Annotated in this window: 33 protein-coding genes; 22 read left to right on the forward strand and 11 right to left on the reverse strand. The window is 70.1% G+C overall.

The annotated features are described in order from the left end of the window. The 4 genes from ACFWSK_RS20880 to ACFWSK_RS20895 form a co-directional block, all read right to left on the reverse strand. The coding region (locus tag ACFWSK_RS20880) for a transglutaminaseTgpA domain-containing protein (protein ID WP_383788231.1) at nucleotides 1–2397 on the reverse strand (2397 nt) is incomplete at its 3' end. Then, nucleotides 2394–3767: a DUF58 domain-containing protein gene (locus ACFWSK_RS20885; RefSeq protein WP_383788234.1), complete on the reverse strand. Its 1374-nt coding sequence runs from the start codon at nucleotides 3765–3767 to the stop codon at nucleotides 2394–2396. The genes ACFWSK_RS20880 and ACFWSK_RS20885, both read right to left, overlap by 4 nt. Further along, entirely contained in the window at nucleotides 3767–4819 is a 1053-nt protein-coding gene (locus tag ACFWSK_RS20890; RefSeq protein WP_383788237.1) for an AAA family ATPase, read from the reverse strand. The genes ACFWSK_RS20885 and ACFWSK_RS20890 overlap by 1 nt, the downstream gene beginning before the upstream one ends. Nucleotides 4820–5044: 225 nt before the next feature. Beyond that, nucleotides 5045–5608: a beta-class carbonic anhydrase gene (locus ACFWSK_RS20895; RefSeq protein ID WP_383788240.1), complete on the reverse strand. Its 564-nt coding sequence runs from the start codon at nucleotides 5606–5608 to the stop codon at nucleotides 5045–5047. A gap of 402 nt (nucleotides 5609–6010) precedes the next feature. On the opposite strand from ACFWSK_RS20895, the gene rsmH reads away from it, so the two are divergent. The 16 genes from rsmH to ACFWSK_RS20975 all read left to right on the forward strand — a co-directional run bounded on the left by rsmH (nucleotide 6011) and on the right by ACFWSK_RS20975 (nucleotide 24168). Continuing rightward, complete coding sequence (gene rsmH, locus ACFWSK_RS20900; RefSeq protein WP_383788243.1) at nucleotides 6011–6976, forward strand: 16S rRNA (cytosine(1402)-N(4))-methyltransferase RsmH; 966 nt, start codon at nucleotides 6011–6013, stop codon at nucleotides 6974–6976. A gap of 49 nt (nucleotides 6977–7025) precedes the next feature. Continuing rightward, nucleotides 7026–7697, forward strand: a complete 672-nt coding sequence (locus ACFWSK_RS20905; RefSeq protein WP_383788246.1) for a septum formation initiator family protein — start codon at nucleotides 7026–7028, stop codon at nucleotides 7695–7697. 4 nt (nucleotides 7698–7701) lie between these two features. After that, complete coding sequence (locus ACFWSK_RS20910; protein WP_383788249.1) at nucleotides 7702–9678, forward strand: peptidoglycan D,D-transpeptidase FtsI family protein; 1977 nt, start codon at nucleotides 7702–7704, stop codon at nucleotides 9676–9678. 63 nt (nucleotides 9679–9741) lie between these two features. Beyond that, a complete protein-coding gene (locus tag ACFWSK_RS20915) occupies nucleotides 9742–11481 on the forward strand; it encodes a UDP-N-acetylmuramoyl-L-alanyl-D-glutamate--2,6-diaminopimelate ligase (RefSeq protein ID WP_383788252.1) in 1740 nt (579 codons plus the stop codon). 4 nt (nucleotides 11482–11485) lie between these two features. Next, a complete protein-coding gene (gene murF, locus ACFWSK_RS20920) occupies nucleotides 11486–12916 on the forward strand; it encodes a UDP-N-acetylmuramoyl-tripeptide--D-alanyl-D-alanine ligase (RefSeq protein WP_383788255.1) in 1431 nt (476 codons plus the stop codon). Further along, nucleotides 12913–13983: a phospho-N-acetylmuramoyl-pentapeptide-transferase gene (gene mraY, locus ACFWSK_RS20925; protein WP_328909681.1), complete on the forward strand. Its 1071-nt coding sequence runs from the start codon at nucleotides 12913–12915 to the stop codon at nucleotides 13981–13983. Before murF ends, mraY begins: the two co-directional genes overlap by 4 nt. Continuing rightward, nucleotides 13965–15407, forward strand: a complete 1443-nt coding sequence (murD, locus tag ACFWSK_RS20930) for a UDP-N-acetylmuramoyl-L-alanine--D-glutamate ligase (protein WP_383788258.1) — start codon at nucleotides 13965–13967, stop codon at nucleotides 15405–15407. The genes mraY and murD overlap by 19 nt, the downstream gene beginning before the upstream one ends. Nucleotides 15408–15516: 109 nt before the next feature. Further along, nucleotides 15517–16968, forward strand: a complete 1452-nt coding sequence (gene ftsW / locus ACFWSK_RS20935; protein WP_383788261.1) for a putative lipid II flippase FtsW — start codon at nucleotides 15517–15519, stop codon at nucleotides 16966–16968. A 6-nt stretch (nucleotides 16969–16974) separates the two neighbouring features. Beyond that, nucleotides 16975–18069, forward strand: coding sequence for an undecaprenyldiphospho-muramoylpentapeptide beta-N-acetylglucosaminyltransferase (gene murG, locus ACFWSK_RS20940; protein WP_299531088.1), 1095 nt, complete (start codon nucleotides 16975–16977; stop codon nucleotides 18067–18069). Between the two features lie 50 nt (nucleotides 18070–18119). Further along, nucleotides 18120–18914 (forward strand): cell division protein FtsQ/DivIB, encoded by a 795-nt coding sequence (locus ACFWSK_RS20945; protein WP_383788264.1) that lies wholly within the window; start codon nucleotides 18120–18122, stop codon nucleotides 18912–18914. Nucleotides 18915–19190: 276 nt separating this feature from the next. Continuing rightward, nucleotides 19191–20405, forward strand: coding sequence for a cell division protein FtsZ (ftsZ, locus tag ACFWSK_RS20950; protein ID WP_383788266.1), 1215 nt, complete (start codon nucleotides 19191–19193; stop codon nucleotides 20403–20405). Then, nucleotides 20402–21145, forward strand: a complete 744-nt coding sequence (gene pgeF / locus ACFWSK_RS20955) for a peptidoglycan editing factor PgeF (protein WP_383788270.1) — start codon at nucleotides 20402–20404, stop codon at nucleotides 21143–21145. Before ftsZ ends, pgeF begins: the two co-directional genes overlap by 4 nt. Before the next feature lie 6 nt (nucleotides 21146–21151). Continuing rightward, complete coding sequence (locus ACFWSK_RS20960) at nucleotides 21152–21871, forward strand: YggS family pyridoxal phosphate-dependent enzyme (protein ID WP_383788273.1); 720 nt, start codon at nucleotides 21152–21154, stop codon at nucleotides 21869–21871. Between the two features lie 125 nt (nucleotides 21872–21996). After that, nucleotides 21997–22620 carry a cell division protein SepF gene (locus tag ACFWSK_RS20965; RefSeq protein WP_362842824.1) on the forward strand — a complete coding sequence of 208 codons (624 nt, stop codon included), beginning with the start codon at nucleotides 21997–21999 and terminating at the stop codon, nucleotides 22618–22620. Nucleotides 22621–22691: 71 nt separating this feature from the next. Beyond that, nucleotides 22692–22976 carry a YggT family protein gene (locus ACFWSK_RS20970; RefSeq protein ID WP_084996064.1) on the forward strand — a complete coding sequence of 95 codons (285 nt, stop codon included), beginning with the start codon at nucleotides 22692–22694 and terminating at the stop codon, nucleotides 22974–22976. 49 nt (nucleotides 22977–23025) lie between these two features. Beyond that, nucleotides 23026–24168 carry a DivIVA domain-containing protein gene (locus ACFWSK_RS20975; RefSeq protein ID WP_383788276.1) on the forward strand — a complete coding sequence of 381 codons (1143 nt, stop codon included), beginning with the start codon at nucleotides 23026–23028 and terminating at the stop codon, nucleotides 24166–24168. 258 nt (nucleotides 24169–24426) lie between these two features. Here ACFWSK_RS20975 and ileS read toward each other — a convergent pair whose 3' ends face one another. Continuing rightward, nucleotides 24427–27573 carry an isoleucine--tRNA ligase gene (gene ileS, locus ACFWSK_RS20980; RefSeq protein ID WP_383788279.1) on the reverse strand — a complete coding sequence of 1049 codons (3147 nt, stop codon included), beginning with the start codon at nucleotides 27571–27573 and terminating at the stop codon, nucleotides 24427–24429. 543 nt (nucleotides 27574–28116) lie between these two features. On the opposite strand from ileS, the gene ACFWSK_RS20985 reads away from it, so the two are divergent. From ACFWSK_RS20985 to ACFWSK_RS21000, 4 genes are read left to right on the forward strand one after another with little or no spacing between them, the layout of a single operon-like run. Continuing rightward, nucleotides 28117–28905, forward strand: coding sequence for a TraR/DksA family transcriptional regulator (locus ACFWSK_RS20985; protein ID WP_383788281.1), 789 nt, complete (start codon nucleotides 28117–28119; stop codon nucleotides 28903–28905). Between the two features lie 58 nt (nucleotides 28906–28963). Beyond that, nucleotides 28964–29605: a signal peptidase II gene (gene lspA, locus ACFWSK_RS20990; RefSeq protein ID WP_383788283.1), complete on the forward strand. Its 642-nt coding sequence runs from the start codon at nucleotides 28964–28966 to the stop codon at nucleotides 29603–29605. A gap of 23 nt (nucleotides 29606–29628) precedes the next feature. Continuing rightward, nucleotides 29629–30570 carry an RluA family pseudouridine synthase gene (locus ACFWSK_RS20995; RefSeq protein WP_383788286.1) on the forward strand — a complete coding sequence of 314 codons (942 nt, stop codon included), beginning with the start codon at nucleotides 29629–29631 and terminating at the stop codon, nucleotides 30568–30570. After that, the gene (locus ACFWSK_RS21000; protein WP_383788289.1) at nucleotides 30567–31058 is read left to right on the forward strand and encodes a GNAT family N-acetyltransferase; all 492 of its coding nucleotides are present in this window, start codon (nucleotides 30567–30569) and stop codon (nucleotides 31056–31058) included. Before ACFWSK_RS20995 ends, ACFWSK_RS21000 begins: the two co-directional genes overlap by 4 nt. Nucleotides 31059–31261: 203 nt before the next feature. Here the strand turns inward: ACFWSK_RS21000 and ACFWSK_RS21005 are convergent, their stop codons facing one another. Beyond that, nucleotides 31262–32401 (reverse strand): mechanosensitive ion channel family protein, encoded by a 1140-nt coding sequence (locus ACFWSK_RS21005; protein WP_383788444.1) that lies wholly within the window; start codon nucleotides 32399–32401, stop codon nucleotides 31262–31264. A 45-nt stretch (nucleotides 32402–32446) separates the two neighbouring features. Here ACFWSK_RS21005 and ACFWSK_RS21010 point away from each other — a divergent pair, with 45 nt between their 5' ends. Beyond that, nucleotides 32447–33016 carry a dienelactone hydrolase family protein gene (locus tag ACFWSK_RS21010; protein ID WP_383788292.1) on the forward strand — a complete coding sequence of 190 codons (570 nt, stop codon included), beginning with the start codon at nucleotides 32447–32449 and terminating at the stop codon, nucleotides 33014–33016. A gap of 71 nt (nucleotides 33017–33087) precedes the next feature. Here ACFWSK_RS21010 and ACFWSK_RS21015 read toward each other — a convergent pair whose 3' ends face one another. The 5 genes from ACFWSK_RS21015 to ACFWSK_RS21035 form a co-directional block, all read right to left on the reverse strand. Next, nucleotides 33088–34080, reverse strand: coding sequence for a zinc metalloprotease (locus ACFWSK_RS21015; RefSeq protein WP_383788295.1), 993 nt, complete (start codon nucleotides 34078–34080; stop codon nucleotides 33088–33090). A gap of 285 nt (nucleotides 34081–34365) precedes the next feature. After that, nucleotides 34366–36015, reverse strand: a complete 1650-nt coding sequence (locus tag ACFWSK_RS21020) for an alkaline phosphatase D family protein (RefSeq protein WP_383788298.1) — start codon at nucleotides 36013–36015, stop codon at nucleotides 34366–34368. 135 nt (nucleotides 36016–36150) lie between these two features. After that, nucleotides 36151–36966, reverse strand: a complete 816-nt coding sequence (locus ACFWSK_RS21025; RefSeq protein WP_383788301.1) for a thioredoxin domain-containing protein — start codon at nucleotides 36964–36966, stop codon at nucleotides 36151–36153. A gap of 48 nt (nucleotides 36967–37014) precedes the next feature. After that, on the reverse strand, nucleotides 37015–37728 hold the full coding sequence (locus ACFWSK_RS21030) for a hypothetical protein (RefSeq protein ID WP_383788303.1): 714 nt from the start codon (nucleotides 37726–37728) through the stop codon (nucleotides 37015–37017). Nucleotides 37729–37827: 99 nt separating this feature from the next. Continuing rightward, nucleotides 37828–39153 (reverse strand): DUF2252 domain-containing protein, encoded by a 1326-nt coding sequence (locus ACFWSK_RS21035; protein ID WP_383788305.1) that lies wholly within the window; start codon nucleotides 39151–39153, stop codon nucleotides 37828–37830. A gap of 222 nt (nucleotides 39154–39375) precedes the next feature. On the opposite strand from ACFWSK_RS21035, the gene dnaE reads away from it, so the two are divergent. Further along, entirely contained in the window at nucleotides 39376–42915 is a 3540-nt protein-coding gene (gene dnaE / locus ACFWSK_RS21040) for a DNA polymerase III subunit alpha (RefSeq protein WP_383788308.1), read from the forward strand. Nucleotides 42916–43048 lie beyond the last annotated feature (133 nt).

The following is a 43048-nucleotide window of genomic DNA, read 5'->3' on the forward strand; positions in this document are numbered from 1 at the left end:
GAATCGCCCGGCCCACCGGTCGCGTCCCGGTCGCTCCGCCCACCGGCGGGCGAGCGCCGCCCAGCGCTCCGAAGCCGCCCACACCACCCGGACGGCCGAGCGGGGCGCGATCACCGCACGGACCCGGGCCGGACGGCTGACGGAGGCCCGCAGAGCGGCCCGGACGGCCAGGACGTCCTCGGTGAGCCCCGTGGCCGCCCGTGGCTGCGGGGCGTACAGCACCTGCTCCACCGCGCCCGCCACCCGGTGCGCCGAGGCCGCCGCGGTGCCGTCGAGCTCGCCCAGCCGCACGATCCGCGCCGCGGCCCTGCGCGGCGTCTGGGACTCGTCCGGCGGGATGCCGTGATCCCAGGCCGTGTCCGTGAGCTCACGCCAGGCCGCCATCGTTCTGGCCATGGCGTCCGCAGGCGTACGGCCCCCGGAGGAGGCCAGCCTGCGCCCGCGTGCCCGGGTCCGCCAGAGCAGCGGGATCAGAGGCAGCACCAGTACCAGCAGGGCACCGACACTCAGCAGCACCACGGTGCGCACCGGTGTCCCCGGATCGGTGGGACCCACCGCACCCGGCACCGCCGAGGGACCGCACTCACCCTGTCGGCGCATCTGCTCCGGACAGTTCTGCGAGGCGGACGGGGCGGCCGACGGCGCCTGCGAAGCACCCTCCGACGGCTGCGCGGGGTCGTTCGTACCGCCTGTGGGGGCGTCCGGCAGCGTGTACGAGGGGGTGGAGCCCCGGGTCGGAGTCGGCTCGAACCGGGTCCACCCCGTGCCCTCGAAGTACAGCTCGGGCCACGCATGGGCGTCGCGCAGGCCGACGGACACCGAGCCGTTCGCCTGGAACGTCCCGGGTGTGAAGCCCACCGCGACCCGGGCCGGGATGCCCAGGGTCCGTGCCATCGCCGCCATCGTGAACGAGAAGTGGACGCAGAAGCCCTGCTTGTCCCGCAGGAACCGGCCGATCGCCGCTGTTCCCGTCCCGGAACTCACCGTCGTGTCGTAGGTGAAGCCGCCCTCCGATGCGAACCAGTCCTGCAGGGCGACAGCCCTCTCGTACGCGTTGGCGGAGCCCTTCGTCACCTCGGCCGCGGTCCTGCGGACCACGTCCGGCAGTGAATCGGGCACCTCGGTGTACTCCCGTGCCAGGTCCGGCGGCGGCGGGCCCGCCGCGGCGAGCTGGTCCGCGGTCGGCCGCACCACCAGGCTGCTGACCTCGTACGTCGCATTGCCCGTCGTCTGCCCGTCGTCCCCGACGAGAGTGCGGCCCTCGGGCTCGTACCGCCAGCGTCCGCCGATCTTCACCTCGGTCGCGGGGTAGGGGAGCGGCAGATACGTCTGCTGGTAGGAGGGCGACGAGGAGAGGTTCGTCCTGATCTCCGTGACGGCGACACCGGATCCCAGACCCACGGGCCGCGGGAGCCGTCCCGGCACATCCGTCAGCCGGCGGGTCGACGGCCGCCACTCGCTCCCGTTGAACTGGTCCAGGGCCAGGATGCGCAGATAGAAGTCTTCCGGGGCCCCGGAGTTGGTGCGATACGACATCACCTCCCGGTCCTCCGGCTGGTTCAGGTTGTTCTGGAGCGAGACGAGGGGATTGACCGCGGAGATCGTGCCCCCGCCGCCGCCCTTCCCCGTCCCCGCGCCCGAGCCCGCCAGGAGCCCGCCGTCGAGAGCGGGCAGCGCCGCCGGGACGACGAGGGCGATTCCGAGCGTCAGTACCCCGATGCGCCGTCCGGTGCGGACCGAGGCGAGCGCCCGCCCGCCCGAATCCGCGATACCGGCGGTCAGACCGCCCGACGACCTGGTCGCGCCGCCGAAGACCCGCCCCCACTGGGAGAGCCGGTTGCGGCCCTCGGCCAGCAGCAACAGCAGATAGCCGGAGGCGGCGAGCAGGAACCAGAGCCAGCCCGCGCCTCCTTCGGACAGCCCGGCGGCGACCGAGTAGAGCGCGAGCAGAGGCAGCCCGGCCGGGGCCGCACTGCGGAAGGTCACCGCGAGCGCGTCCACCGCGAGACCGATCAGCAGCACACCGCCGACCAGCAGCAGCCGGATGCCGTCCGTCGCGGGAGCCGGGATCGCGTACTTGCCGACGTCGGCGGTGCCCGCCGAGAACAGCTCCCCGAGCCACTCGACGGCCTGGGGACCGGGCAGCACACCGAAGAGTGCCTGGTCCCTGGCGAACGCCACGGTCAGCAGCACCACGGTGACCAGAGCCTGTGCGGCGACCGTCAGCGTCCTCGCCGACGGCACCCGGCGGGCCAGTGCGCCCACCCCGCTCTGGATCGCCAGCAGAAGCGCGGCCTGCAGAATCCAGCCGGCCGGTTCGACCAGCGGCAACAGGGCGGCCGACGCCATCAGCGTCGCCGCGAACGCGCACAGCGCGAGCCGTCCTCGACCGCTCATGACCATCCCCCAGAGAAACCCGTATGTCCGCCGGTCGCGGTGGACTGCGTGTCGCCGTGCTGCTGCCCCGCCTGCTGCCACAGCCGGGTGAGCCGTGTCCCGGGCGGGACGGCCACGGCCGTCCAGCCCGCCTCGCGCAGCAGCCGCAGGCGCCCCTCGACCGGGGCGGGCGGCGTTCCGTCCCCGCCCCGTACCCAGCCCTCGCTGTCCACTACGAACGCCACGGCGGCGCCGCTGCGCTGCCGCATGCGGCTCGCCACCGCCACCTGCTCCTCGTCGAGGTCGCCGAAGAAGGCGATCAGGAGCCCTTCGTTGCCGCCGCGCAGTACGTCGTAGGCGCGCGACAGACCGCCGCCGTCCGAATGGTCGACGACCGCGAGCGTGTCCATCATCAGTCCCGCGGAATCCGCGGACTCCTGGGTCGATCCGGCGAAGCCGTCGGAACCCTCGCCCGGCACCGAACTGCCGTCGTCCGTGAGCAGTCGTACGGCGAAGCCCCGCTCCAGCATGTGCACCAGCGCCGAAGCCGCTCCCGAGACGGCCCACTCGAAGGCCGAATCCGGGCCGGCCCCCTGGTAGGCGATGCGCCGGGTGTCCAGCAGCACCGTGCACCTGGCCCGCTGCGGCTGCTCCTCCCGGCGCACCATCAGTTCGCCGTAGCGCGCGGTGGAGCGCCAGTGCACGCGGCGGAGGTCGTCACCGTGCCGGTAGCCGCGCGGAATGACATCGTCCTCCCCGGCCAGGGCCAGCGACCGCTGCCGCCCGTCGCCGTACCCAGAAGCCTCGCCGGCCAGTCGCAGGGTCGGCAGCGACTCGGTGCGGGGGATGACGGTGAGGGTGTCGTACGCGCTGAACGAACGGGTCAGCTCGCACATCCCGAACGGATCACTGAGCCGCAGTTGCAAGGGCCCCAGCGGGTAGCGTCCGCGCAGATCCGACCGGACCCGGTAGGACACCTCGCGCCTGCCTCCCGCCTCCACCCGGTCCAGCACGAACCGGGGCCGCGGACCGAGCACGTACGGCACGCGGTCCTGGAGCATGAGGAGACCGGTGGGCAGCCGGGAGATGTTGTCCATCCGCAGATGCACCCGAGCCTCCGACCCCGCGGGCACCCGCGACGGCGACAGCCAGCGGCTGCCGGTGACGCGGTAGCGGGTGCGGTAGAGCACGGTCACGCAGATCAGCGGCAGCACGGCGAGCAGCAGGCCGACCCGTAGCAGATCGCCCTGGCCCAGCACGTAGGCGCAGACCGCGGCGGCGACCCCGGCGGCGAGGAAGGACCGGCCGCGTGTGGTCAGCCCGCTGAGGGCGGCCCGGAGGCCGCCCTTGTCACCGTCGTTGTCCACGGCGCCGGGCCCCCCGGCCGCCATCACAGCCGCCGAGTGCCGGGCGGCTGCTGGCCGTACACCGGGCGGCCGGGCTGGTGCGGCGGTACGGCCGGTGCCGGCCCGCCGCCGGCCGAGGTGGGTACGGGTGTGCGCTGCAGGATCTCCAGGACCACCTGCTCGGCGGTCCTGCGGTTCAGCTGGGCCTGAGCGGTGGGCAGCAGCCGGTGGGCGAGCACCGCCACAGCGAGGGCCTGCACATCGTCCGGCAGGGCGTACTCGCGCCCGCTGAGGGCGGCCGACGCCTTCGCCGCACGCAGCAGATGCAGGGTCGCGCGCGGTGACGCCCCGAGGCGGAGATCCGGATGGTTACGGGTGGCGCCCACGAGCTCCACCGCGTACCTCCGGACGGAATCGGCCACGTGGACCGTACGCACCGCGTCGATCAGCTTCACGATGTCGTGGGCGTGTGCCACCGGCTGGAGGTCGTCCAGCGGCGAGACCCCGCCGTGCACGTCGAGCATCTGCAGCTCGGCCTCGGGGCTCGGATAACCGATCGACACCCGGGCCATGAAGCGGTCGCGCTGGGCCTCGGGCAGCGGGTAGGTGCCCTCCATCTCGACCGGGTTCTGCGTGGCCACCACCATGAAGGGGTTGGGCAGTTCGTACGTCTGCCCGTCGATGGTGACCTGGCGTTCCTCCATCGACTCCAGCAGCGCCGACTGGGTCTTGGGCGACGCGCGGTTGATCTCGTCGCCGATCACGATCTGGGCGAAGATCGCGCCCGGTTTGAACTCGAAGTCCCGCCGCTGCTGGTCGAAGATCGACACCCCGGTGATGTCCGATGGCAGCAGGTCGGGAGTGAACTGAATACGCCGCACCGAGCAGTCGATGGACCGCGCCAGAGCCTTGGCCAGCATCGTCTTGCCGACTCCGGGGACGTCCTCGATGAGGAGGTGTCCTTCCGCGAGCAACACGGTCAGCGAAAGCCGTACGACCTCGGGCTTGCCCTCGATCACACTCTCCACCGACCTGCGCACCTGCTCCACTGTGGTGGTCAGATCTGTGAGGCTCGCTCGATCGTCATAGGTCGTCACCCGGCCCTCCTCGGCACCTTTGTGCAGGGCCGACGCGCATCGCTGCCCGGCCCACCCCGACATACGGACACCCCGCGGAAGGCCCGTGGAGTGTCACATCCGCATTCTTGTTGCCGTTACCGCTTCGTGTCACTCGCCTGTGGATAAGTGGGTGCGATATGTCGGGTGTTGGTCCGAATTCGGAGCGCTCTCGCCGCTCACGGCGTACCGGGCGGGACCGGGAGGTCAGGACGCGGGCAGGATCTCGCGCAGCAGGCCGGTGGTCACGTCGAAGACGAAACCGCGGATGTCGTCCGTGTGCAGCAGGAACGGTGACGTGCGCACCCGCTGCATCGACTGACGTACGTCCTGGTCGGCGTCGGAGTACGCCTCGACCGCCCAGACCGGCCGCTGGCCGACCTCGTGCTCCAGCTCCTGCCGGAAGTCCTCGGTGAGCGATTCCAGGCCACAGTTGGTGTGGTGGATGAGGATCACGCTGCGGGTACCGAGTGCACGCTGGCTGATGGTCAGGGAGCGGATCACGTCGTCGGTGACCACACCGCCCGCGTTACGGATCGTGTGGCAGTCACCGAGCTCGAGACCGAGCGCGTCGTGCAGGTCGAGACGGGCGTCCATGCAGGCGACCACGGCTACGCGCAGGACGGGCCGGGCGTCCATGCCCGGGTCACGGAACTTGTCCGCGTAGCGGGCGTTCGCCTCGACCAGCCGGTCGGTGACCGTGCCGCCGGAACGGGCCTCGCCTGCGGCGGGTGCGGCGGATTCGGCAGGGGAGTGCGAGGAAGTCGACATGGATATGACGTTAGCGTTCGCGGCCGGCCACGGCGTGCTGTGGAAGGGGACAAAGAACGTCAACGAGGCTTGTTGTGAGGTAACCCACAAGCCTCACTCAGGTACACCCGGCCGAGTGAGCTCGCGCGCAGAAAGAGGCCGGTGCGACGCGCTGCCCGCTTCGTTGATCGGGAATCGATCGAATGGCAGGGTGGACTAAAGTGACGCGAAGTTACCGACACACCTCGCACATTCTTCATATTCCGTACGCCCCCGTGATGTGCGGCGTGCGTGCGGCCCGGCCCTCTCCCGCTCTCCGGTCGGTCGGCGCCACTTCCCCGGCGCCGGTGGACCTCCCCTTCCGAGCGGGCGGGGACCAGGCCGCACGCGCGAGCCGTGCATCAACCGAGCCTGAGAGGGCGCATGAGCCAGACCCGACACGTCCCGGTGATGCTCCAGCGATGCCTGGACCTGTTGGCCCCGGCTCTGGAGGACCCGGGCCCCCGGCCACCGGTCGTCGTCGACTGCACCCTCGGTCTCGGCGGGCACAGCGAGGCACTCCTCGCCGCCTTCCCGACGGTCCGGCTGATCGCACTCGACCGCGACAAGGAGGCGCTCCGGCTCTCCGGCGAGCGCCTCGCTCCATACGGCGACCGCGCCACCCTGGTGCACGCCGTCTACGACGAACTGCCCGAGGTCCTCGACCGTCTGGGCATCCCCAAGGTCCAGGGCGTGCTCTTCGACCTCGGTGTCTCCTCCATGCAGCTCGACGAGGCCGACCGGGGATTCGCGTACGCCCAGGACGCCCCCCTCGACATGCGCATGGACCAGACCACCGGGATCGGCGCAGCCGAGGTGCTCAACACCTACCCGCCGGGCGAGCTCGTACGGATCCTGCGGCAGTACGGCGAGGAGAAGCAGGCCAAGCGGATCGTCTCCGCCGTCGTGCGCGAGCGCGAGAAGGAGCCCTTCACCAACAGCGCCCGGCTCGTCGAGCTGATCCGTGACTCGCTGCCGCAGGCCGCCAAGCGAACCGGCGGGAACCCGGCCAAGCGCACCTTCCAGGCCCTGCGCATCGAGGTCAACGGCGAGCTCACCGTGCTCGAGCGGGCCATCCCGGCCGCTGTGGACTCCCTCGCCGTCGGCGGCCGTATCGCCGTTCTCTCGTACCACTCGCTCGAGGACCGGCTGGTCAAGCAGGTCTTCGCGGCCGGCGCCGCCAACACCGCGCCCCCCGGCCTGCCCGTCGTCCCCGAGCGTTACCAGCCACGGCTGAAGCTGCTGACCCGCGGTGCGGAGCTGCCCACGGAGGAGGAGGTCGCGGAGAACCGGCGCGCCGCCCCCGCCCGGCTGCGCGGCGCCCAGCGCATCCGCGAGGAGGAGCGATGAGGATCTCCGCTCCGGCCGGCCCGGCACCCGGGACGTCCGAGGCGATGCCGTGACCAAACCGGCCGAACAGTTGAGGGGGCGGGCCGCGCGGCTCGCCCGGCTGATGCCGTCGGGGCCCAGCAACGCGGCCCGTACCCCCTTCGTCCTGCTCGTCGTGCTGCTCCTGGGCGGTGGCCTGATCACGCTGCTCCTGCTGAACTCCGCCCTCAACGAAGGTTCGTTCAGGCTGAGTGAACTCAAGCGGGAGACCACGGAGCTCACCGACGAGCAGCAGGCCCTCCAGCGGGACGTCGACAGCTACTCCGAGCCGGACGCGCTGGAGCGGCGCGCCAGGGAACTGGGCATGGTGCCGGGCGGCAGTCCCGCTTTCCTGAGCCCGGACGGCAAGGTGCGGGGTGTGCCCGTGGAGTCCACCGCCGACCCGCTCCCCACGGCACCGCCGCAGCCGGTGGAGACCTCGCCCGACAGCGCGCCCACCCCTTCCGCCGATGGCTCCGACGCCATCGCGCCGGACCCCTCGGCCTCGCAGTCCGCCTCCGGGCCGCCTTCGCCCGGCGCCTCGCAGCCCGCGTCACAGGCCGCGTCCGCCCAGGACTCCCGTACCCCCGGCGCCCTGGGGCGGGCCTCCGCCGTAAGAGAGCCCGAGCCCGGAGCAGAGACCACGCCGACCGCGCGGCAGCGCGCTTCGGCGCCCCCGCCCACGACGAGCCCCGGCAGGTGACGCAGTGTCGTCCAAGGAACCGCCGCGCCGCCGCGTACCCGGCCCGGCACGCCCCCGTAACGCGACAGGAGGCTCCGGCCGCCCCCGGCCCGCGGCCCGCCGTCCACGCCCCTCGTCGGGGCGGCCGCGCAGCAGCACCCCGCGTTCCCTCCGCCTCGGCAGCCCCCGCCCACGTCTGCGGCTGGTCGGCCTCGGTCTGACGGTCATCATGCTGGCGTTCGTCGTCCGGCTCCTCCAGGTCCAGGCCGTCGATGCCAGCACGTACGCGGCCAAGGCCCAGCAGAACCGCTACCTGGAGTACACGGTCGCCGCCGAACGGGGGGAGATCACCGACCGCAACGGGATCGCCCTGGCCACCAGCGTCGACGCGCACAACATCACCGCCGACCCCAAGATGTTCACGCCCGAGGACAGCAAGGCCCCGGACGCGCCGCAGCAGGCCGCCGCGCTCCTCGCCCCGATCCTCGGCAAGGACGTCGAGGAGCTGACGAAGAAGCTTTCGGCGCCCAAGAGCCGCTACACGCTCCTGGCGAGCAGGCAGACCCCGCAGGTCTGGAAGCAGATCAAGGACCTCAAGGCCGCCTTCGCGGAGAAGGCACAGAAGGACAGGGCCAACGGCGGTCCGGGGGCGAACGTGCTCGCGGGTGTCCTCCAGGAGCCCACCACCAAACGGGTCTACCCCAACGGTGATCTGGCCGCCGGGATACTGGGATTCGTCAACGGCGAGGGCAAGGGCGGCGGCGGCCTCGAGTCGAAGCTGAACAAGGAACTGGCCGGGCAGGACGGAAAGGTCCGGTACGCCCAGTCCGGCGGCCGCCGCGTGCCCACGGCCGGAGCCAGAGAGGTCCCGGCCGTCCCCGGAGCCGACATCGAGCTCACGATCGACCGTGACATCCAGTGGGCGGCCCAGCGGGCCATCTCCGACCAGGTGAAGAAGTCCAAGGCGGACCGCGGCTATGTGATCGTCCAGAACACGCGGACCGGCGAGGTGCTGGCCATGGCCAACGCTCCGGGCTACGACCCGAACGACATCTCGCAGGCCGGCGCCGCGACCCTGGGCAACGCGGCGCTCCAGGACGTGTACGAGCCGGGTTCCACCAGCAAGGTCATGTCCATGGCCGCCGTGCTGGAGGAGAAGGCCGCCACGCCCGACACCCACGTCACGGTCCCCAACCGCCTGCACCGCGGGGACCGGCTGTTCAGGGACGACGTCGACCACCCCACCTGGTACCTCACGCTCAACGGCGTACTCGCCAAGTCGAGCAACATCGGCACCATCCTGGCGACGGGTCAGCTCGGCAGGACCCAGGCGGAGTCCAACAAGGTCCTCTACTCGTATCTGCGCAAATTCGGCATCGGTTCCGTCACCGGACTCGGCTACCCCGGCGAGTCACCCGGCCTCCTCGCGAAGCCGCAGGACTGGTCGACCTCGCAGCAGTACACGATCCCGTTCGGCCAGGGCCTCTCCCTGAACGCCATGCAGGCCGCATCGGTCTACTCGACGATCGCCAACGGAGGCGTCAGGACCGCCCCCACCCTCGTGCGCGGGACCAGGGACGCGGACGGCGGATACACCGCCGCGCCCGCCCCCGAACAGACCCGGGTGGTCAGCGAGAAGACCGCCAGGACGCTGTCGGTCATGCTCGAGTCCGTGGTCGACGACCACGAAGGCACCGGGACCAAGGCGGCGATCCCGGGCTACCGGGTCGCGGGCAAGACTGGTACGGCCAACCGCGTCGACCCGGAGCGCGGCGGCTACCGCGGCTACACCGCCTCCTTCGCGGGCTTCGCACCGTCCGACAATCCGCAGGTCACGGTCTACTGCGCGATCCAGAACCCCACCCAGGGCAGCTACTTCGGCGGCCAGACCTGCGGTCCGATCTACAAGAAGGTCATGGAGTTCGCGCTCAAGACGCTCCAGACCGCACCGTCCGGCAGTAAGCCCGCCCGGCTGCCGGTGTCCTTCCAGCCCGGCGAGTGACACAGCGGGCGCTGCGGGTCCTGGCCGGGCTCACGATCCGCAGTAGCCCCGAGGGAACCCTCAGTGACAACGATCACCCCTGATCCCGGGAACCGGAACGAGAAGTACCGCGACCCCGGCCCCTCACTTCGCGAGAGGCCGGGTGAGCCCGGTACGCTCACCGCCGTGCCCCACCCTGATCAGTCCCAGAACACCCAGAAGGACGCGCCTGTGAGCTACCCGGGAGCGCCTCGACCGGACCGGCTCCGGCCCACTTCCCTCGGCGAGCTGGCAGCCATGCTCGGTGTCGAACCACCCGGGCCGGGCGAGGTCACCGGCATCACCCATGACTCGCGGGCCGTGCGCCCGGGCGATGTCTACGCGGCCCTGCCCGGCGCCCGGTTCCACGGAGCCGACTTCGCCGCCCAGGCCGCGGGGCTCGGCGCGGTCGCGGTCCTCACCGACCCGGCAGGCACCGAGCGCGCCGCCACCACCGGGCTCCCGGTCCTCGTCACCGAGGACCCGCGGGGCCGTATGGGCGAAATCGCCGCGGAGATCTACGGGCGGCCCGGCGCGGACCTGCTCCAGATCGGGATCACCGGAACGTCCGGCAAGACCACCACGGCGTACCTCGTCGAGGGCGGACTGCGCGGCGCCGGCCGCAACACCGGGCTGATCGGCACCGTCGAGATGCGGATCGGTGGCGAGCGGATCAAGTCCGAGCGGACCACCCCCGAAGCCACCGACCTCCAGGCCCTCTTCGCCGTCATGCGCGAACGGGGCACCGAGGCGGTCGCCATGGAGGTCTCCAGCCACGCGCTGGTGCTCGGCCGGGTCGACGGCTGCGTCTTCGACGTCGCCGTCTTCAACAACCTCAGCCCGGAGCACATGGAGTTCCACTCCGGCATGGAGGACTACTTCCAGGCCAAGGCACAGCTCTTCACCCCGCTCCGCAGCAGGCAGGGAGTCGTCAACTTCGACGACGAGTACGGCCGCCGGCTGATCGCCGAGGCCACCGTCCCTGTCGTCACCTTCTCCGCGGAGGGCCACCCGGACGCCGACTGGCGTGCCGAGGACGTCGAGGTGGGCCCGCAGGACAGCACCTTCCGGGTCGTCGGCCCCAAGGGTGAGCGGATCAGCGCCAAGGCCCCGCTGCCCGGCCCGTTCAACGTCGCCAACAGCCTCGCCGCGATCGTCACCCTGGCCGTCGCGGGTGTCGACCCGCAGACCGCCGCCGACGGTGTCGCGGCCGTCCCGGGCGTCCCCGGCCGGCTGGAGCGCGTGGACGCCGGACAGCCGTACCTCGCCGTCGTCGACTACGCCCACAAGACGGACGCGGTCGAGTCCGTCCTGCGCTCCCTGCGCAAGGTCACCGAGGGCAGGGTCCACATCGTGCTCGGCTGCGGCGGCGACCGGGACACCACCAAACGCCTCCCGATGGGCGCCGCGGCGGCCCGCCTCGCCGACACCGCCGTACTGACCTCCGACAACCCCCGCTCCGAAGACCCCCTGGCCATCCTCGCCGCGATGCTCTCGGGCGCCGCCGAGGTCCCCGTCCACGAGCGCGGCGACGTCCTCGTCGACGCCGACCGGGCCGCGGCCATCGCCGCGGCCGTCGCGCGCGCCGAACCCGGCGACACCGTCCTCGTCGCGGGCAAGGGACACGAGCAGGGCCAGGACATCCACGGAGTGGTACGCCCCTTCGACGACCGCAAGGTCCTGCGCGCCGCCATCGCGCGCTCCATGGGCCGCGAGAGCACCGAGGGCGCCCCCGAGGGCACCGCGGACCGCGCCCACACCCACGAGAACAACAGTCAGGGATGACCAAGTGATCACCCTTTCCCTCACCGAGATCGCCGAAATCGTCGGCGGGCAGCCGCACGACATACCCGATCCGGCAGTCACCGTCGACGGGCCCGTCGTCATCGACTCCCGAGAGGTGAAGCACGGCAGCCTGTTCGTCGCCCTCCCGGGCGAGCGGACCGACGGCCACGACTTCGCGCAGCGCGCCGTCGAGGCGGGCGCGGCGGCAGTGCTGGCCGCCCGCCCCGTCGGTGTTCCGGCGATCGTCGTCGACGACGTCGAGGCGGCACTCGGCGCTCTCGCGCGCGCCGTCGTCCAGCGGCTCGGAGCCACGCTCGTCGCGCTCACCGGCTCGGCGGGCAAGACGTCCACCAAGGACCTGATCGCCCAGCTCCTGGAGCGCAAGGGCCCCACCGTCTGGACCCCGGGGTCCTTCAACAACGAGCTCGGCCTGCCGCTCACCGCGCTGCGCGCCACCGAGGAGACCCAGCACCTCGTCCTCGAAATGGGCGCCCGCGGCGTCGGCCACATCCGCTACCTGACCGGTCTCACGCCCCCGCGGATCGGCCTGGTCCTCAACGTGGGCACCGCGCACATCGGCGAGTTCGGCAGCCGCGAGGCGATCGCCGAGGCCAAGGGTGAGCTCGTGGAGGCCCTCCCCGCCGCGGCGGAGGGCGGCGTGGCCGTCCTCAACGCGGACGACCACCTCGTCCGGGCCATGTCCGCCCGTACAAAAGCCCGGGTCCTGCTCTTCGGAGAGGCCGCGGATGCGGACGTACGGGGTGAGAACGTCCGGCTCACCGAGGACGGGCGCCCCGCTTTCGAGCTCCACACACCCACCGGGTGCAGCGACGTGACCTTGCGCCTGTACGGTGAGCACCACGTGTCGAACGCGCTCGCCGCGGCCGCCGTCGCCCATGAGTTGGGCATGTCCGTGACTGAGATCGCCGTGGCGCTCTCCGAGGCGGGCACCCTCTCCCGCTGGCGCATGGAGGTCACCGAGCGTCCGGACGGTGTGACGGTCGTCAATGACGCCTACAACGCGAACCCCGAATCCATGAGAGCCGCACTCCGTGCGCTGGCTGCCATGGGCAAAGCCTCACGGGCCGGAGGGGGACGTACGTGGGCGGTGCTCGGTCAGATGGCCGAGCTCGGTGACGCGTCGCTCGCCGAGCACGACGCTGTCGGACGGCTCGCCGTCCGGCTCAACGTCAGCAAGCTCGTCGCAGTCGGAGGAAGAGAAGCCTCCTGGCTGCAACTGGGCGCATATAACGAGGGTTCGTGGGGTGAGGAGTCGGTGCACGTGTCCGACGCACAGGCGGCCGTCGACCTGTTGCGCAGTGAACTGCGCCCGGGAGACGTCGTGCTGGTGAAGGCGTCCCGGTCGGTCGGCCTGGAGAAGGTCGCCCTGGCACTGCTGGAGAACTCGACCGAGGGCGAGGTCGCCGTTCCATGAGGCAGATCCTCTTCGCGGGGGCCATCGGGCTCTTCCTGACCCTGGTCGGTACCCCGCTGCTGATCAAACTCCTGGCCCGCAAGGGCTACGGGCAGTTCATCCGGGACGATGGCCCGCGCAGCCACGGCAGCAAGCAGGGCACGCCCACCATGGGTGGTATCGCCTTCATCCTGGCGACGATCATCGCGTACGTCCTGGCCAAGGTGATCACCGGCGAGGAGATGCGTTTCTCCGGCGTGCTGGTCCTCTTCCTGATGGCGGGAATGGGTCTGGTCGGCTTCCTCGACGACTACATCAAGATCGTCAAGCAGCGTTCGCTCGGCCTGCGGGCCAAGGCGAAGATGGCCGGCCAGCTGATCGTCGGCATCGCCTTCGCGGTGCTCTCGCTCCAGTTCGCCGACGCCCGCGGCAACACCCCGGCCTCCACCCGGCTGTCGTTCGTCGAGGACTTCGGCTGGTCCATCGGCCCGGTGCTCTTCTGCGTCTGGGCGCTGTTCATGATTCTCGCCATGTCCAACGGCGTGAACCTGACCGACGGTCTGGACGGCCTGGCCACCGGCGCGTCGGTGATGGTCTTCGGCGCGTACACCTTCATCGGCCTGTGGCAGTTCCAGGAGTCCTGCGCCAACGCGGACACCCTGACCAACCCCAGTGCCTGTTTCGAAGTACGCGATCCACTCGACCTCGCGGTCGTCGCGTCCGCCCTGATGGGCGCCTGCTTCGGCTTCCTGTGGTGGAACACCTCGCCCGCCAAGATCTTCATGGGCGACACCGGTTCGCTCGCCCTCGGCGGCGCCCTCGCGGGACTCGCGATCTGCTCCCGTACGGAGTTCCTGCTCGCCCTCCTCGGCGGCCTCTTCGTGATGATCACCATGTCCGTGGTCATCCAGGTCGGCTCGTTCAAGATGACCGGCAAGCGCGTGTTCCGCATGGCCCCGCTCCAGCACCACTTCGAACTCAAGGGGTGGTCCGAAGTCCTTGTGGTGGTCCGCTTCTGGATCATCCAGGGCATGTGCGTGATCGTCGGCCTCGGCCTCTTCTACGCGGGATGGGCAGCCAAGAAGTGAGCAACGTGGACTGGCAGGGCAAGCACGTCACGGTCGCCGGGCTCGGCGTCAGCGGGATCCCCGCGGCGCGTGTCCTGCACGGACTCGGGGCACGCGTCACCGTCGTCAACGACGGCGACGACGAGCGCTCCCGCACCCAGGCCGCCGAGCTGGAGGCGCTCGGCATCACCGTGCGCCTCGGCGACGGGGCGACCCTGCCCGAGTCCACGGAGCTGATCGTCACGGCCCCGGGCTGGAAGCCCGACAAGCCGCTCTTCCTCGCAGCCGCCGAGGCGGACGTCCCCGTATGGGGCGACGTCGAACTGGCCTGGCGGCTGCGGGGCCTGGACGGCAGGGAACCCGCCCCGTGGCTCGCGGTCACCGGCACCAACGGAAAGACCACGACGGTCCGGATGCTCGCCTCGATCCTCGAAGCGGCCGGGCTGCGGACGGCCGCGGTCGGGAACATCGGCGTCTCCCTCCTGGACGCGGTCCTGGACGAGAAGCCGTACGACGTCCTGGCCGTCGAGCTCTCCAGCTACCAGCTGCACTGGGCGCCCTCGGTGCGCGCCCACTCCGGGGCCGTTCTCAACCTGGCGCCGGACCACATCGACTGGCACGGTTCCATGGAGGCGTACGTAGCCGACAAGGGCCGTATCTACGAGGGCAACAGCGTCGCCTGCGTGTACAACGTGGCCGACGGGGCGACCGAGGACCTGGTGCGCGAGGCCGACGTCGAAGAGGGCTGCCGGGCCATCGGCTTCACCCTGGCCACCCCCGGCCCCTCGCAGCTCGGTGTGGTCGACGGCATCCTCGTCGACCGGGCCTTCGTGGCGAACCGGCAGAAGCAGGCGCAGGAACTGGCCGAGGTCGGCGACGTCGACCCGCCGGCTCCGCACAACATCGCCAACGCCCTCGCGGCGGCGGCCCTGGCCCGCGCCTTCGGTGTGGAGCCCGCGGCGGTACGCGACGGGCTGCGGGCCTTCCGCCCCGACCCGCACCGCATCGAGCATGTCGCGGACGTCGCCTCGGTGACGTACATCGACGACTCCAAGGCCACCAACACCCACGCCGCGGAGGCATCCCTCGCGGCGTACGACCCGATCGTCTGGATCGCCGGCGGCCTCGCCAAGGGCGCCACCTTCGACGACCTGGTGAGCGGGGCCGCGAAGCGGCTGCGCGGCGTCGTGCTGATGGGCGCGGACCGGGAGCTGATCCGCGAAGCCCTGGCGCGACACGCGCCCGAGGTACCGGTGGTCGACCTGGCCCGGACCGACACTGGGGCGATGTCCGAGGCGGTCAGGGAAGCGGCGGGGCTCGCCCGGCCGGGTGACACCGTACTGCTGGCTCCGGCCTGTGCCTCGATGGACATGTTCGTCAACTACAACAAGCGGGGCGAGGCGTTCGCGGACGCGGTCCGCGCACTCGCGGCCGAGAGCGTCTGACGGGCCCGGTTTCCCGCGCCGTACTGTCCGGGGAACCGGGACACCGGGCCGGGCCCCGGCCCGGTCCCGGTGACAGCCCCGGGCACGAGCAGTGGAGGGGACAGCGACAATGCCGGCCGAAGAGAGCTCCGCGCGACGCCGGGACCGCTCACGCGGGACCGTACCGGCCCGCCGGGTGCTCCCCCCGGGCCTCCTGGCCCTTCCCGCTCCCGCAGGCCCCCCGCTCCCCGCGGGCCTCGCCCTGCGCGGGAAGCCGGCCGGCGGCTTCCGGCGGCCGGCGGTGCCCCGGGGCGGCAGGGCCTCCGGCAGTCCCCGTACGCCCCGCGCAGGCGGCGTCCGGCGGCTCTACGAGCAGGCACGCCGGGCCTGGGACCGCCCTCTGACCGCCTACTACCTGATCCTCGGCTCCAGCCTCCTGATCACCGTGCTCGGCCTGGTGATGGTCTACTCCGCCTCGATGATCAAGGCGCTGGACTACGACAAGCCCGCCACCTACTTCTTCCGCAAGCAGTTCCTCGCCGCCGCCATCGGGGCCGGACTGATGTTCATCGCCTCGAAGATGCCCGTGAAGCTCCACCGGGCACTCGCCTACCCCCTGCTGATGATCACCGTCTTCCTGATGGTGCTGGTCCAGGTGCCGGGCATAGGGATGGCGGTGGGCGGCAACCAGAACTGGCTCTACCTGGGCGGTCCGTTCCAGCTCCAGCCCAGTGAGTTCGGCAAGCTCGCCCTGATCCTCTGGGGCGCCGATCTGCTGGCCCGCAAACAGGACAAGCGGCTGCTCGCCCAGTGGAAGCACATGCTCGTGCCGCTTGTCCCGGTCGCGTTCATGCTGCTCGGGCTGATCATGCTCGGCGGTGACATGGGAACTGCGATGATTCTCACCGCGATCCTGTTCGGCCTGCTCTGGCTGGCCGGCGCGCCCACCAGGCTGTTCGTCGGGGTGCTCGCCGTCGCCGGGGCCATCGGTCTGCTGCTCATCAAGACCAGCCCGAACCGCATGGCGCGACTGGACTGCATGGGTGCAAGCGAGCCCGGTCCTGGCGGCTCGTGCTGGCAGGCCGTACACGGGATCTATGCTCTGGCGTCCGGCGGATGGTTCGGTTCCGGGCTGGGTGCGAGTGTGGAAAAATGGGGCCAACTGCCTGAACCACACACCGACTTCATCTTCGCCATCACAGGGGAGGAACTGGGGCTGGCGGGGACGCTGTCGGTACTCGCCCTCTTCGCGGCTCTAGGCTATGCGGGTATCCGCGTGGCCGGACGCACGGAGAACCCCTTCGTGAGGTACGCCGCGGGAGGCGTGACCACCTGGATCACGGCGCAGGCCGTGATCAACATCGGTGCGGTGCTCGGCCTGTTGCCGATCGCCGGTGTCCCGCTCCCGCTGTTCTCTTACGGGGGGTCGGCCCTGCTGCCGACGATGTTCGCTGTTGGGCTCATGATCGCCTTCGCGCGAGAGGACCCCGCGGCGAAAGCGGCCCTGGCCATGCGGAGGCCCGGGGTGAGATGGAAGACGATGAGACGGCGCGTCAAGAAGCGTCCGTCCGGAGAGCGGTGAATTTCGGTGCATGTCGTACTCGCCGGTGGGGGGACCGCCGGCCACATCGAGCCCGCGCTTGCCCTCGCGGATGCCCTGCGCAGGCAGGACCCGACCGTTGGCATCACTGCCCTCGGCACGGAACGTGGACTCGAGACCAGGCTCGTACCCGAGCGGGGGTACGAACTGGCGCTGATCCCGGCTGTGCCGCTGCCCCGTAAGCCCACCCCCGAACTGATCACTGTCCCGGGACGGCTGCGCGGCACGATCAAGGCGGCCGAGCAGATCCTGGAGCGCACCAAGGCGGACTGCGTCGTCGGCTTCGGCGGCTACGTGGCCCTGCCCGGCTACCTCGCCGCCAAGCGCGCCGGGGTCCCGATCGTCGTCCACGAGGCCAACGCCCGCCCCGGCCTGGCCAACAAGATCGGCTCGCGGTACGCGCACGGGGTCGCCGTCTCCACCCCGGACAGCAAGCTGCGCGGTGCCCGCTACATCGGCATCCCGCTGCGCCGCACCATCGCCACCCTGGACCGGGCCCGGGTCCGCCCGGAGGCGCGTGCCGCCTTCGGCCTCGACCCCAACCTGCCGACGCTCCTGGTCTCCGGCGGATCACAGGGCGCCCGTCACCTCAACGAGGTGGTCCAGCGGGTCGCGCCCCTGCTCCAGCGCTCCGGAATCCAGATCCTTCATGTGGTCGGCCCGAAGAACGAATTGCCGCGTATCGACAACATGCCCGGGATGCCGCCGTACATCCCGGTACCGTACGTGGACCGGATGGATCTCGCGTATGCCGCGGCCGACATGATGCTCTGCCGCGCCGGCGCGATGACCGTCGCCGAACTCTCCGCCGTCGGGCTCCCCGCCGCCTACGTCCCGTTGCCGATCGGCAACGGCGAACAGCGGCTCAACGCCCAGCCGGTGGTCAACGCGGGCGGCGGTCTCCTGGTGGACGATGCGGCGCTCACCCCCGAGTGGGTGCAGGGCAACGTCCTTCCGGTGCTTTCGGATCCGCACCGGCTGTACGAGATGTCCCGCGCCGCCGCGGAGTTCGGGCGGCGGGACGCCGACGACCTGCTCGTCGGCATGGTGTACGAGGCGATTGCCGCACGCCGCCAGGCGTGAGGCGGTGCAGGACCCGGGGCGTGCGCCCCGGGTCCGGCTAAGGAGCGAGCGTGGCCGGACCGACGACCGCCCAGCGCGGTGCAGGGCAGCGGGCGGACACCCCCGCCCGCCCGCCGCACACCGGCCCCGACGGGCGCAGGCTCAGCCGCCGTACGCTGCTGATCCTGATCGCGGTGGTCGTGGCCCTGCTCACCGCGGGCGGAATCTGGGTGCTCTACGGCTCTTCCTGGCTCCGGGCGGAGCAGGTGCGGATCTCCGGTGCCGAGGTGTTGACCGGGGCCGAGGTGGAGGACGTCGCCGCGGTGCCGATCGGGGCGCCGATGATGTCCATTGACACCGACGCGATCGAGGACAGGTTGCGCCAGAAGTTGCCTCGTATCGATTCGGTGGATGTCGTACGGTCATGGCCGCACGACATCGGACTTAAAGTGACCGAACGGAAACCGGTTCTGCTGGTGGAAAAGGGCGCAAAGTTCATCGAAGTGGACGCCGAAGGTGTTCGCTTCGCAACGGTGGACAAAGCGCCCCCGGGCGTACCTCTGCTGGAATTGACACCTGATCAGTCCGCCAGCCTGCGCCGCTTCGGCAGTGACCGGCTGGTGCGTGAAGCGGTCCGGGTCGCGAGTGAACTTCCGGGGAGTATCGCCAAGGAGACCCAGGTCGTACGGGCCGCCTCGTTCGACGCGGTCTCCTTGGAACTCACCCGGGGGCGCACGGTGAACTGGGGCAGCAGCGAAGAGGGCCCGATGAAGGCGAGGGTCCTCACCGCTCTCATGAAAGCCGCTCCCAAAGCGGGGCACTTCGACGTGAGTGCGCCCATCGCCCCGGCCGTATCGGACAGTTGACGCACGTTTGGCCTGGCCAGCACCCTGGTTGGTCAGCGCTACGGGTGATCACATAGGGTGAAAAGAAAAACGGGAGGTTCGGCGTGTTCGTTGAACGTGCGCCACTTGTCGACTTAGTGTCCTGTTCGGAAGAGTCCAAGAAGCAGACACACTGGTAACCCTAAACTTCAACGTTAGGGTTCGGGTCGGCGTTCGGACCGTCCCAATCGGCATCCGTCGTCGCGGCGGAATCACCGCAACGCGACGACACGTAACTCGAGGCGAGAGGCCTTCGACGTGGCAGCACCGCAGAACTACCTCGCAGTCATCAAGGTCATCGGTGTCGGCGGCGGTGGTGTCAATGCCATCAACCGAATGATCGAGGTCGGTCTCAAGGGCGTCGAGTTCATCGCGATCAACACTGATGCGCAAGCCCTGTTGATGAGCGACGCCGACGTCAAACTGGACGTCGGCCGTGAACTCACCCGTGGCCTCGGCGCCGGGGCAAACCCGGCCGTCGGTCGCAAGGCGGCAGAAGACCACCGTGAAGAGATCGAGGAGGTCCTCAAGGGGGCCGACATGGTCTTCGTCACCGCAGGAGAAGGCGGCGGCACCGGCACAGGCGGCGCACCCGTCGTCGCCAACATCGCGCGCTCGCTCGGCGCCCTGACGATCGGCGTGGTCACCCGCCCGTTCACGTTCGAGGGCCGGCGACGCGCGAACCAGGCGGAGGACGGCATCGCCGAACTCCGCGAAGAGGTCGACACCCTCATCGTCATTCCCAACGACCGACTGCTGTCCATCTCGGACCGCCAGGTCAGCGTGCTCGACGCGTTCAAGTCGGCCGACCAGGTGCTGCTCTCGGGTGTCCAGGGCATCACCGACCTCATCACCACCCCGGGTCTGATCAACCTCGACTTCGCCGACGTCAAGTCGGTCATGTCCGAGGCCGGATCGGCGCTCATGGGTATCGGATCGGCCCGCGGCGACGACCGCGCGGTGGCCGCCGCGGAGATGGCGATCTCGTCGCCGCTCCTGGAGGCGTCCATCGACGGCGCCCGCGGTGTACTGCTCTCCATCTCCGGCGGCAGCGACCTCGGTCTCTTCGAGATCAACGAGGCGGCGCAGCTGGTGAGCGAGGCGGCCCACCCGGAGGCGAACATCATCTTCGGCGCCGTCATCGACGACGCCCTGGGCGACGAGGTCAGGGTCACCGTGATCGCCGCCGGGTTCGACGGCGGACAGCCGCCGGCCCGTCGGGAGAACGTCCTGAGCGCCGGCTCCACCAAGCGCGAGGAGCCGGCTCCGCCGGCCAGGTCCGCCGAGCCCGCCCGTCAGTCGGGCGGACTGGGCTCCGTGCCCTCGCGCGAGGAGGCTCCGGCCCAGGCCGAGCCCGTAGCGGTGGCGAACGAGAACCCGCTTCCGCCGGTCTCTCCGCCGCACGTCCCGACGGCCCGTCCCTACCAGGACACCCAGGCCGAAGAGCTGGATGTCCCGGACTTCTTGAAGTGATAGGTCCGCACGACGCAGTGCCCGCAGCGGAAAGCGGCGCCCACTTCGCCTTCACCGACAGGTGGGGCGGGGTGAGCGCCGCTCCGTACGAGGAGCTCAATCTCGGTGGCGCGGTCGGGGACGATCCCGCCGCCGTGCGCGCCAACCGCGAGAGCGCGGCCCGTTCCCTGGGTCTCGACCCGGCGCGGGTCGTCTGGATGAACCAGGTGCACGGGCGGGACGTGGCCGTGGTCGACGGACCCTGGGGCGACGCCCCGGAGATCCCGGCCGTGGACGCGGTGGTGACCGCCAGGCGCGGACTCGCCCTCGCGGTCCTCACCGCCGACTGCACGCCGGTGCTGCTCGCGGACCCGGTCGCGGGAGTCGTGGCCGCGGCGCACGCGGGCCGGCCCGGTCTGGTCGCCGGAGTCGTACCGGCCGCCGTAGAGGCCATGATCGCTCTCGGCGCCGAACCCTCCCGGATCAGCGCGCACACCGGGCCGGCCGTCTGCGGACGGTGTTACGAGGTTCCGGCGCCGATGCGGGCCGAGGTCGCCGAGGCCGTCCCGGCCTCGTGGTCCGAGACGAGCTGGGGAACACCGGCCGTGGACGTCACCGCCGGAGTCCACGCCCAGCTCGACGGTCTCGGAGTGGGTGACCGGCACCGCTCCCCGTTCTGCACCCTGGAATCGGGCGACTACTTCTCGTACCGCCGCGACCGCACCACCGGGCGGCTCGCCGGATATGTCTGGTTGGACTGATAGGGCATGACGGACCGTAGGACGCAACTCGCAGCAAACCTGGCACAGGTGGAGGAACGCATTGCTTCCGCCTGTGCCGCGGCCGGCCGCAAGCGGGAGGAGGTGACCCTCATCGTGGTCACCAAGACCTACCCCGCGAGCGATGTGCGGATCCTGCATGAGCTCGGTGTGCGGCATGTCGCCGAGAATCGTGACCAGGATGCGGCACCCAAAGCCACCGCTTGTTCGGATCTGTCGCTCACGTGGCACTTTGTCGGACAATTGCAGACGAACAAGGTTCGTTCTGTGGCGAGTTATGCCGATGTGGTGCAGTCGGTGGACCGGACCAGGCTGGTGTCGTCACTTTCGGCGGCGGCCGTGCGCGGTGAGCGCGAGCTCGGATGTCTCATCCAGGTCGCGCTCGACGCCGGGAGCGGTGAGCGCGGTGACCGGGGCGGTGTCGCTCCGGACGGGATCGAGGAGTTGGCCGCGGCGGTGGACGGGGCTCCCGGGCTCAGGCTCGACGGGCTGATGACCGTCGCTCCGCTCGCCGGTCCGTACGCGGGCCGGCAACGGGCGGCGTTCGATCGGCTGATGGAAATCTCATCCCGCCTGCGCGCGGACCATCCGGCTGCGAACATGGTCTCCGCGGGGATGAGTTCGGATCTCGAGGACGCGGTGACGGCCGGAGCGACACATGTACGCGTCGGTACGGCGGTACTCGGAGTCCGACCCGGCCTCGGGTAACGTCGCGAAGCAAGTCGGACCACAGCAGAAAATATGGTCATTTCCGCCCAAGGCGGTCAGGCCACAGTGGATCGCGGGCACTTGGTGACGAATGCCGATCCACCACAGAGCGGAGGACTCAGAGCATGGCCGGCGCGATGCGCAAGATGGCGGTCTACCTCGGCCTCGTGGAGGACGATGGGTACGACGGTCCGGGGTTCGACCCCGACGATGAATTCGAACCCGAGCCGGAGCCCGAGCGGGACCGGCGGCGGCATCAGCCCGTGCATCAGGTGGAGCGGGAACGCGACCGCGAACGGGACGAACCGGTACGAGTGGTGCAGCCGCCCGCGCAGCGGGAGCCGGTTCAGCTCCCCGCGGAAAGCGGACGACCCGCCCGAATCGCACCCGTGGCATCCATCACACCTGAACGCCCGAACATGGAGAAGAACGCGCCCGTGATCATGCCCAAGGTCGTGTCCGAGCGGGAGCCGTACCGCATCACCACGCTGCACCCCCGGACCTACAACGAGGCCCGTACCATCGGGGAACACTTCCGTGAGGGCACTCCGGTGATCATGAACCTCACGGAGATGGACGACACGGACGCGAAGCGACTTGTCGACTTTGCCGCGGGACTTGTCTTCGGTCTCCATGGCAGCATTGAACGAGTGACGCAGAAGGTGTTCCTGTTGTCGCCTGCTAACGTCGATGTCACGGCGGAGGACAAGGCCCGGATCGCAGAGGGCGGATTCTTCAACCAGAGCTGAGAACACGACACCGGGAACGACCCGGCCGAGAGGCCGGAGCTACGAGAGCCAGGGGAGAGGGAAGCGCGAGTATGGGCGTCGCACTGGATGTGGTCTATATCGCGCTGATGTGTTTCCTCATCGTGCTGATCTTCCGGCTGGTCATGGACTACGTCTTCCAGTTCGCACGTTCATGGCAGCCGGGCAAGGCGATGGTGGTCGTACTCGAGGCCACCTACACGGTCACCGATCCACCGCTCAAGCTTCTGCGGCGGTTCATCCCGCCGCTGCGTCTCGGGGGCGTGGCACTCGACCTGTCCTTCTTCGTTCTGATGATCATCGTCTACATCCTGATCAGCATCGTGATCAGGCTGTGAGCGATACGGTCTTGCCGACTGCCGACGACTACGTAGAGGTGAAGAAGAGATGCCGCTGACCCCCGAGGACGTGCGGAACAAGCAGTTCACGACCGTCCGCCTCCGAGAAGGCTATGACGAGGACGAGGTCGATGCCTTCCTCGACGAGGTCGAATCCGAGCTGACGCGCCTGCTCCGCGAGAACGAGGACCTGCGCGCCAAGCTGGCCGCTGCCACGCGTGCTGCCGCGCAGAACCAGCAGCAGCAGGGCATGCGCAAGCCGGAGCCGCAGGATCGTCCCGGCGCGCCCGTTCCCGCCGCCATATCCGGTCCGCCGGTGCAGCAGCAGCCCCCGCAGATGGGTCCGCCCCAGCTGTCCGGTGGCGCTCCGCAGCTGCCCGCCGGTCCCAGCGGCCATGGCCCCCAGGGTGGCCACGGCCCCGGTCCGCAGGGCCCGCACGGCCCCGGTCCGATGCAGGGTGGCCCGATGGGCGGCCCCATGGGTCACAACCCGCAGCAGCAGCAGATGCAGCAGATGCAGATGCAGCAGCAGCAGCAACAGCAGCAGCCGCAGATGCAGCAGCAGGGCCCCGGTGGCGACAGTGCCGCCCGTGTCCTCTCGCTCGCGCAGCAGACCGCCGACCAGGCGATCGCGGAGGCCCGTTCCGAGGCCAACAAGATCGTCGGCGAGGCGCGCAGCCGTGCCGAGGGTCTGGAGCGCGACGCGCGAGCCAAGGCGGACGCCCTGGAGCGGGACGCGCAGGAGAAGCACCGCGTGGCGATGGGCTCGCTGGAGTCGGCCCGCGCGACGCTTGAGCGCAAGGTCGAGGACCTGCGTGGCTTCGAGCGCGAGTACCGCACCCGGCTGAAGTCCTACCTGGAGAGCCAGCTGCGTCAGCTGGAGACCCAGGCCGACGACTCGCTGGCCCCGCCGCGGACCCCGGCGACCGCTTCCCTGCCGCCGTCGCCCTCCCTGGCTCCGGCCGGTGCGGGTGCGATGGGTCACGGCATGGGCGGCAACCACGGTGGCCACGGCAACCAGCAGATGGGCGGCAACCCGTCCATGGGCGGTGGGCCCTCGTACGGTGGCCAGCAGCAGATGTCGCCCGCGATGACGCAGCCGATGGCACCGGTTCGGCCGCAGGCGCCGCAGCCGATGCAGCAGGCGCCCTCGCCGATGCGCGGGTTCCTGATCGACGAGGACGACAACTGAGCGGTTCGCGCTCGCTGAGCGCGTAGCCGTCGGCAGGCTGAAGGGCCGGGCCCCGGGATTTCCTGGGGCCCGGCCCTTTGTCGTGCGCCGGGGTGCCTGCGGCGGGCTGTTCCCCTGCCCGCCCCTTCCGGTAACCGGGGCTCCGTCCCGGGCCCCGCGCCTCGAACGCCGGCGTGGCTGGAGGCGCCGGGCCGGGGTGCGCAGCCCAGAACGAAGGGCCCGGCCGGAGCGTGTCCGGCCGGGCCCTTGTGGGATTCGTTACTGCTGCTTGCGCAGGCGGAACGTGAGGGACAGCCCCTCGTCCTCGAACGGAGCGCCGTACGTGTCGTCGGCCTCGCCCTCGGCGTAGTCCACGGCCAGCACCTCGTCCGCGATCAGCGGCGTGTGCTCGGTCAGCGCCTCGACCGTGGCCGGGGACGTGGACGCCCACCGGACCGCGATCCGGTCGGCCACGTCCAGGCCGCTGTTCTTGCGGGCCTCCTGGATCAGGCGGATCGCGTCACGGGCCAGGCCGGCGCGGCGGAGTTCGGGAGTGATCTCCAGGTCGAGGGCGACCGTCGCTCCCGAGTCGGAGGCCACGGACCAGCCCTCACGCGGGGTCTCCGTGATGATGACCTCATCGGGAGAGAGCGTGACCGTCTCGCCGTCCACCTCGACCGACGCGGTGCCCTCGCGCAGGGCCAGGGAGAGCGCGGCGGCGTCCGTGTCCGCGACGGCCTTCGCCACCGCCTGGACGCCCTTGCCGAACCGCTTGCCCAGCGCGCGGAAGTTCGCCTTCGCCGTCGTGTCGACCAGCGAGCCGCCGACCTCCGAGAGCGACGCCAGGGAGGAGACGTTCAGTTCCTCCGTGATCTGGGCGCGCAGTTCGGGGGAGAGGGCCTCGAAGCCCGAGGCCGCGACCAGGGCCCTGGACAGCGGCTGCCGGGTCTTGACGCCCGACTCCGCGCGCGTCGCGCGGCCGAGCTCGACCAGGCGTCGCACCAGCGCCATCTGCGTGGAGAGATCCGGGTCGATGGACGACAGGTCGGCCTTCGGCCACGAGGACAGGTGGACCGACTCCGGGGCGTCCGGGGTGACCGGGACGACCAGGTCCTGCCAGACCCGCTCGGTGATGAACGGGGTCAGCGGGGCCATCAGCCGGGTGACCGTCTCGATGACCTCGTGCAGGGTGCGCAGCGCCGCCTTGTCGCCCTGCCAGAAGCGGCGGCGCGAGCGGCGTACGTACCAGTTGGACAGGTCGTCCACGAACGCGGAGAGCAGCTTGCCGGCGCGCTGGGTGTCGTAGCTCTCCAGAGCCTGAGTCATCTGGTCGACGAGGGCGTGGAGTTCGCTGAGCAGCCAGCGGTCCAGGACCGTGCGGTCCGCCGGAGCCGGGTCGGCCTCGGACGGCGCCCAGTCGGACGTGCGGGCGTACAGGGCCTGGAAGGCGACCGTGTTCCAGTACGTGAGGAGCGTCTTGCGGACGACCTCCTGGATCGTGCCGTGGCCGACCCGTCGGGCGGCCCACGGCGAGCCGCCCGCCGCCATGAACCACCGCACCGCGTCGGCGCCGTGCTGGTCCATGAGGGGGATCGGCTGGAGGATGTTCCCCAGGTGCTTGGACATCTTGCGGCCGTCCTCGGCGAGGATGTGGCCCAGGCAGACCACGTTCTCGTACGACGACTTGTCGAAGACGAGCGTGCCGACCGCCATCAGCGTGTAGAACCAGCCGCGTGTCTGGTCGATGGCCTCCGAGATGAACTGCGCCGGGTAGCGGCTCTCGAAGATCTCCTTGTTCTGGTACGGGTAGCCCCACTGCGCGAACGGCATCGAACCCGAGTCGTACCAGGCGTCGATGACCTCCGGGACGCGGTACGCCTCCAGCCGGCAGTTCTCGTGGGTGCAGGTGAACGTGATCTCGTCGATGAACGGGCGGTGCGGGTCCAGGGCGGACTGGTCGGCGCCGGTGAGCTCGGTGAGTTCGGCGCGCGAGCCGACGCAGGTGAGGTGGTCGTCCTCGCAGCGCCAGATGGGCAGCGGGGTGCCCCAGTAGCGGTTGCGGGAGAGCGCCCAGTCGACGTTGTTGTTCAGCCAGTCGCCGAAGCGGCCCGTCTTGACCGACTCAGGGAACCAGTTGGTCTTCTCGTTCTCCTGGAGCAGCCGGTCCTTGACGGCCGTCGTGCGGATGTACCAGGACGGCTGCGCGTAGTAGAGCAGCGCGGTGTGGCAGCGCCAGCAGTGCGGATAGCTGTGCTCGTACGGGACATGGCGGAAGAGCTTGCCGCGGGCGTCCAGGTCGGCGGTGAGCGCCTCGTCGGCCTTCTTGAAGAAGACGCCGCCGACGAGCGGCAGGTCCTCCTCGAAGGTGCCGTCGGGGCGGACCGGGTTCACGACCGGGAGGCCGTAGGAGCGGCAGACGACGAGGTCGTCGGCGCCGAAGGCGGGGGACTGGTGGACCAGACCCGTACCGTCCTCGGTCGTGACGTACTCCGCGTTGACGACGTAGTGCGCAGGGGCGGGGAAGTCGACCAGGGCGAACGGGCGCTCGTAGGTCCAGCGCTCCATCTCGCGGCCGGTGAAGGTCTGACCGGTGGTCTCCCAGCCCTCGCCGAGCGCCTTCTCCAGCAGCGGCTGCGCGACGACTAGCTTCTCCTCGCCGTTCGTCGCGACGACGTAGCTGACGTCGGGGTGCGCGGCGACGGCGGTGTTGGAGACGAGCGTCCAGGGGGTGGTCGTCCAGACGAGCAGGGCCGCTTCGCCGGCCAGCGGGCCGCTCGTCAGCGGGAAGCGGACGAAGACGGAGGGGTCGACGACCGTCTCGTACCCCTGGGCCAGCTCGTGGTCGGAGAGGCCGGTGCCGCAGCGGGGGCACCAGGGGGCCACCCGGTGGTCCTGCACCAGGAGGTCCTTCTTGAAGATCTCCTTGAGCGACCACCACACGGAGTCGACGTACTGCGGGTCCATCGTGCGGTAAGCGTCGTCGAGGTCGACCCAGTAGCCCATGCGGGTCGTGAGCTCGGCGAAGGCGTCGGTGTGCCGGGTCACGGACTCACGGCACTTGGCGTTGAACTCGGCGATGCCGTACGCCTCGATGTCCTTCTTGCCGTTGAAGCCCAGCTCCTTCTCGACCGCGAGCTCGACCGGCAGGCCGTGACAGTCCCAGCCGGCCTTGCGGCCGACGTGGTAGCCCTGCATGGTGCGGAAGCGCGGGAAGACGTCCTTGAAGACGCGGGCCTCGATGTGGTGCGCCCCGGGCATGCCGTTGGCGGTGGGCGGGCCCTCGTAGAAGACCCATTCCGGGCGGCCCTCGGACTGTTCGAGGCTCTTGGCGAAGACCTTGCTGTCCCGCCAGAAGTCGAGCACGGCGTGCTCCAGAGCGGGCAGGTCGACCTGGGCGGGTACCTGGCGGTACTGCGGCGATGTCATGGGCGGGCTTCCTCCGGCGGACGTTTTCCACTTCCGTCGGAGGGACGAGAACCGTGCGGTTCCCGCGGTACCACCCTCCTTGGCCCAGGGCGTGGCGTCGCCCTTGGCCCCCTCATTGGGGTCGCGATGCCGGGTCTACTGGCCTTGCGGCGTTCTTCCGACGGCTCCGGGGTGATCTTCACGACGCGCTCGCCCCCGGGCTTCCACCGTCCCCGGGTCGCTCCTGGCTGCGTACGACGCTACTCGTCCCATCCACGCCTCTCGCTGGGGCCAGTGTACGGGCCCGTACGGCCGACGGCCGACCGGTTTAACCGCGGGCCGGGGCGTGACCCGAATGGCCAGATGGGGCGGGACGGAGTCCCGGCGGCCCCGCGTGAGCGGATTACCGGGCGGGGAGCTGGGAACAACGGATGCAGGCGCGCCGTGTCCCGGGTACGGGGAGGGGCGAACGGGCGGCGTGCCCCGTTGCCGCGGGGCTGGGGTCGACTTATCGTCCCAGCACGATTCGCGAGCAAGATCACAATATGTGAAGGGGCCGCGGCCATGGTGGCGAAGAAGACCGCCGTATCGAGAACGGCGTCCGCGAGATCCACGGTGGCGGCAGCCGCGGAGACGACCGAGGAGGCGACCGGGGAGACGACCGAAGGGACGGGGCCGGAAGGGGGCGGGAAGGCACCGGCCGGGAAGGCCGCGAAGAAGGCGGCGAAGAAGGCAGTGAAGAAGGCCGCGAAAGCGGTGAGGAAGGCCGCGGTGAAGAAGACCGCCGCCGGGAAGCCACCCGCCAAGAAGGCGGCGGCCACGGAGGCGGCCGAGGCCGCCGAGCAGACGGGAGCCCACACGGTGGTAGCCAAGAAGAGCGCGAGCCGGACCACGGCAGCTGCCGGGAAGAGCGCGACAGCGGTGCCCCAGGCCCGTGTCGCCGCCGCCACGGCGCCCGGGGAACTGGCGGTACGGCCGGGTGAGGACCCCTGGACGCCGGAGGAGGTCACCGAGGCGCGGACCGAGCTGTCCAGCGAGGTCATGCGGCTGCGCAGCGAACTGGAGGCGTCCGGTGCCGCGCTCGCCGGGCTGATGAGGGACTCCGGCGACGGGGCCGGCGACGACGACGCCGATACGGGCACCAAGAACATCACCCGTGAGCACGAGCTCTCCCTCGCCGCCAACGCCCAGGAGATGCTGGAGCAGACCGAGCGCGCCCTCGCCCGGCTCGACGCGGGGACGTACGGACTGTGCGAGGTCTGCGGGAAGCCGATCGGCAAGGCGCGGATGCAGGCGTTCCCCCGGGCCACGCTCTGCGTGGAGGACAAACAGAAGCAGGAGCGGCGCGGCTGACCGGCCGGGGTGTGTCGTACCCTCGTCCTCAGTCAGGCACCTAGGTTGAGGGACTCACGTGGCAGAGGCGGAGCGCATCATCGATACGCCGGATATCCCTGATGCTGAGGGGGCTGACGGGGCCGAGGCCCAGCAGCCCGCCGAGGGCACGGCAGCCCCGGCCGACGCGTCGGACGGCGAGGGCACGGCCGCCGACGGCACGGGCGGCGGCAAGGGCAAGCGAAAGATCCTCGTGCTGTTCGGCGTGGCCGTCATCGCCTATCTGCTGGACCTGATCAGCAAGATGATCGTGGTCGCGAAGCTGGAGCACCAGCCGCCCATCGAGGTCTTCGGCGACTGGCTGAAGTTCGACGCCATCCGGAACGCGGGGGCCGCGTTCGGTTTCGGCGAGGCGTTCACGATCATCTTCACGTTCATCGCGGCGGCGGTGATCGTGGTGATCGCCCGGCTGGCCCGCAAGCTGTACAGCCTGCCGTGGGCCATCGCCCTCGGGCTGTTGCTCGGCGGTGCGCTCGGCAACCTCACCGACCGCATCTTCCGTGCGCCGGGAGTCTTCGAGGGGGCGGTCGTCGACTTCATCGCCCCCGCCCACTTCGCCGTCTTCAACCTCGCCGACTCCGCGATCGTCTGTGGCGGCATCCTGATCGTGATCCTTTCCTTCAAGGGCCTGGACCCCGACGGCACCGTGCACAAGGACTAGCGGGCGCAAGGCATACTCGACAGGTGAGTACGCATCCCGAGATCCGCACCCTGCCCGTACCCGATGGCCTGGAAGGCGAGCGTGTCGACGCCGCCATTTCCCGGATGTTCGGTTTCTCCCGCACGAAGGCCGCAGAGCTGGCAGCCGCCGGGAAGGTCCAGGTGGACGGTTCGGTGGCCGGGAAGTCGGAGCGGGTGCACGGCGGTGCCTGGCTGGAAGTCGAGATGCCGCAGGCAGCCGCTCCGGTCCAGATCGTCGCCGAGCCCGTCGAAGGCATGGAGATCGTTCATGACGACGACGACATCGTCGTCATCATGAAGCCGGTCGGCGTGGCCGCCCACCCGAGCCCCGGGTGGACGGGCACCACGGTCATCGGTGGTCTCGCCGCGGCCGGGTACCGGATCTCGACGTCCGGCGCCGCCGAGCGCCAGGGCATCGTGCACCGGCTGGACGTCGGCACGTCCGGGCTGATGGTCGTCGCCAAGTCGGAGCGGGCGTACACGCTCCTCAAGGCGCAGTTCCGCGACCGGATCGTCGACAAGAAGTACCACGCGCTCGTCCAGGGCCACCCGGACCCGATGAGCGGGACGATCGACGCCCCCATCGGGCGCCACCCCAACCACGACTACAAGTGGGCGGTCACGGCCGAGGGCAAGCCCTCCGTCACGCACTACGACCTCATCGAGGCGTACCGCGCCGGCAGCCTCCTCGACATCAAGCTGGAGACGGGCCGCACCCACCAGATCCGGGTGCACATGGCCGCCCACCGCCACCCCTGTGTCGGGGACCTCACCTACGGTGCCGACCCGACGATGGCCAAGCGCCTCGGCCTGACCCGGCAGTGGCTGCACGCCGTGCGCCTCGGCTTCGAGCACCCCTCCGACGGCAGCTGGGTCGAGTTCGCCAGCACCTACCCCGACGACCTCCAGCAGGCCCTCGACAAGATCGCGGCAGAGAGCGAATGACCGGCTCGCCCGCCCCGTACAGCACCCGCAGGGCTCTCGACGACGCCGACCTCGCGGCCTGTTTCCAGGTGCGCAAGGACGTCTTCGTGGGCGAGCAGCAGGTGCCCGAGGAGATCGAGTACGACTCCCTCGACGCCACGGCGGTCCATGTCCTCGCGGTCGCGGCCGACGGCTCGGCGCTCGGTACGGGACGGCTGCTGCACGGTGCGGTGGCGGGAGACAGGACCGGCGGTGACCTCACCGTCGGCTCGCTGGGCCGGCTCGCGGTGACCCGGGCCGCCCGTGGCCTCGGCGTCGGCGCGGCCCTGGTGCGCGCCATCGAGGACCAGGCACGCGCGCTCGGCCTGGCCGCCGTAGACCTGCACGCCCAGACCCATGCGCTCGGTTTCTACGAGCGGCTCGGATACGTGGCGTACGGCCCCGAGTTCCCCGACGCGGGGATCTCCCACCGCTCGATGCGCCGCGTTCTCCGACCGTCCGGTTACTGACTCCCCTGGCTGGTGCGGAAGCTCGGTGTCCGCGCGGACACCGACGCCGTACAGACCATGCCTGAGCGCGCGGCGTCCGGCATCGGCGCCCGGATCAGCCCGGACCTGGTCGACGACGAGCGCCGGGCGGCGTACGCGCGCGGACCCAGAGACTCATGCGGGCCCCGGACGTCCGGAGTCCGCGCTGAGGCGGCCGCCCGGCGTCAGCCCCGGCCGGTACGCGCGGCCTTGCCGCCGCTCACCGTCTCCGCCGTACCGGAGTCCCAGCCGTCCAGCGGGGCCGGCGAGGGCCACCGCTCTCCCGGGGGCAGTACCGCGGGCGAGGTCGCGATCCGCGGCAGGGCGTACGGATGGTGGTCGCGCAGCCAGGTGACGAGCTGCTCCCGTACGGCGCAGCGCACCGTCCAGATGTCGTCCGCGTCCTTCGCGGTGACCACCGCGCGTACCTCGATCGTCGAAGGAGTGGTGTCCGTGACGGCCAGCGACCAGTCGCGGCCGTCCCAGGCCGCGCACTCGCCGAGAATGGTCCGCAGGTGCTCGCGCATGGCGGCGACGGGCGCCGAGTGGTCGAGGTGGAAGAAGACGGTGCCGGTCATCTGCACCCCGCCGCGCGACCAGTTCTCGAACGGCTGGCTGGTGAAGTACGACACAGGCATCGTGATCCGCCGCTCGTCCCAGGTCCGTACGGAGAGGAACGTCAGGGTGATCTCGTCGATGGTGCCCCACTCGCCGTCGACCACCACCGTGTCGCCTATGCGCACCATGTCACCGAAGGCGATCTGCAGGCCGGCGAAGAGATTGCCGAGCGTCGACTGGGCGGCGACGCCCGCGACGATGCCCAGCACACCGGCCGAGGCGAGCATCGACGTGCCGACCGTCTGCATCGCGGGGAACGTCAGCAGCATCGCCGCGATCGCCACGGTCGCCACGACCGCGATGACCACCCGCTGGATCAGCGTCACCTGCGTACGGACCCTGCGCACCCTGGCCGGATCGCGGGTGGCCGTGGCGTAGCGGGTGTACGAGGCCTCGACGATCGTCGCCGCCACCCGTACCACCAGCCAGGCCGAGGTACCGATCAGCACCAGGGTGAGGGTCTGGCCGATCGCCTCCCGGTGCCTCTGCACCAGGTCCAGCCGGGTGTGGGTGTAACTGGCGCCCAGGAGAGCGGTGCAGAGCACCAGTTGCAGCGGCAGCCGGCAGCGGCGAAGCAGGCCCCACAGAGGGGTGTCCCGGTGCCTGCTGTCGGCGCGCCGCAGCAGCAGGTCGACCAGCCAGCCGACCAGCACGGTGATCACCAGCACACCGCTGACGACGATCAGCGGGCGCAGCACGTTCTCCATCCCCTCGTCCTCCAAACTCTTGGGCACAGCTGGCACCATGGCCTCATGAACATCATGCTTTTCCACTCGATGTACGGGCTGAGGCCCGCGGTGCACGCGGCTGCGGACCGACTGCGGTCCGCGGGGCACGTCGTGCGTGTGCCCGATCTCTTCGAGGGGCACACCTTTGACTCGGCCGAGGAAGGCATGGCCTTCAAGGAGCAGGTGGGCAAGGACGAGCTGCTGCGGCGTGCCGTGCTGGCCGCCGCGCCCTACTCCGACCAGGGGCTCGTGTACGCGGGCTTCTCCTTCGGCGCGTCCACCGCGCAGACCCTCGCCCTCGGCGACGCGAAGGCCCGCGGGCTGCTGCTGTTCCACGGCACCTCGGACATCGCGGAGAACGCCTCGGTGGACGAGCTGCCCGTCCAGCTGCACGTCGCCGATCCCGATCCGTTCGAGTCGCACGACTGGCTGACGTCCTGGTACCTCCAGATGCAGCGGACCGGCGCCGACGTGGAGGTCTACCGCTACCCGGGGGCCGGCCACCTGTTCACCGATCCGGAGCTGCCCGACTACGACGCGACGGCGGCCGAGCAGACCTGGAAGGTCGCGCTGGGTTTCCTGGCCACGCTCTAGCTAGGGTTCCGCGGACACGGCGAGGGCCCCGCGCGGGTGCGCGGGGCCCTCGTGTCCGTACAGCCGGGCGGTCAGCCCGCGCGGTAGGCGGTCCAGTACTCGCTCATGCGCGCCACCTGGCCCGTCGTGAACTGGGTCATGCAGGCGTCGTACGTGTAGTCCATGAAGTTGTGGATCGGGTCGGCGCCGGTCTTGCTGGCGCAGCTGTCACGGCCGGTCGGGCACGCGTAGGCGGGGCTCTTCTCGGCCGGGGTGTCGCCGACGTAGTCGCCGTTTCCGTTACAGCCGCCCTGGAAGGTGTGGTACAGCCCCAGCCAGTGGCCGACCTCGTGGGTGGCGGTGTCGCCCTCGTCGTAGTTGGCCGCCGATCCGCCCGGCAGCGAGGTGTCGAGGATGACCACGCCGTCCATGGACGGGTTGGAGTTGTACGAGCTCGGGAAGGTCGCCCAGCCGAGCAGGCCGCCGCTGAGGTTGGCGCTGTACACGTTGAGCGCGCCGGCGCCGCCCTGGCGGAGTGAGCTCTTCATGGCCTTCTCGGCCGTGGAGCCGGAGGCCAGGTTGTACCAGGAGGCGTTGTCCGTGTAGGTCGTGGCGGCGAGCGTGAAGCGGAAGCCGGAGTCGGTGTTGCCGGTGCCCGCACCGCTGTACGCGGCGTTGAGGACGTTGAGCTGGTTGGTGACCTGGGTCGCGCTGAGCTTGCCCGTCGTCCCGGAGTGGATGACGTGGAAGTAGACCGGGATCGTCGCCCCGGCCGCGAGGGCCTGGCCGTTGACGCGGCGGTCCGCCAGCTTCTTCTGGAGGTCCGCGTCCATGGCCTTGGCCTTGGCGGCGCTCACCTCGTTGGGCTCGGCGGCGTGGTCGGACCCGCCGGGGTGCGCCTCACGTGCGGTCGCACTAGCGCCGGAGGTCTCCTCGCACTCCTCGGCCGACAGGGTCGTCGAGGGTGCGGCGACGGCGCTGCCCGGCGCGGCGGAGAGTGGAGCCAGTGCCAGAGTTCCAGCCAGTACGGCTGTGCTCAGTGCGTGACGGCGCAGTCGGGGCGATATGCGTACAAGAGCGCGCACGGTGACTCCTTGCGGACATGTGGGGGAGGTACTTCCTCACCCGCCGCCGGGAGATTACGTGGCCATGTCATGTCTTGAAGAGAATCGATCAGGCCCAATCATTTGTGACGCGTACAGGGGCAATGAGGAGAAAATCTCCGGTCCGTACCAAGGTTTGAGATACGTACGTAACGTGTGGGGTTACCTCGACGGGTGGTGTGTCCGCATTCGGCCCACGGGCCACGCCACCCGCCGTCACGATGTGATCCGTCCTTAACATGACGGCGGATGGCTGGAATTGATCGGTCAGCGCACCGGGCGGTCGGCCCGCTCGATTCTCTGCGTGCCGCTGAGTGTCCGATAGGAGCGCACCCAGGACGAGGTGGCGTCCGGATCCGTCTTGTCGGAGACCGCGTAGTAGTCCATCTGTGACCGCTCGGCGGTCACGTCGAGGACGCCGTAACCGTGCGAGTCCAGATCGACCCACTTCACATGGCGGTTGGCGGCCTTGACCGCCGCGGCCGCGACCAGCGAGACCGTCTGCGGTGCGACGCGCAGGACGTCGTCCAGGTTGTCCGAGGACACCGACGTCACGACGAACTCCGTCGCCGCCGAGGCCGACAGCGGATACGTCGCCGCCCTGACCGGCACGTCGTTGGCCCACGCCATATGGATGTCGCCGGTCAGGAACACCGTGTTCCGGATCGCCCGGTCACGCAGATGCGCGATCAGTTCCCTGCGGTCGTCCGTGTATCCGTCCCATTGGTCCACGTTGACTGCCAGGCCCTCCCCGGGCAGTCCGAGCAACTCCGCGAGCGGCGCCAGCAGATGGGCCGGCAGCGCGCCGAACGCGACCGGCGAGATCATCACGGAGGTGCCGACCAGCTGCCAGGCGGCGTCCGACCCGGCGAGGCCCGACTTCAGCCAGTCCAGCTGCGCCCGGCCGGTGACGGAGCGCTCCGGGTCGTCCACCGCGCCGTTGCCGACGGACGACTGCTCGGAGCGGAAGCTGCGCAGATCGAGCAGATGCAGATCGGCGAGGGCGCCGAAGCGCAGACGCCGGTAGACGGTGCCCTCGGTGGAGGCGCGGACCGGCATCCACTCGAAGTACGCCTGCTTCGCCGCCGCGACCCGGTCCGCCCAGGACCCCTCGGTCCCCGGCGTGTGGTTCTCGGCGCCACCCGCCCAGGCGTCGTTGGCGAACTCGTGGTCGTCCCAGATCGCGATCACCGGATGAGTGGCGTGCAGGGAGCGGAGGTCCGGGTCCGTCTTGTACTTCCCGTGCCGGGCGCGGTAGTCGGCGAGGGTGAGGATCTCGTGGACGGGCTCGTGCCGCCGTACGGCATCGGCCTCTGCCGGATACGCCCCCGAGGCGTACTCGTAGAGGTAGTCGCCGAGATGCAGTACGGCGTCGAGGTCGGGGCGGGCGGCGAGATGGCGGTACGCGGAGAACCAGCCGGACTCCCAGTTGGCGCACGACACCACGCCGAAGCGCACACCGGGGACGGCCGCGCCGGAGGCGGGCGCCGTACGGGTCCGGCCGACGGGGGAGAGGACCTGCTCCCCGTCACCCGCCGCGAAGCGGAAGAAGTACGCCGTGGCGGGCCGCAGCCCGCGCACGTCGGCCTTGACGGTGTGGTCGGACGCGGCGCCCGCGACGACCGTGCCCCGCGCGGCGATCCGGGTGAAGCCGGCGTCCTCGGATATCTCCCAGCGCACGGGGGTGTCGGCGCCACGGCCCGAACCGGGCGACGCGTCAGCCGTCGGGGTGACGCGGGTCCACAGGAGGACACCGTCGGGCAGCGGGTCGCCGGAGGCGACCCCGTGGAGGAAGGCCGGGGCCCCGGCGGCCCGGGCGCTGGTCGCGGAGGCGAGGACGGGGGCGGCGACCGCGGTGGCGGCGGCGGCCCTGACCACCGTACGGCGGCTGGGCGATGAGAAAGATCGACTGGTCACGGGCGATCACCCTACTGACCGGTACGACTCCCTGACAGGAGAACGGGCGGGCGAACCAGGGAAGTTCGCCCGCCCGACGGGAAATCGACGTCCGGAATTACACCCCGGGTGCCTGATGCTCCGTGCTTTCTCCGGTTACGCCTTGAGCGCCTTGGCGACCGCGGCGTTGAAGTCCGCCACCGTCATGGGTGCGTTCTTGCCGCCCTCGGCGGTGACGGCCTTGCCGTCCATCTTCAGGGTCGGCGTGCCCTCGACCCCGCTCTTGTCGAACGCCTCGGACATCTTCATCGCCCAGCTGTCGTACGTACCGTCCTTGACGTCCTTCTCGAACGCCGCGTTGCCCTTCAGCGCTTCCACCGAGTTCGCCACCTCGATCAGGTAGCTGTCCTTGCCGAACTTGTCGTCGCTCTCCTGCGGGTGGTACTTCGCGGAGTACAGCGCGGCCTTGTAGTCCATGAACGCCTCGGTGCTGATGTTCAGCGCCGCGCCCAGGGCGCTCAGGGCGTTCTTGGAACCCTCGCCGTTGTCGGTGTTGTCGATGAACGTGGCGCCCACGTACTTGACCTTGTACTTCCCCGCCTCGACGTCCTTCGCGACGGTCTCACCGATCGTCTGCTCGAAGGTGGCGCAGATCGGGCAGCGCGAGTCCTCGTACATCTCCAGCGTCTTCTTGGCGGTCGACTTGCCGACGACCACCGTCGTGCCGTCGTCGCCCGAGGCGTTCTTCGGCACGGTCACGTTCTTCGCGTCCGCGGCGGCCTCCCAGCCGGAGGGCTTGTTGAGCTGCATCACGCCGTAGCCGACACCGCCGGCGACGGCCAGCACGGCGACGACCGAGACGGCGACGACGATCTGCTTGCGCGCCTTGTCCTTCTTGACCTGGCGCTCGCGCTCGGCGCGCAGCCGCTCGCGGGCCGCTGCCTTGTTCGCCTGGGTGTTGCGCTTGCTCATGGTGGATCTCCGTGTGTGCGTGGTGTCGTGGGCCGGGGACGTGCGTGCTCAGGCGCAGGCCGAGCGCGGCGGTCCCCTCCGTCCCACGGAGTGCCCCAGGAGCCGGGCCGGGAAGAGCGGGTGCGGGTGCCCCGCGGGGAGCGTGTCGTGCCGTACGGGGCGGCGGGCGCCGCCCACCACGGCGAACGCCACCAGCAGCGGACGGAACGCGACCGCGGCCGCCGCGCCGAGCAGCCCCGCGAGCGCAGCCTCGCCGCGGCTCAGCCAGGCCGCGGCCAGCAGACCCACGGTCACGTGGGCGGCGAGTAGCAGCCACGGCACCAGGGGGCCGGGCGACGCCAGCAGGGCGGCCGCCCGGTCGCCCGCGCCCGTCACCCCGGCCAGCGGGGTGCCGACCGCGCCGACACCGGCCAGCCGGGCCGCGCCCGCCTCGCCACCGCACAGGACATCCAGTCCCACGGAGCGCAGCGGCCCCGCGATCGGGCCGCCCGCCGCGCCGTAACAGAGATGCTGTCCGGTGGTGAACACCGTGTCGGCGGCCAGTTCCAGCGGGACCAGCAGCCCCGCGATGGCTCCGAAGCCGCGCTCGCGGCCGGCCAGCGCGAAGGCCATGGCGAAGACGCCGACGGCCAGCGGGGCGACCACGGTCAGTGGCAGCGGAACCCGGGAGAGCAGCACATGGGACGCAGCGGAGAGCGTCACGACGAGCGCTGTGAAAAGCGCCGCGCGAACTGCCCTGAGCTGCGTCCCTGATACGTCCATCGTCGAGGAGTGTGCCATGTGAACCCGTAGGCGATCCTTAAAATCGCCTGTGCGTGTGGGGATCCTTACAGGCAGGTGGGTCCCACCGGCCCGGGACCTCTACAGGCCGGGGATGCGGCCGTTGCGGAAGAGGTCGACGAAGATCTGATGATCGGCGCGGGCGCGTGCCCCATAGCCGTGGGCGAAGTCCACGAGCAGGGCGGCGAAGCCCTCCTCGTCGGCCGCGATCGCGGCGTCGATCGCCCGCTCCGTGGAGAACGGCACCAGCGAGTGCCCGCTCTCGTCGTCCGCCGCCGAGTGCATCGTCGCCGTGGCCCGGCCGAGGTCGGCGACGACCGCGGCGATCTCCTCCGGCTCGTCGATGTCGGACCAGTTGAGGTCGACCGCGTACGGCGAGACCTCGGCGACGAGCTGTCCCGAGCCGTCCAGCTCGGTCCAGCCGAGCCACGGGTCGGCGTGCGCCTGGAGCGCGCGCTGCGAGATGACGGTGCGGTGCCCCTCGTGCTGGAAGTACTCCCGTACGGCCGCATCGGTGATGTGCCGGGAGACAGCCGGGGTCTGCGCCTGCTTGAGGTAGATCACCACATCGTTCTCCAGGGCGTCGCTGTTGCCCTCCAGAAGGATGTTGTACGACGGCAGCCCGGCCGATCCGATGCCGATGCCGCGCCGGCCCACGACGTCCTTCACCCGGTAGGAGTCGGGGCGGGTCAGGCTCGACTCCGGCAGCGTCTCCAGGTAGCCGTCGAACGCGGCCAGCACCTTGTACCGGGTCGCCGCGTCCAGGTCGATCGCACCGCCGTCGGCGGCGAACCGGCGCTCGAAGTCCCGGATCTCCGTCATCGAGTCCAGCAGCGAGAACCTGGTCAGGGAGCGGGCGTCGCGCAGCGCGTCCAGCAGCGGGCCCTCGGCGGTGTCCAGCGTGAAGGGCGGCACCTCCTCGTTCTTCGCGCCCGTCGCCAGGGCGTGGATGCGCTCCCGGTAGGCGGCGGCGTAGACCTGGACCAGCTCGGTGATCTGGTCGTCGCCCAGAGCCTTGGCGTAGCCGATGAGAGCGACGGAGGCGGCGAAGCGCTTGAGGTCCCAGGTGAAGGGGCCGACGTACGCCTCGTCGAAGTCGTTCACATTGAAGACCAGGCGCCCGTTGGCGTCCATGTACGTGCCGAAGTTCTCCGCGTGCAGGTCGCCGTGGACCCACACCCGGCCGGTGCGCTCGTCCAGGTACGGTCCGCCGTGCCGCTCGCGCGCCAGGTCCTCGTAGAACAGGCAGGCCGTGCCCCGGTAGAAGGCGAAGGCCGAGCCCGCCATCTTCCGGAACTTGACCCGGAAGGCAGCCGGATCGGCGGCCAGGAGCTCACCGAAAGCGGTGTCGAAAACGGCCAGAATCTGCTCCCCGCGCTGCGCTGCGCCGGTCTGCGTTTCCGACATCTCTTGGTGCCTCCTGGTGCATTGCGTTCATGACAAATGGGACAGGCGTCTCCGACCCCTTCAACGCGCGACCGTACCCGGGAGTGCCCCTCGGTTGTCACCGCGGAGAAGTAGACTTCCACGCTGTCCCCCCAACCGTCATCGCCGGTGCTCCCGTCGTCCGGCCACCGCTCCCCATCCAGGCGCCTTCGCGCCGCACCGACTCTTCGGAGGCCCAGCGCCGTGACCAAGCCGCCCTTCACGCACCTTCACGTCCACACCCAGTACTCGCTGCTGGACGGTGCCGCGCGGCTCAAGGACATGTTCGAGGCGTGCAATGAAATGGGCATGTCGCACATCGCGATGACGGACCACGGCAACCTGCACGGTGCGTACGACTTCTTCCACTCGGCGAAGAAGGCGGGTGTGACACCGATCATCGGGATCGAGGCGTACGTCGCGCCCGAGTCGCGCAAGCACAAGCGGAAGGTCCAGTGGGGGCAGCCGCACCAGAAGCGCGACGACGTGTCCGGTTCGGGTGGTTACACCCACAAGACGATCTGGGCGTCGAACAGCACCGGGCTGCACAACCTCTTCCGGCTGTCCTCGGACGCGTACGCCGAGGGCTGGCTCCAGAAGTGGCCCCGCATGGACAAGGAGACCATCGCCCAGTGGTCCGAGGGCCTGATCGCGTCCACCGGGTGCCCCTCCGGTGAGGTGCAGACCCGGCTGCGGCTCGGCCAGTTCGACGAGGCGGTCCAGGCGGCGTCGGACTACAAGGACATCTTCGGCGAGGGCAAGTACTTCCTGGAACTGATGGACCACGGCATCGAGATCGAGCGCCGGGTCCGCGACGGGCTCCTGGAGATCGGCAAGAAGCTCGGCATCCCGCCGCTCGTGACGAACGACTCGCACTACACCTATGCGAACGAGGCCACGGCGCACGACGCGCTGCTCTGCATCCAGACCGGCAAGAACCTCTCCGACCCGGACCGCTTCCGCTTCGACGGCACCGGCTACTACCTCAAGACGACCGAGGAGATGTACGGCGTCGACTCCTCCGACGCCTGGCAGCAGGGCTGCGCGAACACCCTCCTGGTCGCGGAGCAGATCGACACCTCCGGCATGTTCGAGGCGAAGAACCTCATGCCGAAGTTCGACATCCCGGAGGGCTACACCGAGGTCACCTGGTTCCAGGAAGAGGTCCGGGTCGGCATGAACCGCCGCTTCCCGAACGGAATCCCCGAGGACCGGCAGAAGCAGGTCGAGTACGAGCTCGACATCATCATCCAGATGGGGTTCCCCGGGTACTTCCTCGTCGTCGCCGACTTCATCATGTGGGCCAAGAACCAGGGCATCGCGGTCGGCCCCGGACGAGGCTCGGCGGCCGGCTCGATCGTGTCGTACGCCATGGGCATCACCGACCTCGACCCGATCGAGCACGGGCTGATCTTCGAGCGGTTCCTGAACCCCGAGCGCGTCTCCATGCCCGACGTCGACATCGACTTCGACGAGCGCCGGCGCGTCGAGGTCATCCGGTACGTGACCGAGAAGTACGGCGCGGACAAGGTCGCCATGATCGGCACGTACGGAAAGATCAAGGCGAAGAACGCGATCAAGGACTCCGCCCGCGTCCTCGGTTATCCGTACGCGATGGGCGACCGGCTCACCAAGGCCATGCCCGCGGACGTCCTCGGCAAGGGCATCGACCTCAACGGCATCACCGACCCCAAACACCCGCGTTACAGCGAGGCGGGCGAGATCCGGGGGATGTACGAGAACGAGCCGGACGTCCGCAAGGTCATCGACACCGCCAAGGGCGTCGAGGGCCTGGTCCGGCAGATGGGCGTGCACGCCGCAGGCGTCATCATGTCCAGCGAGCCGATCGTCGACCACGCCCCGATCTGGGTACGGCACACCGACGGCGTCACCATCACGCAGTGGGACTACCCGCAGTGCGAGTCGCTCGGCCTGCTGAAGATGGACTTCCTGGGCCTGCGGAACCTGACCATCATGGACGACGCCGTCAAGATGGTGGAGGCCAACAAGGGCATCAAGCTCGACCTGCTCTCCCTCCCGCTGGACGACCCCAAGACGTACGAACTGCTCTGCCGCGGTGACACGCTCGGGGTGTTCCAGTTCGACGGCGGCCCGATGCGTTCGCTGCTGCGCCAGATGCAGCCCGACAACTTCGAGGACATCTCCGCGGTCTCGGCCCTGTACCGGCCGGGTCCGATGGGAATGAACTCGCACACGAACTACGCCGAGCGGAAGAACGCCCGCCAGGAGATCACCCCGATCCACCCGGAGCTGGAGGAGCCTCTCAAGGAGGTCCTCGGCCTCACCTACGGCCTGATCGTCTATCAGGAGCAGGTGCAGAAGGCCGCCCAGATCGTCGCCGGGTACTCACTCGGCGAAGCCGACATCCTGCGCCGCGTGATGGGCAAGAAGAAGCCCGAGGAGCTGGCGAAGAACTTCGTCCTCTTCGAGGCGGGCGCCAAGGAGAAGGGCTTCTCCGACGCGGCGATCAAGTCGCTGTGGGACGTCCTGGTGCCCTTCGCCGGATACGCGTTCAACAAGGCGCACTCCTCGGCGTACGGCCTGGTCACCTACTGGACGGCGTACCTCAAGGCGAACTACCCGGCCGAGTACATGGCGGGGCTCCTCACGTCCGTGAAGGACGACAAGGACAAGTCGGCGGTCTATCTCAACGAGTGCCGGCGCATGGGCATCAAGGTGCTGCCGCCCAACGTCAACGAGTCCGTGTCCAACTTCGCCGCCCAGGGCGACGACGTGATCCTCTTCGGCCTGACCGCCATCCGCAACGTCGGCCAGAACGTCGTGGACTCGATCATCAAGACCCGCAAGGCGAAGGGGAAGTACAGCTCCTTCCCCGACTTCCTCGACAAGGTCGAGGCGATCGTCTGCAACAAGCGCACCGTCGAGTCGCTCATCAAGGCCGGCGCGTTCGACGAGATGGGCCACACCCGCAAGGGCCTCGTCGCCCACCACGAGCCGATGATCGACAACGTGGTCCAGGTCAAGCGCAAGGAGGCCGAGGGGCAGTTCGACCTCTTCGGCGGCATGGGCGAGGAGGAGAGCGACGAGCCCGGCTTCGGGCTCGACGTGGAGTTCTCCGACATCGAGTGGGAGAAGTCGTACCTGCTCGCGCAGGAACGCGAAATGCTCGGCCTGTACGTCTCCGACCACCCGCTCTTCGGTATCGAGCACGTGCTGTCCGACAAGTCGGATGCCGCGATCTCGCAGCTCACCGGCGGTGAACACGCGGACGGCGCGATCGTCACCATCGGCGGCATCATCTCCGGCCTCCAGCGCAAGATGACGAAGCAGGGCAACGCCTGGGCGATCGCCACCGTCGAGGACCTCGCGGGCTCCATCGAGTGCATGTTCTTCCCCGCCACGTACCAGTTGGTCTCCACCCAGCTGGTGGAGGACACCGTCGTCTTCGTCAAGGGGCGCCTCGACAAGCGCGAGGACGTGCCGCGTCTGGTCGCCATGGAGATGCAGGTCCCCGACGTCTCGTCGGCCGGGACCAACGCACCGGTCGTGCTGACCATCCCCACGGTCAAGATCACCCCGCCGATGGTCAGCCGCCTCGGCGAGGTCCTCAGCAGTCACCGCGGCGACACCGAGGTGCGGATCAGGCTCCAGGGCCCCCGGAAGACCACCGTGCTCCGGCTCGACCGGCACCGGGTGAAGCCGGACCCCGCGCTCTTCGGCGACCTGAAGGTCCTGCTCGGACCGTCCTGCCTGGCCGGCTGAGTCCCTGCGGTCGTACGAGAGGGGGGGGCCCCCCCACCCGGGGGGCCCCCCCCGCGGGGGGGGGCGCGGGCCCGCCCCGGGGGGGGGGGGGGGGTTTTTGGGGGGCGCCCCCCGGGGGGGGTGGTTTAAAAAA

The sequence above is a fragment of the Streptomyces sp. NPDC058620 genome (assembly GCF_042717135.1).
In the GTDB taxonomy this organism is placed as follows: domain Bacteria; phylum Actinomycetota; class Actinomycetes; order Streptomycetales; family Streptomycetaceae; genus Streptomyces.

Excerpts from the sequence above, each read along its gene's own strand:
- ACFWSK_RS21030 (WP_383788303.1), bottom strand. The coding sequence starts at position 37,728 with ATGGACGTATCAGGGACGCAGCTCAGGGCAGTTCGCGCGGCGCTTTTC.
- mraY (WP_328909681.1), top strand. The coding sequence starts at position 12,913 with ATGAGGCAGATCCTCTTCGCGGGGGCCATCGGGCTCTTCCTGACCCTG.
- ACFWSK_RS20885 (WP_383788234.1), bottom strand. The coding sequence starts at position 3,767 with ATGGCGGCCGGGGGGCCCGGCGCCGTGGACAACGACGGTGACAAGGGC.
- ACFWSK_RS21025 (WP_383788301.1), bottom strand. The coding sequence starts at position 36,966 with ATGAGCAAGCGCAACACCCAGGCGAACAAGGCAGCGGCCCGCGAGCGG.
- ACFWSK_RS20960 (WP_383788273.1), top strand. The coding sequence starts at position 21,152 with ATGACGGACCGTAGGACGCAACTCGCAGCAAACCTGGCACAGGTGGAG.
- ACFWSK_RS20985 (WP_383788281.1), top strand. The coding sequence starts at position 28,117 with ATGGTGGCGAAGAAGACCGCCGTATCGAGAACGGCGTCCGCGAGATCC.
- ACFWSK_RS20970 (WP_084996064.1), top strand. The coding sequence starts at position 22,692 with ATGGGCGTCGCACTGGATGTGGTCTATATCGCGCTGATGTGTTTCCTC.
- ACFWSK_RS21010 (WP_383788292.1), top strand. The coding sequence starts at position 32,447 with ATGAACATCATGCTTTTCCACTCGATGTACGGGCTGAGGCCCGCGGTG.
- ACFWSK_RS20895 (WP_383788240.1), bottom strand. The coding sequence starts at position 5,608 with ATGTCGACTTCCTCGCACTCCCCTGCCGAATCCGCCGCACCCGCCGCA.
- ACFWSK_RS21005 (WP_383788444.1), bottom strand. The coding sequence starts at position 32,401 with ATGGAGAACGTGCTGCGCCCGCTGATCGTCGTCAGCGGTGTGCTGGTG.
- murD (WP_383788258.1), top strand. The coding sequence starts at position 13,965 with ATGGGCAGCCAAGAAGTGAGCAACGTGGACTGGCAGGGCAAGCACGTC.
- ACFWSK_RS20975 (WP_383788276.1), top strand. The coding sequence starts at position 23,026 with ATGCCGCTGACCCCCGAGGACGTGCGGAACAAGCAGTTCACGACCGTC.
- ACFWSK_RS20965 (WP_362842824.1), top strand. The coding sequence starts at position 21,997 with ATGGCCGGCGCGATGCGCAAGATGGCGGTCTACCTCGGCCTCGTGGAG.
- ileS (WP_383788279.1), bottom strand. The coding sequence starts at position 27,573 with ATGACATCGCCGCAGTACCGCCAGGTACCCGCCCAGGTCGACCTGCCC.
- rsmH (WP_383788243.1), top strand. The coding sequence starts at position 6,011 with ATGAGCCAGACCCGACACGTCCCGGTGATGCTCCAGCGATGCCTGGAC.
- ACFWSK_RS21035 (WP_383788305.1), bottom strand. The coding sequence starts at position 39,153 with ATGTCGGAAACGCAGACCGGCGCAGCGCAGCGCGGGGAGCAGATTCTG.
- ACFWSK_RS21000 (WP_383788289.1), top strand. The coding sequence starts at position 30,567 with ATGACCGGCTCGCCCGCCCCGTACAGCACCCGCAGGGCTCTCGACGAC.
- ftsW (WP_383788261.1), top strand. The coding sequence starts at position 15,517 with ATGCCGGCCGAAGAGAGCTCCGCGCGACGCCGGGACCGCTCACGCGGG.